Origin of the sequence: Variovorax sp. AB1(2024) (assembly GCF_037482385.2) — a bacterium.
Taxonomy (GTDB): Bacteria; Pseudomonadota; Gammaproteobacteria; order Burkholderiales; family Burkholderiaceae_C; genus Variovorax.
In genome coordinates this window covers 1,184,215-1,239,621 of record NZ_JBBHKP020000001.1, presented here as the reverse complement: position 1 = coordinate 1,239,621, position 55,407 = coordinate 1,184,215, and the positions used below count along the sequence as shown (strand labels likewise).

Sequence of the window (55,407 nt, the reverse complement as noted above, 5' to 3'; positions counted from 1 at the left end):
GCTGATCGGCAACTACTTCGGCGAAGCGAAGCTGCTGAATGCAGCGCACCGCTTCCAGCAGGCCACCGACTGGCATTCGCGCACGCCGGAGGGCTTCTGAAATGAGCGAGACAGTGAACACCTTCGAAGCACAACAACAGGGCCGCCCGACCGGCCCGCTGGTGCGCGGCTATGAAGTCATCATCGGCTTCGAGACCCATGCGCAGCTTTCCACCGCGAGCAAGATCTTCAGCCGCGCCTCCACCGCTTTCGGCGCAGAGCCCAACACGCAGGCCTGCGCAGTCGACCTCGCGCTGCCCGGCACGCTGCCCGTGATGAACAAGGGCGCGGTCGAGCGCGCCATCAAGCTCGGCCTGGCGCTGGGCTCGCACATCGCGCCGCGCAGCGTGTTCGCGCGCAAGAACTACTTCTACCCCGACCTGCCCAAGGGCTACCAGATCAGCCAGTTCGAGATCCCCGTGGTGCAGGGCGGCTCGGTGTCGTTCTTCGTGGGCGAAGAGCAGAAGACGGTGCGCCTGGTGCGCGCCCACCTCGAGGAAGACGCGGGCAAGTCGCTGCACGAGGACTTCATCGGCCAGAGCGGCATCGACCTGAACCGCGCCGGCACGCCCCTGCTGGAGATCGTGACCGAGCCCGACATGCGCTCCACCGCCGAGGCCGTGGCTTATGCGAAGGAGCTGCACAAGATCGTCACCTGGATCGGCATCTGCGACGGCAACATGCAGGAAGGCAGCTTCCGCTGCGACGCCAACGTGTCGGTGCGCCGGCCCGGCGACAAGCTCGGCACGCGCCGCGAGATCAAGAACCTGAACAGCTTCAAGTTCATGCAGCAGGCGATCGACTACGAGATCCGCTGGCAGATCGAGGAAATCGAGGACGGCCGCTCGATCGAGCAGGCCACCGTGCTGTTCGACCCCGACACCGGCGAGACGCGCGCGATGCGCGCCAAGGAAGACTCGGCCGACTACCGCTACTTTCCCGACCCCGACCTGCCGCCGCTGGTGATTGCCGCCGACTGGATCGAGCGCGTGAAGGCCACCATGCCCGAGCTGCCGCGCGCGATGGCCGAGCGCTATGTGCGCGACCACGGCCTGTCGGAATACGACGCCGCCCAGCTCACGCAGAGCGCCGCGCTCGCCGGCTACTTCGACGAAGCCGTGAACGCGGGCGCCACGCCCAAGCTCGCGAGCAACTGGATCACCGGCGAAATGGCGCGCCGCCTGAACGCCGCCGAAATCGGCATCGAGGCCGCGCCGGTGAAGGCGCAGCAACTGGCCCAGCTGGTCAAGCGCATCGCCGACGGTACGCTGCCCAACAACGCCGCGCGCCAGGTGTTCGACGCGCTGTGGACCGGCGAGGGCAGCGATGTCGACGCCATCATCGAGGCGAAAGACCTGAAGCCGATGAACGACACCGGCGCGCTCGACAAGATCCTCGACGAGGTGATCGCGAAGAACGCCAAGAACGTCGAGGAATACCGCGGCGGCAAGGAGAAGGCGCTCAACGCCCTCGTGGGCCAGGTCATGAAGGCCAGCGGCGGCAAGGCGAACCCTGCGCAGGTCACCGAACTGCTGAAGGCCAAGCTGGCCTGATCGAATGAAGCCGGGGCCTTGCGCAAGGCCCCGGTTGCTTCAGCGGTTGTTGCCGCCGTTCTGGGGCGACCAGAGCAGCTTGAGGCGCGCGCGCTCTTCGTCGAAGCGCGCATTCACCCGCTTCTTCTCTTCTTCCTGCTCGCCGATGAAGCGGTTCTGCACCGCCACGCTCTGCGTGTTGTCATCGAGCCTGCGCCGCACCGAGCCGGGCGCCTTGCCCGGGTCATGCTTGTAGAACTCCATCTCCTCGTCGATCTTGCGGCGGTCTTCGGCCAGCTCGGCGATGCGCTTGCGCGCCGCCTGCGTTACCGCATCGATCTGCGCCAGCGCCTCGGCGCGTTCGCGGTCGTGCGTGGCGGCATTCGGATAGCGCACCAGCAAGGCCCGCTCGCGCCGGCGCTCGTCAGTGAGGCGGGCGGCCTGGATGGCGGCTTCGCGGGCGCGGTCTTCGCGCTCCTGCAGCTCGCGCGCCGTGTACGTCGGCTCGACCTTGCGGCGGACGGAGCCGCTCGGGTTGAGCTCGCGCTGCTCGCGGTCGCTGCATTCGGCAATGGGCCGGTCGGCGGTCAGCGTGCGGCCGCGGGCGTCGGTGCAGGTGAAGATGCCGGGAGAGGCGCCTTCCGGTTTCTGCGATTGCGCATGCAACGCCCCGCAGAAGCCCGAGGCCGCCATGATCGATGCCGCCGCCAGCAGGCGAATCGGCTTGCCGTTGTCGCGTGCGTCGTGCATCGGCTGTACGCCTCAGCTCGCGCCGTAGCGCGTGCGGTAGGCCAGCACGCGTTCGCGATGCGTGCCCAGGTCGGCCGCCGCGTTGCCCGACAGATAGCTCAGCAGGTCGTCCAGCGTGGCGATGGCGATCACCGCCAGGCCGAGCTGGTTGCGCACGTACTGCACGGCGCTGTGGTCCACGTCGACGCCGTTCTCCGTGGCTTTCTCCTGGCGGTCGAGCGCGATGGCCACGGCATGCGGCGTGGCGCCGGCGGCCTGGATGGCGGCGATGGATTCGCGCACTGCCGTGCCGGCCGACATCACGTCGTCGACGATCAGCACGCGGCCCTTGAGCAGCGCGCCGACCAGGTTGCCGCCTTCGCCGTGCGCCTTGGCTTCCTTGCGGTTGTAGGCAAAGGGGTAGTTGCGGCCCCGGCGGGCCAGCTCGGCGGCCACCGTGGCGCCCAGCGGAATGCCCTTGTAGGCGGGGCCGAAGATCATGTCGAATTCGAGCCCGCTCTCGATCAGTCGGTCTGCATAGAATCCCGCGAGACGGGCGATCTTGCCGCCGTCGTCGAAGAGTCCCGAATTGAAGAAGTAAGGACTCATTCGGCCGGCTTTGGTCTTGAATTCGCCAAAACGCAGCACGCCGGCATCCAACGCGAACTGGACGAAGTCCTGTGCGACCGCGCTGCTTTTCTGACTATCTACAGCCATCGGAATTTCCTTGTGTTCAAACTGACCAGTCTCAATCTCAATGGCCTGCGTTCGGCCGCTACCAAAGGCGTGGCCGACTGGGTGGCCGAACTTGCGCCGGATTGTATTTGCATGCAGGAGATCCGCGTCCAGGCCAGCGACGTGGAAGGCCGCTTCGAGGAGATGGCGGGCCTGAAGGGCCACTTCCACTTCGCCGAGAAAAAGGGGTACGCCGGCACTGCCATCTACACCAAGCACGCTCCGAGCCAGGTCGTGGTGGGCTGGGGCGACGCCGAGTTCGACGCCGAGGGCCGCTACCTGGAACTGCGCTTCGACACGCCTGGCCGCAAGTTCTCGGTCATCAGCTGCTACTTCCCGAGCGGCAGCTCGGGCGAGGAACGGCAGGAGGCCAAGTTCCGCTTCCTCAAGGGCTTCTTCCCGCACCTGGTGGCGCTCAAGAAGGAGCGCGAGTTCGTCCTGTGCGGCGACATCAACATCGCCCACCAGCAGATCGACCTGAAGAACTGGCGCGGCAACCAGAAGAACAGCGGCTTCCTGCCCGAGGAGCGCGCCTGGATGACGCGCCTGCTCGACACCGGCACCGAAGGCGCGGGCCTGGTCGACGTGTACCGCAAGCTCAAGCCCGACACCACCGACGAGGCCTACACCTGGTGGAGCAACCGCGGCCAGGCCTACGCGAACAACGTGGGATGGCGGCTGGACTACCACCTGGCCACGCCGGCCATCGGCGCGCTGGCACGCACCGAGCAGATCTACAAGACCGTGAAGTTCTCGGACCACGCGCCGATCACGGTGGAGTACGACTTCACGCTGTAAGCCGGCCCATACCGCTCAGCGCGACAACTCGGGCAGCGCCTTCACCAGCGTGGCGACGAAGGCCTGCATGGCTTCGGTCTCGTGCGCGCCGCGCTTGGTGATGCGGTAGAAGTCGAGCCCCACCTTCGGCTTGGCCAGCACGTCGGTGCGCACGCGGTGGCGGCGGCAGGCCGCGAGCGCGAAGGTCGGCATCACGGCGGTGCCGAAGCCGGCCTCGACCATCGAGATCAGCGTGCCGAAGAAGTTGAACGCGGGCCGCTGCGCGTCGGCGCGGCCGATGGTGGCCAGGTGCTGGTCGATCACCTTCTGGATCGGGTTGCCGGGCGGCAGGCCGACCAGTTCGGCGCCGCGCAAGGACGACCACGGCGCGGTGCCGACGCCGGGTGGCACATCGGCATCGGCATCGGCATCGTCTTCCAGGCGGCTCACCCGCATCAGCTGGAAGCGGCCGACGGGCGTGCGCTCCAGCCCGGGGGCGGCCTTGAAGAAGAAGCCCAGGCCCATGTCGGCATCGCCGGCCGCGACCATCGCCTCCACGTCGCGCAGGTCGGCGTCGAACAGCCGCAGGCTGACCTGCGGATGGGCCGCGCGGAAGGTGGAGAACACCTGGGGCAGCAGGTGCGACGACACCAGCGGCGTGGCCGCGATGCGCAGCGTGCGGCGCGCCGCGTCGCCCGCCGCGCCCAGCTCGGCGGCCACGTCGTCGAGGTCGGTCATGAGCCGCTCGACCACCGGCAGCAGCCGCCGGCCTTCGGGCGTGAGGCTCACCACGCGCGTGGTGCGCTCGAACAGCCGGCAGCCGAGTTGCTTTTCCATCTCGCGGATCAGGATGCTGAGGCCGGCCTGGGTGATGTGCGCCTGCTCGGCCGCGCGGGTGAAGTTGCCGATGCGCGCCACGTGCAGAAACGCGCGCATCTGGCGGGTCGAGAGGTTCATAAGGATTCATGATAAATCCATATCACATCTAAATTTCCCAAATGGTTTGGCTGCGTTCCTAATGCGCGCCGAGGCACAACGCACCAACACCAACGACCATGAGCAACGAAGTCATCATCCTGGGCGCCGGCATCGGCGGCCTGACCCTGGCGCTGAGCCTGCACCAGGCCGGCATCCCCTGCCGCGTGTACGAGTCCGTGCCCGAGCTGAAGCCGCTGGGCGTGGGCATCAACCTGCTGCCGCACGCGGTGCGCGAGCTCAGCGAACTCGGCCTGCTGAGCGCGCTCGACAGGGTCGGCGTGCGCACGCAGGAGGCGGTGTTCTTCACCGAGCACGGCCAACTGGTCTTTCGCGAGCCGGCGGGACAGCACGCGGGTTACGACTGGCCCCAGTTCTCGATCCACCGCGGCGACCTGCAGACCGTGCTGCATGAAGAGACGCTCAGGCGCCTGGGCCCCGGCAGCGTGGTGTGCGGCCACCGCTGCACCGGCGTGACGCAGGACGCCGAGGGCGTCACCGTGCACTTCGCCGACGCGCCGGCGGTGCGCGGCGCGGTCGCGGTCGGCTGCGACGGCATTCACTCGGCATTGCGCAAGCAGCTCTATCCGAACGAAGGTGCGCCGCGCTATTCGGGCATCAACATGTGGCGCGGCACCGCGCGCTGGAAGCCCTTTCTCTCGGGCGGCAGCATGGTGCGCGCGGGCTGGCTCGCGGTCGGCAAGATGGTGATCTATCCGATCCGCAACGACATCGACGCCGAAGGCCACCAGCTCGTGAACTGGGTCGCCGAGATCCACGCGCCGCAGCCCGCCATGCGCGACTGGAGCCGCGCCGGCCGGCTCGAAGACTTCCTGCCCGCGTTTGCCGACTGGCACTTCGACTGGCTCGACGTGCCGGCGCTCATCCTTGCCTCCGACACCATCCTCGAATATCCGATGGTCGACCAGGACCCGCTGCCGCGCTGGACCCACGGCCGGCTCACGCTGCTGGGCGACGCCGCGCACCCGATGGTGCCGCGCGGCTCCAACGGCGCCGGGCAGGCGATCATCGACGCGCGCTTCCTGGCAGGCGCGCTCAAGGACCAGGGCGTGGGCACGGCCGCGCTGGAAGACTACGACCGCGTGCGCGTCAAGGCCACCACCGAGGTGGTGCTGACCAACCGCAGCAACCCGCCCGACGCGATCCTGCGCGAAGTGTTCGAACGCTCGGGCGGCAAGCGCTTCGAGAAGATCGAGGACGTCGTGCCCGTGGCCGAGCTGCAGGCCATCTCGGACAACTACAGGCGCGTGGCCGGCTACGACCCCGTCACCCTGAAGGCGCGCGCTTCCTACCTTTGAGCATCACTGAAAAAAACACGGAGACACCACCATGCGTTCGCTTCTCAAGAAGACCCTTGCCACCCTGCTCATGGCCGCCGGCGCCACCGCCGCCTGCGCCTGGCCCGACCAGCCGATCACGCTGGTGGTGCCCTACACGCCCGGCACCGGCATCGACCTGGTGGCACGCCAGCTCTCGGCCCGCCTGCCCGCGAAGCTCGGCCAGCCGGTGGTCGTCGAGAACGTGGCCGGCGCCAGCGGCAACATCGGCAGCGAGCGCGTGGCGCGCGCCAAGCCCGACGGCTACACGCTGATGGTGCAGGTCAACACGCTGGTCATGAACCGCAGCCTCTACCGCTCGCTGAGCTACGACCCGGTGGCCGACTTCGCGCCGGTGTCGCTCACTTCGTGGGGCACGCTGCTGCTGGTGACGAACCCGAACGTGCAGAAGGCGACGACCGTGTCGCAGATGGTGAGCGCGGCCAAGGCGGCGCCCGGCAAGCTGACGTACGCCACGCCGGGCGTGGGCACGCCGCACCACCTGTCGATGGCGCTGTTCATGCAGGGCACAGGCACCGAGATGCTGCACGTGCCGTACAAGGGCACGGCCGGCGCGGTGACCGACCTGCTGGGCGGGCGCATCGACTACATGTTCCTGCCGGTGCACGTGGCGCTGCAGCACATCCAGGTCGGCAAGCTCAAGGCCATCGCCACCGGCAGCGGCAAGCGCCTGGCGCAGCTGCCCGACGTGCCGACGCTGGCCGAGGCCGGCGTGACGGCCGACAACGTGGACATGTGGTACGGCGTGCTCGCACCCAAGGGCACGCCGCCTGACGTGGTCGCGCGGCTCAACAAGGAAATCGCGGCGGTGCTCAGGCAGCCCGAGGTGGCGACCTCCTTCGAGTCGCAGGGCATGGTGCCCGCAAGCTCGACGCCGGCGGAGTTCGGCGCGTTGATCAGGAAAGACGCGGACCGCTGGGCCGCGGTGGTGAAGCGCGGCAACATCACTGCCGACTGAGGCAGCAGCAGCAGCAGGCTCAGCGCGGCGCCGAGGCCTTCCCCGCGTGCCGCGCCAGGTGCACCTGGTGCAGCGTGATCTTGCGCACCTCGGCCTGGCTGGTCTCGATGTGCGCGCGCAGCAGCATCGCGGCCTGGTCGCCGCGGTTCGCGCGCACGGCCTTCAATATCTTCGCGTGCTCGTCGTAGGTGGCGTCGATGCGCGGCTGCTTGGTGAAGTCGAGCCGGCGGATGATGCGGATGCGGTCGGTCACGTCGCCGTGCACGCGGGCCATCTCGGCATTGCCTGCGGCCGCCACCAGCGAGCAATGGAAGGCCTCGTCCCACTGCGCCACCTGCGCCATGTCGGCGCTGCGCTGCGCCGCCGGCACGAGCCAGATGCCGGCCAGGGTTTCCAGCAGGCCGCGGTCGATGTGGCGGTCGGTCTCGCACAGCCGGTGCACGGCGGTCGTCTCCAGCACCATGCGCAGGTCGTAGAGCTGCTCGAACTGGTCGAAGTCGAAGGGCAGCACGCGCCAGCCGCTGCGGAACAGCACTTCGACGAATCCCTCCTGCTGCAGCCGGAACAGCGCCTGGCGGATCGGCGTGCGCGACACGCCCAGGCGTTCGCTGATCTCGTTCTCGGTGAAGCGGTCGCCGGGCACGAGGATGAAGTCGGCCACGTCGCGCTTGAGCTGCGCGTAGACCTCGTCGGCGCGCGTGCGGAAAACGGTGGGGTCGGCGGGAGCGGCGGGGCTGGGTCGAACGGTAGACACGGAGGGGATGTTAGTCGCAGGAAGGCGCGTCACGACGGGCTGTGCAGCACCGCGAGCAAGGCGGCGCTCGGCGCGGTCCAGCCGACGATGCCGCCCTGGGCGCGCACCATGTCGAGCGTGGCCGCCTTGAACGCCGGAAAATAGCTTTCGGTGCAGTCTTCCAGCAGCAGGCTGTCGTAGCCGCGGTCGTTGGCTTCGCGCATGCTGGTCTGCACGCAGACCTCGGTCGTGACGCCGCCGAACAGCAGGTGGGTGATGCCGCGCTGCTGCAGCAGTTCATGCAGGCCGGTGGCATAGAACGCGCCCTTGCCGGGCTTGTCGATGACGATCTCGCCGTCGATGGGGGCAAGTGCTTCGATGATCTGGTTGCCGGGCTCGCCGGCCACGAGGATGCGGCCCATGGGGCCCTGGTCGCCGATGCGCAGCGTGGGGTTGCCGCGGTTGCGCTTGGCGGGAGGACAGTCGCTGAGGTCCGCTGCGTGCGCTTCCCGTGTGTGCACCACGAGGCCACCGGCTTGCCTCCACGCCCGCAGTGCTTCCTTGGTTGCGGGGACGATGGCTTCGAGCAGCGAGACATCGTTGCCCAGCGTTTCGCCGAAGCCGCCGGGCTCGATGAAGTCGCGCTGCATGTCGATCAACACCAGTGCGGTGCGGGCCACTTCGAACTCGTAGGGGAAAGGGTTTGCCTGTTCTATGCGCATGTGCTTGCTCGCTGTTTATTCATGCCGCTGTCTTCAACGGCTCGTGGTGCCCGCCGCCCATGTGCGCCCCGATCACATGCCGTTCGGCTCCGGCAGCCGGCGTCTCGAACACGATCTGGCCTTCGCTCATCACGACGATGCGGTCCGCCAGTTCGAGCAGTTCGTCGAGGTCTTCGCTGATCAGCAGCACCGCTCCGCCCTTCTCGCGCACCTGCACGATGCGCGAGTGGATTTCGGCGACGGCCGCGAAGTCGAGGCCGAACACGGGGTTCGCGGCGATCAGCACGTTGATGTCGCCGGCCAGCTCCCGCGCCAGCACCGCGCGCTGCACGTTGCCGCCCGAGAGGCTGCGAATCGGCGCGCCCTCGCCCTGGGTCTTCACGCCGTACTCGGCGATCCATTCGCGTGCCCGGCTGCGCCAGTACGGAAAGCTCAGCACGCCGCCGCGCGACAAAGGCGGTTGGTCGAAATCACGCAGCGCCATGTTCTCGGCAACGCTGAGGTCGCCGACACAGGCGTTGCGCAGCGGCTCTTCCGGGAGGCTGCGGACCTTGAGCTTGCGGTTCTCGGCGCGGTGCGCACCGTAGGGCTGCCCCATCACCGTGACCTTGCCCGCAAGGCGCGGACGCTGGCCGACGAGGGCCTCCACAAGTTCGCGCTGCCCGTTGCCGGACACACCGGCCACGCCAAGGATCTCTCCCGCGCGCACGGACAGGCTCAGGTCGTGCAGCGCCAGCGTGCCGCGATCACCTTGCGCCTTGAGTCCTTCGACCTTCAATGCAACCGGCGCATTGGCGGGCACGGGCTTCCTCGCGATCGGCGTCGATGCCGTTGCCTGCTCGCCACCCATCATGGCCTGCGCCAGTTGCGCCGGGCTGGTGTCGGCCACGCGGCAGTGATGCACCGCCTTGCCCCGCCGCAGCACGGTGACGCTGTCGGCATACGCCATCACCTCGCGGAACTTGTGCGTGATGATGAGCACCGTGCACAGCCCGCTGCGCGCGAACTCGCGTACGTGGCCCAGCACCTCGTCGGCCTCCTGCGGCGTGAGCACCGAGGTCGGCTCGTCGAGGATCAGCAGGCGCGGCTTCAGGTACAGCTGCTTGAGCAGTTCGAGCTTCTGCTTCTCGCCGGCCGCAAGCTCGGACGGACGCGCATCGAGGTCGAGGCTGAACGGCGTGGTCGCAAGAAACTCCTTCAGCTCCGCGCGCTTCGTCTTCCAGTCGATCAGCGCCGGCGTCTTGCCACCCGCGAGCAGCAGGTTTTCTGCCACCGTCATGCCCGGCGCCAGCGTGAAGTGCTGGTACACCATGCCGATGCCCAGCGCGCGCGCCACGATGGGGTTGGCGATGTCCTGCTCGCGTCCGTCGATCAGGATGCTGCCCTCCTCCGCGCGCTGGAAGCCGGCCACGCACTTCACCAGGGTGCTCTTTCCCGCGCCGTTCTCGCCGAGCAGCGCGTGCACGGTGCCGGGCTCGACGCGCATGGTCACGCGGTCCATGGCGGTGAAGGCGCCGAAGCGTTTGGTGAGCTCGTAGGTGTCCAGCGCGAGCGCGCCTTTGCCTGCGGGGAGGCCGCCGATTGCGTTAGGTGATGTGGCGCTCATGTGTTTTTTCCTTCGCGTCTTTGCATGTTCGGGGTGCGTGCACAGGCCACCGGGTACTCCCCTCCGCGAATGTCCCCCGCCCTTCGGGCTCCTCCTTTATTTCGCTGCGGGGAGCACCCGGCACCCTGTGCACATCGAGCGCGGCTCTCGTGCTGGCCGATCAACGACGGCTCTGAATGCTCACGCTGGCGGGGTGCCTTGCGCAGCGAAATAAAGGAGGAGGGGCGAAGCCCCGGGGGACATTCGCGGAGCAAGGCACCCCGTCGGCGTGAGCAGCGCCCGGAACAAAGGCAACTCATACAACCGCCAGCAAAGCCTGCGAAGTCGCATGCGCCCCGAACACGCCACCCTGCATCGTGATCATCTTCAGCGCCGCAAGATGATTGCCGTAGTCCGTCGCAGCCGTGCAGTCCGACAACAGCAGGCACTCGAACCCTCGGTCGTTGGCGTCACGCATCGTCGTGTGCACGCACACGTCGGTGGTGATGCCCGCGAGGATGATGTTCTCGATGCCGCGCGTACGCAGGATCAGTTCGAGGTCCGTCGCATAGAACGAGCCCTTGCCCGGCTTGTCGATCACCACCTCGCCCGGCAGCGGCGCCAGCTCGGGAATGATCTCCCAGCCCGGCTCGCCGCGCACCAGGATGCGCCCGCACGGCCCGTCGTCGCCGATGCCCACGCCGTTCGCGCCGATCTGCCGCGAACGCCAGCGCTTGTTGGCCGGCAGGTCGCCGAGGTCGGGCCGGTGCCCTTCGCGCGTGTGGATGATGTGATAGCCCAGCGGCCGCAGCGCCGCCAGCGTGCGCGCGATCGGCTCGATCGGCGCCTGCACCAGCGACAGGTCGTAGCCCATCACGTCGACATACCCGCCCTTGCCGCAGAAGTCGGTCTGCATGTCGATGACAATGAGCGCGGTGTTGTCGGGCCGCAGCGCGCCGTTGTAGGGCCAGGCATAAGGCTCGGCGGCCACGTGGCGTTCGGTGGTGTTTGCGATGGTGGCGGTCATGGTCGTCATCCTGCGTAGTTGCGCTGCGGCGGCGCGAAGCCGCAACTCGTGCCGTCGGTCACCTTCACCTCGGCGCTCCACGGCAGCCTGTAGGTGCCGGCGGCCATGTCGTGCATGTAGGTATAGGGGCAGTCCTGCGCGCCGCCCTTCACCGCAACGTACCCGCGGTGATAGAGCTGGTAGATGTTGTTCTCCACGCCCCAGCCGGTGCGGGCCTCGCGCACGAGGTCGGGGCGCAGCTCGGCGGTGATGATCTCGTCCACGCGGCCACCGCCCTCTACCAGCACCGTGCCGTCGAAGTTGCAGAACATGCCCTCGCCCATCGAGTCGAAGCTGCCGTCGCTGCCGCACAGGCACACGCTCGCGGTGTAGGCGAGGTTGCAGAAAGCGTTGGCCTGGTTGGTGATCTTCCACGCATGGCGGATGGGCGCGGTGTAGCCGGCCGTGCGCAGGATGATGTCCGCGCCCTTGTACGCGGCCTCGCGCGCCATCTCGGGGAACATGCCGTCGTGGCAGATGATGAGCGACAGCTTGCTGCCGTTGGGTCCGTCGCACACCGGAATGCCCAGGTTGCCGGGCTCCCAGGGTTCGACCGGCACCCACGGGTGCAGCTTGCGGTAGTAGAGCCTGATCTCGCCGTGGTCGTCGATGATGAGCCCGCTGTTGTACGGGTTGCCGCCGGGGTTGGCCTCCATGATGGAGAAGCAGCCCCAGATGCGGTGTTCGACGCAGGCCTGTTTGAAGGCCGCCACCTCGGGGCCGTCGAGCGTGCACATGATCTCGGGGTTGGTGTCCATCGAGAGCCCGTGCAGCGCGTACTCCGGGAACACCACGAGGTCCATGGTCGACTGGTTGCGGCGGGCCTTGCCCACCATCTCGCAGATGCGCTGCGTCTGTGCGGCGAGTTCGGCCGGCGTCTTCACGCTCGGCAGTTGCAGCTGCACCAGACCGACGACGACGCCGTGCGCCGATTTGTTGAGGCCTCCGAGACCGCTCATGAAATTCAGCTCCTTGCGGAAGAGAGTTCGCCGGGGCTGCCGACGGCCGCGCTGCCCGGCTTGCAGGTGAACACCAGGATCACCAGCGTGAGCACATAGGGCACGGTGTTGAAGAGGTGGTAGCCCCAGCCGATGCCGATGGATTGAAGCGCCGGCCCGATGGCGCCCGCGCCGCCGAAGAGCAGCGCCGCGCCTACGCAGCGCAGCGGGCTCCAGCGCGCGAAGATCACGAGCGCCACCGCGATCAGGCCCTGCCCGCTGGAGATGCCTTCGTTCCAGCTGCCCGGATAGAAAAGCGTGAGCGACGCACCGCCGAGCCCCGCGATGAAGCCGCCCGCCGTGGTGGCCGCGATGCGCAGGCCCGAGACCGAGTAGCCGAGCGCGCGCGTGGCCTGTGCCGAATCGCCCGCCATGCGCACCAGCAGGCCGGCGCGCGTGCGCGCGAAGCCCCACCACAGCAGCACCGCGAGCGCCACGCCGATGGGCACCAGCGCATTGAGCTGCAGCGCCGAGCGCACCACCGTGTTGTCGCTCCAGAAGCCCAGCGGAATCGCGGGAATCTGCGGTGCCTGCGGCTGGATGAGCGGCTTGCCCAGATAGAACGCGAGCCCGGTGCCGAGCAGCATCAGCGCGATGCCGGTGGCCACGTCGTTCACGCGGTCGAGCGAGCACAGCAGGCCATGCAGCAATGCGAGCGCCGCGCCGGCCATCGCGCCGACCAGCACGCCGAGCCAGGCCGAATCGGTGAGGTACGCACCGCCGAAGGCCGCCATGGCCGACAGCACCAGCACGCCTTCGAGCCCGAGGTTGATGCGGCCGGATTTCTCGGTGAGGCACTCGCCCAGGCTCACGAACAGGAACGGGGCACCCACGCGCAGCGCGCCGCCGACGATGCCGGCCACCAGCGCGATCCATTGGTCGGCAGTCATGCGATGTGGCTCCTGTCGTATTGCTTCGCTTCGGGCAGCATGCGGTCGCCGAACTTCTTCCAGTTGACGGTGCGCAGGCCCTCGCTCGCGAGGATCAGCACGAAGGCGATGCCCTGCAGCACCAGCACCGATGCATCGGGCAGGCCGAGGCGCCGCTGCAGCAGGCTGCCCGCAGCGCCGAAGCCGCCGAACAGGATCGCCACCGGCACGATGGCCACCGGGTTGTGCCGCGCGATGAACGACACCAGGATGCCCGCGTAGCCATAACCGGCGATCAGCGAGGCGTTGGCGTTGGTGTGCACCGCCGCCACCTCGACCGCGCCCGCGAGCCCCGCGCAAGCACCGCCGAGGCCGCAGGCCGAAAGAATGAGCCGCGTGGCCGGCAGCCCCACCAGTTGCGCGGTGCGCGGGTTGCCGCCCACCACGCGCACCGAGAAGCCCGAGGCCGTGGCGCGCAGCCACCAGCCGAGCCCCAGGCAGGCCACGACGCCGATCACCAGGCCCCAGTGCACGTCGGAACCGCCGATGCCGCCTATCAGCAGCCCGTCGTTCAATGCATGGGTCGAAGGCTTGTTCAGGCTCGCCGGGTCGCGCAGGGGCCCTTCGACCAGGTGCTTGAAGATGCCGATGGCGATGTAGGCCAGCAGCAGGCTGCTGATGGTCTCGTTGATGCCGCGAAACTGCCGCAGCCAGCCCGCGAGAACAATCCACACCGCACCGGCGACGGCGCCCGCGATGCACACGATCACGGTGCCGGCGGCATTGGCGGGCAGAGGCACCGCATGCGCCAGCGCCGCGCAGGCCAGCCCGCCCAGCACCAGCGCGCCTTCGCCGCCGATGATGATGAGCCCCGCGCGCGCGGGCAGCGCCACGCACAGCGCGGTGAGCATCAGCGGGGCGGCGCGCTGCAGCGTGTTCTGCCACGAGAACCAGTCGCCGAACGCGCCCTTGAACAGCGTGGCCCAGACCTCCACCGGGTCGACGCCCGCGAAGGCCACCAGCAGGCCGAACACCAGCAGCGCCGCCGCGATGGCGAACACCGGCAGGGAAAACTCCTTGAGGACACTGCGCATGATGAAGTCTGCTTTCAGGTCGGGGCCGTCGCGCAACCGGCTTCGCCGGGCCGCTGACGGCGCCCCCTTGCCAAGGGGGTGGGCGAAGCGGCATGCGGTGCGCGAAGCCTGGGGGATGTCATCCGATGCTTCCGACGACGCCTTCGACGAGGTAGTTCATCTTCTCGAGCTCCAGGTCGGTCTGCTTGAGCACCTTGCCGGCCGGCACCACCACCGCGCCCTTGTTGTCCTTGATGCCGTCCTTGAAGATGTCGAAAGTGCCCGCGATCATCTTCGCCTTGATGTCGTCGGCCTGCTTCTTCGCGGCGTCGGGCACCATGGGGCCGTAGGCGGACATCTTCACGTAGCCCTCCTTCAGGCCGCCGCGCAGGAAGTTCGGATGCGGCTTGCCGGCCTGGGCGGCGTCGATGATGGTCTTGTAGGCGGTGAGCCAGTTCCACTCGGCGCCGGTGAGGTACGCATTGGGCGCCAGCTTGGCCTGGCTCGCGTGGTAGCCGCAGACCATCTTGCCGCGCTTGGCCGCCGTCTCGACCACCACCTTGGGGCCGTCCACGTGCATGGTGAAAACGTCGCAGCCCTGGTCGGCCAGGCTGTTGGTGGCTTCGGCTTCCTTCACGGCCATCGACCAGTCGCCCGTGAAGATCACGCTGCAGGTGATGTTCGGCTTGACCGAGCGCGCGCCCAGCGTGAAGGCGTTGATGTTGCGCAGCACCTGCGGAATGGGCTTGGCCGCGACGAAGGCGATCTTGTTGCTCTTGGTCATGTGCGCGGCGATCACGCCGTTCAGGAACTGGCACTCGTCGATGTAGCCGAAGAAGCTGCCCACGTTCTTCGGGTGCTTGCCTTCGGTCCAGAGGCCGCCGCAGTGCGAGAAGCGCACGTCGGGGTTCTTGGGCGCCACCGCGAGGATGTGCGGGTCGAAGTAGCCGAACGACGTGGGAAACAGCAGCTTGGCGCCGTCCTGCGAAATCATGCCGGCCATGGTCTTCTGCACGGCGGCGGTCTCGGGCACGTTCTCTTCTTCCACCACCTTGATGCCGGGCATCTTCTTGACTTCGGCGGCTGCCTGCGCGTGGGCCTGGTTGTAGCCGTAGTCGTCGCGCGCGCCGACGTAGATCACGCCGACGGTGAGCGGCTTGGCCTGTGCGCCGGCAAGGGCGCTCCAGCTTCCGAGCGATCCGGCGGCGCCCAGCGCGGCCAGGGTCTTGAGGGAATCGCGGCGATTGAGAGGGCTGGTCATGACGTACTCCGTTGCTGGAAAACAGGTTGAAGGATCGAAGGAAAAAAGAAGTGCCTGGGGGTCTCAGCCCAGCAGGCTGACGTGGGCCGAAACCACGCGCCAGCCCTCGGGCGTGCGCATCCAGGTCTGGCTCTGGCGGCCGGTGCGCTCGGCGCCTTCGCGGCGGAACTCGCAGTTCGCGGTGGCGAAGTCGCGCCCGTAGGAGGTGATGACGGTGACGAGCAGTTCGCGCGCAAGGCCCTGCGAGGGGCGCGACGCGCGAAACGCCCGGATCTCGTCATAGCCGTAGAGGTTTTCGGTGGCGCCGTAGCGCAGCGTGGTCGGGCTGTTCCAGAACAGTTCGTCGAGCACCTCGACCTTGTTGTTCACCAGCGCGTCCTCGTAGCGGGCGAAGGCGGCCTGCACCTCGGCGAGCACGTCGGGCAGGTTGATGTCGCTTGCGTTCATGCGGGTGTCTTCTCCACATTCAGTGCGGCGACGGGCGCATGCGCCACGCCTGCGGCTTCGAGTGCCGCGGCCACGCGCAGCACGAGGTCTTCGCGCCAGGGCGCGGCGATCACCTGCACGCCGATCGGCAGGTCGGGAAGATCCGGCAGGTTGGCGTGCGCGCTCCATACCGGCACCGCGCACACCGGCAGGCCGATGCATGAGAAGGGCTGGGTCAGCAGCCCCATGTTGGGCCGCACCGGCAGCACCTGGCCGTTGACCTCGAAGGTCTCCGCACCGATCGGCGTGGCCGCGCTGGGCGTGGCCGGTGCCAGCAGGACGTCGTAGCGGGCGAACAGGCGCGCCACCGCCTCGGCATACACCCGGCGCACGCGCTGCGCGCGCGCCACCCATGCGGCCGGCAGCAGCGCACCGGCCAGAAAGCGGTCGCGCGACAGCGGCTCGAAGTCGTGCGCGCGGCGGCGCAGGTCGTCCAGGTGCAGCGCGGCGCCTTCGGCGTTGGTGATGAGGAAGGCGGCCGCGCGCCCGGCCTCCACCAGCGGCAGTTCGACGCTGGCCCGCGAGACGCCCGAGCCCAGCGCATCGGCGACCAGATCGACGGCGGCCAGCGCCTGGGCCCCGGCGCGCTGGTGAAAGTAGCCGCCGAGCACGCCGATGCGCAGGCCCCGCGCGCCCTGCGCCAGCACGCCAGACACCGGTTCGACGCCACGCTGGGCGCAGCCGGGGTCGGGCGGGTGGCCCGCGTCCTCGGGTCCCTGCAGTGCGTCGTAGACCAGCGCCAGGTCGCGCGCCGAACGGGCGAAGGGGCCGAGATGGTCCAGGCTGGACACGAACGGGAAGCTCCCGGTGCGCGGCAGCCGCCCGAAGGTGGGCTTCAGGCCGAACACGCCGCACAGCGACGCGGGCACGCGGATCGAACCGTTGGTGTCGGAGCCCAGCGTGAGCGGCACCTGCCCCGCGGCCACCGCGGCGCCCGAGCCGCCCGACGAACCGCCCGCGATGCGCGTGAGGTCGTGCGGGTTGCGCGTGGGGCCTTCATGGCTGTTCTCGGTGGTGAAGCCGTAGGCGTACTCGTCCATGTTGAGCGCGCCCACCAGCACGGCGCCCGCGCGCTCCAGCCGCCGCACCAGCGCTGCGTCTGCGCGTGCGGGCGCGGTCTGGTGCTCGATCTTCGAGCCAGCGAGCGTGGGCAGGCCGGCGATGTCGAACAGGTTCTTCACCGCGAAGGGCACGCCGAGCAGCGGCAGTTCGCGGGTGCGCGCGCCGTTCGTCGACGCCAGCGAGGCATCGACCTGCGCCGCGCGGCGCAACGCGCGCTCGGCCAGCACGGCGGTGAAGGCGTTGACCCGGCCATCGGTGGCGTCCACGCGCTCGAGGCTGGCCTGCACCAGCGCGGTGGCGCTCGCGGCGCCGGAGCGCACCGCTTCGGCCATGGCCGTCGCGTCGCGCCCGAGCAGATCCGCCGCGCTCATGCTTCCTTCTCCTCGGGTTCCACCGGCGAGAAATGCACCGCCGGCTCGGCCGACATGGGCAGCGGCACCGACTCCACCACCGCGGCGAACTCGGCCGCGAGCGCGAAATAACGCAGCACGCCGGGGCGGTGCGCGGGCGACAGGGGCAAGGCGAGCGCCGCGGCGGCGGCGTCGACGTAGCTTTCGATCTGCGTGGGTGTCATGGTCGGCTCCTTGTGTCGATGCCCTAGCGGCGGACTTCGCGCTGGAAGATGTCGAGGCTGAGCTTCTTCATGGCCACGAAGCTCTCGGTGCTCAGCGTTTCCACGGTGCGCGGGCGGGCATCGCCATAACGCAAGATCTCGGCCACCCGGGTGGGCCGCTTGGTCAGCAGCAGCACTTCGTCGGCCAGGTACACCGCCTCTTCGAGGTCGTGCGACACCAGCAGCATGGTGGTGCCGGTCTGCATGAACACCTCCTGCAGCTTCTCGCGGATGAAAAGCGTCATCTCGAAGTCCAGCGCCGAGAAAGGCTCGTCGAGGAACAGCACCTCCGGGTTGGGCGCGAGCGCACGCATGATCGACGCGGTCTGCTGCTGGCCGCCCGAGAGTTCGTACGGAAAGCGCTTGAGGTCGAACTTCACGTCGAAGGACGCCACCAGTTCCTCCATGCGCCGGTCGACCTCGGCCTTGCTGCGCCCTTCGAGCTTCAGCGGGTAGGCAATGTTGTCGATGGTGCGCATCCACGGGAACATCGCTTCGCGGTAGTTCTGGAACACGTAGCCGATCTTGGTGTCCTTGCGTTGCTTCCCGTCGAACAGGATCTCGCCCGAATCGATGGGGATGAGCCCCGCGATCATGTTGATGAGCGTGGACTTGCCGCAGCCGTTGGGCCCGAACACCGAGACGATGGCGTGCTTGGGAATGTCGAGGTCGAAGTTCTCGTACAGCGGCCAGCCCGCGAAGTACTTGGTGAGGCCGCGGATGGTGATGTGCGTGCCGGCCGGGCCGGGCCTGAAGGCCGGCTTGGGCACGTCGGCATACACCGGGCCGTTGATGACGATGTCCTGCGTGACTTTCATCTTCCGCTCCAGTGCACGATGCGGCGTTCTGCAATCAGGAAGAGGATGTTGAGCGCGTAACCCAGCGCACCCGCCGCAAGAATCGCCGCGTACATGCTCTTCACGTTGAGCACCTGCTGCGCGTCGATGATGCGGTGGCCCAGCCCCGTGTCGGAGCCGATGAACATCTCGGCCACGATGACGATCACCAGCGCCATCGACACCGCCGAGCGCAGGCCCACGAAGCTGGGCTGCAGGCTCTCCCACACCAGCACGTCCTTGAAGATCTGCCAGCGCGAGGCGCCCATGACGCGCGCCGCCATCACGCGCTGCTTGCGTGCGTTGATGACGCCGTAGGCGCTGTTGAACACCACGATGAGCAGCGCGCCGAAGGCCGCGATGGCCACCTTGTTGACGTCGCTCACGCCGAAGATCAGCAGGAACAGCGGAATCAGCGCGGACGATGGCGTGGAGCGGAAGAAGTCGATCAGGAACTCCACGCTGCGGTACGCCTTCTCGTTGCTGCCCAGCAGCACGCCCAGCGGCACCCCGATGGCCGCCGCGATGACGAAGGCCTGCACGGTGCGCCACACGGTCATGGCGAAGTCGGTGAGCAGCGGACCGCCGGCCAGGCCGGTGATGAGCGCGGCGATGGTGTCGGCGGGCGTGGGCAGCAATATCGGCTTGATGAAGCCCAGCCGCACCACCAGATCCCACGCGATGAACAGCACCACGGGCCCGATGAAGGGCAGCAGCCGGTCGCGCAGCGGCGGCTTCGGTGCGGCGGTGGCGGCGGCACCGGCCGGCGGGGTCCACGGCGCGGCCGTGGTCGTGCTTGCGTCGGCCATGGTCTTCAGGCCTTGTAGAGCAGCGCGTCCACCGGCACCTTCTTCTCGAAGATGCCTTTCTCGGTGAACAGGTCGTAGAACTTCTGGAAGTACGCGACGTCGCTGGGCTTGAACTCGTTGTAGAGCATGTACGACGCGAGCGGCACTTCGGCCGTGAGCTTGCCTTCGATGGCGGTGTAGCCCTTCATGAACTGGCGTGCCTCGTCGGGCTTGGTGCGCACCAGGTCCACGCCGCGCGCATAGGCGGCGATGTACTTCTTAGCGATCTCCGGGTTCTTCTTGATGAACTCGGTGGTCAGGCTGGCTGCGCCGCCGTGCCAGGGCGCCATCTGGTCGCCGAGGATGTACCTGGCGACCACGCCGGCCTCGATGACGCGCGTGGTGCCGTTCATGCGGCCCACGGTGCCGGTGGGCTCCAGCGTGTAGCAGGCGTCGACCTGGCCCGCGACCAGCGCGGCCACGTGCTGGCCGATGGGCAGCTCGCTCACGGTCGCGCCCTTGGCACCCGCGCGCTCCAGCATGGTCTTGCACAGCGTGACGTTCTGGATGCCGGGGCCCGAGGCGACCTTCTTGCCGGCCAGCTCGGCCATGGTCTTGATGGGGCTGTCCTTGGCGACGATGAATTCGTCGAGCACGTACTTGGCGTTGCTCGGGTTGGTGCAGAAGATCTTGAACAGGCCTGGCTGCGCGATCTCGCCGATGGCAAGGTTGGCCGAGCCGGTGCCGTTGGCGCTGCCGTCGCAGCGGCCGGCGAGCATGCCTTCCATCACCTGCTGTGCGCCGGCGAACTTGAGCGGCTCGACGTCGAGGCCGGCTTCCTTGAAGTAGCCCTTGTCGACCGCCGCGAAGAACGGCAGGCCGGCGGCCACGGGCCAGAAGCCGATGCGCAGCTTTGCCGCAGCCTGCGCACGCACGATGGCGGGCGCGGCCAGCACGGCCAGTCCGGCGGCGCCGGCCTGCAGCAGCCGGCGGCGGCTGCCGCGGTTCGACGCGGGAGGTTTTTCTTGGTTGCTCATCGGAACTCCTGATCAGTTGGAACTCGGGGTGGCGCGGCTCGCGACGTATGCGCGCCAGCCGCCATGGAGGGTCACGTCCTGCGCGCCGGCCAGGGCATGGCCCTCGCAGATGAAGCCTTTGACCCAGCTGCCGTCGGCCAGCTGGACGCTGCCCAGGCCCAGGGGCGGCGGAATGAGGGCGAGAAAGCTGCCGACCTGCGCCAGGGGCACGGCCCACACTTCGAGCGCGATGGCGGCGCCGCCCGCATCGCCTTCGGCCACGCGCTGCAGGCCGGGCTTGGGCGGCACGGTGCCCGGCAGCGCGTAGAGGCGGTAGAAGGGCGAGGTCGTCGTGGCACGCAGCAGCGTGGCTCCACGTTCAGCGAGCTGGCTGTTGAGCGGCATGCCCGAGAGATGCGCGCCGACCACGGCGATGGACAGGGTGTCCGCGCCTGGCGCGGCAAGGCCGGGAATGGCGCGCGGCGCGGGCAGCGGCTCGCCGGTCGCGCCTTGCGCGAGCCCGGTGGCGTGGTGGTAGCGCTGGCCCAGGTCGGCCAGCGCGAGGTCGCTGCCGCAGGGGCCGATCAGCGTGATGCCGAAGGGCAGGCCGTCCGCGCGCAGGCTGCTGGGCACGGAGAGCGCGGCGTAGTCGAGCAGGTTGACGAAGTTGGTGTACGCGCCGAGGTTGCGGTTGAGCGCCACCGGGTCGGCGCGCATCTGCTCGCGGGTGTAGTGCGTGGGCGCGGTGGGCACGAGCAGCACGTCGATGTCGCGCCACATCGGCTCGACCTGCTGCGCGATGGCGCGCAGCCGTGCCTGGGCCTCGAACACGTCGGCGGCGCCGTAGTTGCGCCCGCTCGCGAGGATGCCGCGCACGGGCTCGATCACCTCGTCGCCGTGCGCATCGAAGAACTCGCGCACCGCGGCGTAGCGCTCGGCGACCAGCGCGCTTTCATAGAGCAGCGCGGCGGCCTCGGCGAGCGGGGCATAGGAAATGGTGACGGGCGAGCCGCCCATGGCCAGCAGCCGCGCGGTCGCCTCGTTGAACGCCCGTTCGGCGGCGGTGTCGCCGAAGAAGCTCAGCCTGTCGGGCACGCCGAAGCGGAAATGCGCGGGCAGCGGCTTGCGGCTCAGGGCGATGTCGCGGGAGTACGGGTCGCGGGCGTCGTGGCCCGCGGCGGCCAGCAGCACGTCGACCGCCGTGGCGACGGTGCGCGCGAAGATGGAGACGCAGTCGGCGCTCTGCGCCGCGGGCACCACGCCGAAGGTGCTCAGCAGGCCGCGCGAAGGCTTGAGGCCGACGATGTTGTTGAGCCCGGCCGGCACGCGGCCCGAGCCCGCGGTGTCGGTGCCCAGCGCGAAGTCGACCTCGCCGGTTGCCACCACATAGGCCGAACCCGAGCTGGAGCCGCCCGAAACGTACCGTGCGTCGAAGGCGTTGGGCACCTCGCCGTACGGCGAGCGCGTGCCGTTCAGGCCGCAGGCGAACTGGTCGAGGTTGGTCTTGCCGGCCAGCGATGCACCGGCTTCGAGCAGGCGCTGCACCACGGCCGCGTGGACCGTGGGGAGCCGGTCGAAGGCCGGGCAGGCCGCCGTGGTGGGCACGGCGGCCACGTCGATGTTGTCCTTGACCGCGAAGCGCAGTCCGGCGAGCGGCAGGGCGAAGTCCAGGGCCTTGCCGGCCGCCGCATCCGCCAAGGGCGCGGCGAATTTCGCGATCCAGGCGGCGTCGGGCGACCCGCTTTCCCGGTTTTCTTCATGCACCATCATTAGGCATCCAAACATGTGTACAAGTTGAGATGCAAACGGCGTGCCAGCGGCTGCCGAGGTCGCGCAGCCCGCTCGATAGGTATCAGCCGTTGGGTGTCATGTCGTGAAACACCGCGGAACCGGCTTCGCCGGGCCGCAGGTGTTGCCCCCCTGCAAGGGGGTTGGCGCAGCGACACGAAGTGCGCGAAGCCTGGGGGTGAGCTATTTCCTTGCGTCGCGGTAGAGCTTCTCGACCTTGGGCAGGTTGGCTTCCAGCTTCGTGATGCGGTCCGGCCCGCTCGGGTGCGTGGAAAGGAAGTTCAGGCTCCCCTGGTTCTTCGACGCCGCGGCCATCTTCTGCCACAGCGACACCGAAGCCTTCGGGTCGTAGCCCGCGCGCGCCGCGAGTTCCAGCCCCACGAGGTCGGCCTCGGTCTCGTCGCTGCGGCTGAACTTGAGGGTGATGAGCTGCGTGCCCGCGCGCGCCGCCAGGTCGCCCACCTGGCCCCAGCCGAGCATCTGCGCACCCAGCGAGAGCACCGCGCCGGTGCCCGCGCTCTTGGCCATGCGGGCGCGCGCGTGTTCGCGCAGCGCGTGAGCCATTTCGTGGCCCATGACCATCGCGACATCGTCGTCCGTGAGCTTGAGCTGGTCGAGGATGCCGGTGAAGAAGGCGATCTTGCCGCCGGGCATGCAGAAGGCGTTGATCTGCTTGCTGCCGATCAGGCTGACCTCCCACTTCCAGCTGCGGGCGCGCGAGTTCCACGGCGTGGCAAACGGAATGAGGCGGGTCGCGATGGCGCGCAGGCGCTGCAGCTGCGGGTCGTTGTCGCCGGCGAGCGCGCCCTTGGCGCGGGCCTGTTCGAGCAGCTGGCCGTATTGCTGCACCCCGGCCGCCTCGATCTTGTCGGCGGGCACGAGGTTGCGCGCCACCGATGCCTTGCCCACGTCGACCTGCGCCAGCGCCGGGCCGCCCAGCGCCGCGCCGGCGGCGGCCAGCAGGAAGGCGCGCCGGGGATTCCAGGGCGACGCCGCGGAAGGAAGGGCGGAGACGGCGGCGGTGCCGGAGGAAGAGCGCTCGCATCGTATGCACATAGGGGCCGGATCATAGGAACAAATGAAGACAAAGGGGCCGCCCGAGGGCCTGCGCCGCTCATGGACAATCCGGGCACATGTCCGCCTCGCCTGCCGAAACCCCCACCCCCCCTTCCCCGCCCTGGCGCGACGCCCTCAAGGTCTACCTGGAGCCCGCCACGCTGCGCATGCTGGCGCTGGGCTTCTCGGCCGGGCTGCCGCTGCTGCTGGTGCTGGGCACGCTGAGCTTTCGCCTGCGCGAGGCCGGCATCGACCGCACCACCATCGGCTACCTGAGCTGGGTCGGGCTGGCCTACGGCTTCAAGTGGGTCTGGGCGCCGCTGGTCGACCGGCTGCCGCTGCCGCCGCTGACCACGCTGCTGGGGCGCCGGCGCGGCTGGCTGCTGCTGGCGCAGGGGCTGGTCATCACGGGGCTGGTCGGCATGGCAATGAACGACCCGCGCCTGGGCCTCACGCCGCTGATCTGGTGCGCGCTGCTGGTGGCCTTCGGCTCGGCCACGCAGGACATCGCGCTCGACGCCTTCCGCATCGAATCGGCCGAGCCGCGCAAGCAGGCCGCGATGGCCGCCGCCTACCAGACGGGCTACCGCCTGGCGATGATTTGGGCCGGTGCCGGCGTGCTGTGGGTCGCGGCCTGGGCCGAGGTGGCGCCCGCCGTGGCCGCCACCGGCGCGGCCGCCTACCAGGACGGCGCCTGGAAGACCGCCTACCTGGTGATGGCGGCTTCGATGGCGATCGGCGTGTTCACGGTGCTGCTGTCGCCCGAGCCGGTGCCGCGCCTGCTGCCCAAGGCCCGCAACGCGGCCGAGTGGCTGCGCAGCGCGCTGATCGAGCCCTTTGCCGATTTCATCGGCCGCTACAAATGGCACGCGGTGCTGATCCTTTCGCTGATCGCCGTCTACCGCATCAGCGACGTGGTGATGGGCATCATGGCCAACCCGTTCTACGTGGACATGGGCTTCACCAAGGACGAAGTGGCCACGGTCAGCAAGATCTACGGCGTGGTCATGACGCTGGCGGGCGCCTTCGTGGGCGGCGTGCTGTCGATGCGCCTGGGCGTGATGCGGGTGCTGATGATGGGCGCCGTGCTCAGCGCCGCGAGCAACCTGCTCTACGCCTGGCTGGCGACGCGCGGGCACGACACCACGGCGCTGATCGCGGTGGTGTCGGCCGACAACCTGGCCGGCGGCATCGCATCGGCGGCCTTCATCGCCTATCTGTCGAGTCTCACCAACATCAGCTATTCGGCCACCCAATACGCGCTGTTCAGCTCTCTCATGCTGCTGCTGCCGAAATTCATCGCCGGCTATTCGGGTGCCTTCGTCGACGCCTACGGCTACAGCAACTTCTTCGTCGCCACAGCGCTGCTGGGCGTGCCGGTGCTGGTGCTGGTGGCGCTGGCCTCGCGGCTCACGATCATCACGAGCCCCACGGAGCGTCAATAGGGCCCGGGCCTTATAGGAATCCGCCGACGCGCCACGGCGCCTGCTACTGTTAGGCTGTTCCACGTTTACATTCGCTTTTTCCTTGGTTGTTTCCAGTTGTCAGCAAGCCCGCAAAAGATCGTGCCGTCCCGAATCCCCCCTCTTCAAATCAGCGCCTACACGGCGACCTCGGCCGTCGGCGTCGGCAAGGAAGCGCTCGCTGACGCGCTGGCGCAGTCGCGCAGCGGCCTGCGCGCCAACGATTTCGGCGACGACCCGCTGCCCACGTGGATCGGCCGCGTCGACGGCCTGGAAGAAGTCCGCCTGCCCGAATCGCTCGCCCACTGGGACTGCCGCAACAACCGGCTCGCCTGGCTGGGCCTGCATGCCGACGGCTTCATCGAGGCGGTGGCGGCTGCGCGCGAAAAGTACGGCGCGTCGCGCGTCGCGCTGATCCTGGGCACCTCGACCGCGAGCATCGGCGAGACCGAGCTGGCCTACACCCAGCTCGACGCCGAAGGCATGTTCCCGCCCGACCAGCGCCGCAGCGCGGTGCACACGCCGCATTCGATGGCCCTGTTCGTGCAAGAGGTGCTGGGCATCAGCGGCCCGAGCGAGACCATTTCCACCGCCTGCTCTTCGAGCGCCAAGGTGTTCGCCTCGGCCGAGCGGATGATCCGCCTGGGCCTGGCCGACGCGGCCGTGGTCGGCGGCGCGGACACGCTGTGCGGCAGCGTGCTGTTCGGCTTCAATTCGCTCGAACTGGTGTCGAGCGAACCATGCCGGCCCTTCGACGCCGGCCGCAAGGGCATCAGCCTGGGCGAGGCCGCGGGCTTCGCGCTGGTGGAGCGCGTGCAGGCGGGCGCCGATGCGTCCCCGCTGCACCTGCTGGGCTACGGCGAGGCGAGCGACGCGCACCACATGTCCACCCCCCACCCCGAGGGCCTGGGCGCCGAGCGCGCGCTCGACGAGGCGCTGGCGCGCGCCGGCCTCGCGCCCGAGGCCATCGACTACATCAACATGCACGGCACCGCGAGCCAGAAGAACGACGAGGTCGAGGGCGCGCTGGTGGCGCGCCGCTTCCCGGCCGGCACGCACGCCAGCTCGACCAAGGGCTTCATGGGCCACACGCTGGGCGCGGCGGGCATCGTCGAGGCCGTCATCAGCCTGCTGGCGATCGAGCGCGGCCTGAAGCCGGGCACGGTCAACACGCGCACGCTGGACGAGGGCTTCGGTCCGCAGATCAAGCTCGAGCCGGCGCACGGCGAGGTGCGCTACGCGCTGTCCAACTCCTTCGGCTTCGGCGGCAACAACTGCTCGCTGGTGTTCGGCAAGGCGGCGGCAGCATGAGCACGAGCACGACCGCCACCATGCCGCCGACCCTGTACATCGAAGGCCCCGCCTTCTGGACCCCCACCCTGCCCGGCTGGGATGCCGCGCGCGCCGCTTTCCGCGGCGAAGGCGCGCTGGCCGACCCGCCCGCCAAGCGCCCCGCGCCGCAGGTGCTGGCGCCGGCCGAACGGCGCCGCGCGCCCGACACGGTGGCGCTGGCCCTCGAAGTGGCCGCCGCCGCCATGGCCGGCGCGGGCCGAAACGCGGCCGACGTGCCCTGCGTGTTCACCTCGGCGCACGGCGACCTGTCGATCAACGACTACATGTGCGGCACGCTGGCCTCCGACCCCAAGATGCTGTCGCCCACCAAGTTCCACAACTCGGTGCACAACGCGGCCGTGGGCTACTGGACCATCGGCACCGGCTGCATGGCGGCGAGCAACGCGGTGTCGGCCTTCGAACACAGCTTCGCCTCGGGCCTGCTCGAGGCGGCGGTGCAATGCGCGGCCGACCAGGAGCCGGTGCTGCTGGTGGGCTACGACACACCCACCGTCGGCGCGCTCACCTCGGTGACCGACAGCCGCGGCCTGCTGGCGGTGGCGCTGGTGCTGGCGCCCGCGCCCAGCGAACGCACGGTGGCGGTGCTGCAGTGGTCGCTGGACGGCAGCGCCACGCAGGCCACACCGCCGCAGTCGGACGCGGCGAAATCGCTGGCCGGCATCAACCCGATGGCCGACGCGCTGACCCTCTTCGAATCGCTGGCACGGCTGGACGCGGGCACGCCCGCGCCGGTGGCGCTGCCGTTGTCCCCCACCCTTTCACTTCGGCTGCAGCTGCAGCCCATCGACCGGAGCTGACCATGACCGACACTGCGCCCGACACTTTTGACGCAGTGATCATGGGGGGCGGGCTCGCGGGCCTCACGCTGGCGCTGCAGCTGCGCCAGCGCTTTGCCGACCTGCGCGTGCTGGTGCTGGAGCGCCGCGCGCACCCGGTGCCGCACGCGGCGCACAAGGTGGGCGAGTCGTCGGTGGAGATCGGCGCGCACTACTTCGACACGGTGCTGGGCCTGAAGGCCCACATGGACGCCGAGCAGCTGCGCAAGTTCGGCTTTCGCTTCTTCTTCAGCGAGGGCCGCAGCGACATCGACAAGGTGACCGAGATCGGCGCGAGCCGCTACCTGTCGGTGCCCAGCTACCAGATCGACCGCGGCATCTTCGAGAACTTCCTGGCCGAGGAGGCCGTGCGGCGCGGGGTGCAATTCGTGGACGGCGCGCTGGTGCGGCGCATCACGCTGGCCGACGACCCGGCCACGCCGCACCGCATCGAATGGACCCGCGGCGAGCACACGCACCACGCGCAGGCCCGCTGGGTGATCGACGCCTGCGGGCGCGCCGGCATGCTCAAGCGCAAGCTGGGCCTGGCCGAGTCGAACGCGCACGACGTCAACGCGGTGTGGTTTCGCATCGGCGAGCGCATCGCCATCGACGAATGGAGCGACGACGAAGCCTGGCGCACGCGCTGCGACCCGCAGGCGCGCTGGCTGTCGACCAACCACCTGGTGGGCGCGGGATACTGGGCCTGGCTGATTCCGCTGGCCTCGGGCTCGCACTCGGTGGGCATCGTGGCCGACCCGAAGCTGCACCCGCTGGACACCATCGACACCTTCGACAAGGCGATGGCGTGGTTCGCCACCTACCAGCCGCGGCTGTTCGAGGCGCTGGACGGCAAGCGCCACCTGCTGCAGGACTTCGCCTTCCTCAAGCACTTCTCGCACGGCTGCAAGCAGGTGTTCTCGGGGCGCCAGCGCTGGGCGATGACCGGCGAGGCGGGGCTGTTCCTCGACCCGTTCTATTCGCCGGGCAGCGACTTCATCGCCATCGGCAACACCTATATCACCGACCTGATCGCACAGGACCGCGCGGGCCGCCCGATCGACAAGCGCGCGCAGCTGTACGACCAGCTCTACCACTCGTTCTACGAAAGCACGCTGGCGCTCTACCAGGACCAGTACCCGCTGTTCGGCGACCCCGAGGTGCTGCCGGTGAAGGTGATCTGGGACTACGCCTACTACTGGGGCGTGCTGTCGCAGATCTTCTTCCAGCACCGCCTGACCGACCTGCACGCGCTGGGCAGCCTGAAAGCCGAGCTGCAGCATTGCCAGCGGCTGAACCTCGAGGTGCAGGCGCTGATGCGCCGCTGGTCGGCAAGCAGCCGGCGCGCCAACCCGGCCGTGATGCTCGACCAGGCCGCGATGCCGTGGTTCGCCGAGCTCAACCGCAGCCTGCGCGACACGCTGGACGACGCCGCCTTCCGCGCGCGCATCCGCGCCTCGACCGCGCAGCTGCGGCAGCTGGCCGGCGAGGTGCTGGCGCGCGCGCGCGCCACCGACCCCGGCGTGGACGCCGGCGCCCTGCCCGCGCTGCTGGAGGAGAACCTCGGCCTCCCTCCCGTGAGCGCCGACGCCGGCGCCATGCTTTTCGAAGCCGATACGGTTGACGCCGCCGGCTGAGGTTTACCCAACTTTACGGAGCGTTCAAGCCTGCTTGCCGCCCGTGGACGACCATGAAGCGCATGAGCACCCCCCAACTCCTGATGATCGAAGACGACACCCGCCTGGCACACATGGTGGGCGAATACCTGACGCAGTCGGGTTTCGGCTTCAACCACGCAGGCGACGGCGCCACGGGCCTGGAGCAGTTGCAGCAGCACGCGCCCGACCTCGTGATCCTCGACCTGATGCTGCCCGACACCGACGGCCTGGAGGTCTGCCGCCGCATCCGCGCGCTGCCCGGGCCCATCTCCAAGGTGTCGGTACTGATGCTGACGGCCAAGGGCGACCCCATGGACCGCATCATCGGCCTGGAGATCGGCGCCGACGACTACCTGCCCAAGCCCTTCGAGCCGCGCGAGCTGCTGGCGCGCATCCGCGCGGTGCTGCGCCGGCGCAGCGAGAACGCCACCGAGGCCGAGGTGTCCACCGTGATGCGCTTCGGCACGCTGGAAATCGACCGCAACGCGCGCACCGTGTCGGTGGCCGGCGCGCTGGCCGACCTCACCTCGTACCAGTTCGACCTGCTGGTGGCCATGGCCGAGCGCGCGGGCCGCGTGCTCACGCGCGACCAGATCATGGAAGCCGTGCGCGGCCGCGAACTGGAAGCCTTCGACCGCTCCATCGACGTGCACATGGGCCGCATCCGCGCGGCCATCGAGGTCGATGCCAAGAACCCGAAGCGCATCCTGACGGTGCGCGGCGTGGGCTACGTTTTCGCGAAACAGCAAGACTGAGCGGCAATAGATGCTGCGCAGCCTTTATTCCCGCCACCTCTACGTGCGCATATGGCTCGCGGTGGTGGGCGGCGTCGTCATCCTCACGCTGATGGCCAACTGGATCGTGCGCGAAGCGGCACAGGCCGAGCGCGAACGGCTGGCCCCCGTGCCGCGCGAGGTGATCGTGCTCGACGCGCAGGACCGGAAGATCGGCACCGGCACCGCGCTGCGCGTGCCGGGCCAGGGGCTGGAGTTCGACGTGACGCTCAGCGACGGCAAGGACATCACGCTGCGCGTGGCGCCGCGCGAGCGGCCGACGGGCGCATCCGGTTTCGCGCCGTGGCGCACGCCCTTCGGGCTGGGCTGGATGATCGCGCTGGTGGGGGTGGCGGTGGCGCTGGGCGTCTACCCGATCGTGCGGCGCATCACGCAGCGGCTGGAATCGCTGCAGCGCGGCGTGCAGCGGTGGGGCGAGGGCGATCTCTCGGTGCGTGTGACCGAAGAAGGGCAGGACGAAGTGGCTGATCTCTCCAAACGATTCAACGCGTCGGCCGAGCGCATCGAACAGCTGGTGCGTTCGCACAAGTCGCTGCTGGCCAACGCCTCGCACGAGCTGCGTTCGCCGCTCACCCGCATCCGCATGGGCCTGGAGCTGATGGGCGAGCGCCCGAGCGCCACGGCGCGCGAGGAAATCTCGCGCAACATCGGCGAGCTCGACCAGCTCATCGACGAGATCCTGCTGGCCAGCCGGCTCGACGCCAGCGAGGCCGACATGGGCACCATCGAGCCCGTGGACCTGACCGGCCTGGCGGCCGAGGAATGCGCGCAGGTGAATGCCGAGCTCGACCTGGCCGAAGGCACCGACAACGCGAACCTCACGGTGCCGGGCGTGTCGCGCCTGCTGCGCCGCGCCATCCGCAACCTGCTGGAAAACGCCCGCCGCTACGGCGCGGGCGAAATCTCGGTGGAACTGGGCAGCGCCGACGGCTTTGCCACGGTGCGCGTCAACGACCGCGGCCCGGGCGTGCCGGCCGCGCTGCGCGAACGCATCTTCGAGCCCTTCTACCGGCTGCCCGGCGCCAGCGAGCGCAACGGCGGGGTCGGGCTGGGGCTGTCGCTGGTGAAGTCGATCGCCGAGCGGCACGGCGGCACGGTGCGCTGCGAAGACCGCCCGGGCGGCGGCGCGAGCTTCGTCATCCGCCTGCCCACCACCGCGCGCGGGCACTGAATCCATTGAGCCCGGCACGGCCGGGGCGAAGTCAGGCTCGGCTGGCGGGGGCCACCTAAAATCCCGCCCCTATGCAGAGATCGCACATCGTTCGGCCCGCGGCCATGTTCTGGGGGCTGGTGGTGTTCATGCCGGTCGGCGTCACCTATCTATCGGCCTTGCTGCTGCTCGCCACCATGCTGGTGGCCGGCGGAGGGCGGGAGCGCCTGGCGCGGCTTCGCGCCAATCCGCTGTGGTGGCCGGTCATGGCCTACCTGGCCTGGATGCTGATCGTGCTGGCCATCAGGCCGCACTACCCTGAAACCCCCTCCAACCTGTTCCACGGGCTGCGCATCGGCGTGACGATGCTGATGGCCATGGCGCTCACGCGCGAGGAAGCCCTCTGGGCGCTGCGCGGCTTCCTGCTGATCGCGGCGCTCAACGTGCTGCTGGTCATCTTCTTCTATGCGGTGGGCGGCTTCCACATCTGGTTGCCGCTGCGCGCGGTGGTCATGGAAGTGGGCAACAAGTCGATCAGCAACGCGCTGCTGTTCAGCGTGGTGGCCTCCACGGCGGCGGTCTGGGGCATCGCGCAGATCGCGGCGCACCGGCCGCTGCGCGCCATTCCCGCGTTCGTGCTGGTGCTCGGGCTGGGGCTGGTGGTGGCCTTGCCGCTGACCTCGCGCACCTCGGTGCTCGCGCTGCTGCTGGTGATTCCGGCGGTGTGCGTCCACCAGTGGCGCAACCACCTGAAGATGCTGGTGGGCGCGCTGGTGCTCGGCACCGTGGTGCTCGGCGCCGGGCTCTACCAGCTGCCGCAGCTGCAGAAGAAGGTCGAGACCGGCGTGCAGGAACTCGAAGAGGCGCAGGCCGGCGCCGTCTTCAAGGGCAGCTGGGTCATCCGCTACTACATGTACCGCGACACCGGCCTCATGATCGCCGACCGCCCGCTCGCGGGCTGGGGCATCGGCGGCTGGACCGAGCAGTGGCACAAGCGCGGCCCCGCGCTCTTCGCCGACTCGAACATGCCGCACAACGACTTCCTCTGGGTGGGCGCGCAAGGCGGCGTGCCCGCGCTGCTGAGCCTGCTGGTCATCATGATGGCGGCCGTGTGGCAGGCGTGGAAACGGCCGGACATGGCCGGCCGCTACGCGCTGGGCGCCACGCTCATCGCGCTGATCGCGTCGAGCGTCAACTCGGCGCTGCGCGACGCGCAGATCGGCCTGGCGCTGCTGTGGATCGCGATGGTCTACCTGCGGCTCGCGCAGGAAAGGCAGGACCCGGATCCGTGGCGCGGCCTGTGGCCGCGGCGGCTGCCGAACCCGAGCGAAACACCGTAACCCATCCGAGTGCTCCCGCCGCCCTCCCGCGGCAAGCACGGGATTCGGCCGGCCGGCAGTTCGCTACCCAAAGCGGAAGGTCTGCTTGCGCGTCGCCTCCACCTTCACGCGCTTGAAGCTCCATAGCGACGCGGTGGTGCTACTGCTGTCGCCCAGGACCAGGATCGGCCCCGTGTAAGCCGCGCCGCACACCGCAGGCGCCGACCCCGGCAGTGCCGCGTTGGTGGCGCAGCTGGCGTCCGCCGAGGCGTTGCGCGGCATGCCGCCATCCCCCGTGATGCCGTCGACGATGCAGGCGTCCGGGTAGGCCGTGTAGTCGAAGCCTTCGAGCGTCTCGCTGCCGTTGTAGGCAGGGTTGACCGCCACCGTGCCCACCGGCGTGCCGCCGGAGATGCGCCAGCCCGGCGTGGCCGGCGTGATGGCGATCGAACTGAACTCGCTGGTCGAGATCGCGTTCGTCGCCTGCATGAAGTGGTAGTACGTGTCGAAGATCAGGATGCGGCGGCGCGCGCGAACGTCCGCCAGCGTGGCGTTGGCCGGCAGGGGCGTGGCGTCGCAGTGCAGGTCGACCGTGAAGTTGAGGTATGCATACGGCAGCCCCTGCCCGATGCCGCCGGCATCGCCCTTGAGCTCGAGCTCGATGCGCTTCAGATCGCTCACTTTCGTGCCCGCCAGGCCCGGCAGTTGCAGCACGGCCTTGTTGCCCGCGCCGCCGCCTACAAAGGCACCGACCGCGTTGGAACCCGCGTCCAGCCTCATCGACAGCACGCCCGCGGCGCTGGCCAGGTGCGCCTTGTTGAGCTGCGGCTGCGCCGCGAGCTCGGCCGGCTTGAAGGTGTGCGTGAGCGGCAGGTCGAAGCCGTCGTCTTCGGCTGCGGCGATCAGCGCGGCGACGAGGCCGTCGAGCGTGGTGTCGCCGTCGGCCAGCGATTGCGCCAGGTGCTCGAGCAGGTCATCGTAGGCGTCGCCCGCAACGGCCTTGAATTCGCCCGTGAAGGGGTTCGGCGCGAATGCGCCGTAGCCCGACTCGTTCAGCAGCGCGACGATATCGGCCTGGGCCGCGTCGAGCTTGCCCGCCAGCGCTGCCAGCGCGGCGAGCCCGGCCTGTTCGATGCCGCCGGGCGCCATGCCGGCCGCGCGCGCCAGGATCAGCTCGGTCAGCGGCGTGATGTTGACGTAGCCCGCCGCGCGCAGCATGGAGTGCAGCTTCTGCCCGGCGGCCAGCGAACCGCCCGAGGCCGTGGCCAGGCAGGGGAACTCGGGTGCATCGAGCTTGGCGGACCACTTGCCGTCGGCGGCCGTGTTGGCCGTGCCGGAGGTGCCGTTCGCGCAGCGCAGCGCCACGTTGCTGCCGGATGCCGGCGCGCCCGTGGCCACGGTGCCGGAGACGGCGACGCTGGTGTCGGCCGCAGGCGGCGTGGTGGGGGAGCCACCACCGGAAGGAAGCAGGCTGAAGCCGCTGCTGCCGCCGCCGCCACCGCCTCCGCAGGCCGAAAGGCCCAACGCGAGCACGAGCGTGCCAGTGGCAAAACTGAAAGATCTGATCCCCACAATCGACTCCTCACCTGGTCTGAACGCCAGTGGGTCGATGCTAGAAACGGGCCCCGCAGGGCACCATCACCGGGATCCGTAGTTCGAAGGCGGGAACACCCGCGGTTCAAACCGGAGAGTCACCAGGCCGGAGCCGGCGCGCCGTGCGGCGGCTCCGCGCGAGCGTCAGGCGTCAGTGCCGCGCCGACACCGTTTCGCCGGCCTTCAGGCGATACACCGTGCCGCAGTACGGGCACTTGGCTTCGCCGGTGCGCGCCACGTCGAGGTAGACCTTCGGGTGGCTGTTCCAGAGCTTCATGTCGGCCTTGGGGCTGGGGCAGAAAACACCGCCCTGATGATTGAGCTCCTTGGCCAGGAGTTCGACAACTGCATTGGTGGACATGGTTTCTTTCAGACTTTCGTGAGCCAGTGGGCGTACTTGGGGTTCTTGCCGTTCACGATGTCGAAGAAGGCAGACTGGATTTTCTCGGTGATCGGGCCACGGGCGCCGCCGTCGCCGCGGTTGCCGATCTCGACGCGGTCGAGTTCGCGGATGGGCGTGACCTCAGCGGCCGTGCCTGTGAAGAAGGCCTCGTCGGCGATGTAGACCTCGTCGCGCGTGATGCGCTTTTGCACCAGCTCGAGGCCCAGGTCCTTGCACACGTGCAGGATGGTGTTGCGGGTGATGCCGTTGAGCGCGCCGGCCGACAGGTCGGGCGTGTACACCACGCCGCCCTTGACCACGAAGATGTTCTCGCCCGCGCCTTCCGACACGAAGCCGCTCGCGTCGAGCAGCAGCGCTTCGTCGTAGCCGTCGTCCAGGGCTTCCATGTTGGCCAGGATCGAGTTGGTGTAGTTGCTCACCGTCTTGGCCTGCGTCATCGTGATGTTGACGTGGTGGCGGGTGTAGCTGGAGGTCTTCACGCGGATGCCGCGCTTCATGCCTTCTTCGCCCAGGTAGGCGCCCCAGGACCAGGCCGCGACCATGGCGTGGATCTTGTTGCCCTTGGGGCTCACGCCCAGCTTCTCGGAGCCGATCCAGATGAGGGGGCGCAGGTAGCAGCTCTCGAGCTTGTTCTCGCGAACCACCTGTTTCTGGGCCTCGTTGAGCTGTTCCTGCGTGAACGGGATCTTCATGCGCAGGATCTTGGCGCTGTTGAACAGCCGCTCGGTGTGCTCGGCCAGGCGGAAGATGGCCGTGCCGCCGTCCGCCGTCTTGTAGGCGCGCACGCCCTCGAAGGCGCCGCAACCGTAGTGCAGCGTGTGGCTCAGCACGTGGATCTTGGCGTCGCGCCAGTCCACGAGTTCGCCGTCCATCCAGATCTTGCCGTCACGGTCGTCCAGCGAGGGGGGGATCGAGCTCATTTCCTGATTCCTTTGGGAGCGATGGGGGAAGTCGCAAAAGCTTTCGATTTTACGGCCGGCCCCGGAACGGGGTGCCCGACAATGGTTGGTTGTCCAAACCAGTGGAAAAAGGGTTTCCGTGTCCGTATTCAAGAACGTCATCGTCTATCGCATCGAACCTGCCTGGTCCCAAACACTGGCCGAGGCGGAAGAAGGGCTAGGAAAGCAGCGCTTCGTGCCCTGCGGCCCCTCGCAGGAAAAGTCCGCCGGCTGGGTCGAGCCCCGCGGCGAGGCCAACGGCCCGCTGGTCGAATCCATCGACGGCCAGTGGCTGGTCGAATACATGATCGAGAGCAAGCAGGTGCCCGGCTCCGTGGTGCGCCGCAAGCTCGACGAGCGCTGCGCCCACATCGAGGCCACCACCGGCCGCAAGCCCGGCAAGAAGGAAAAGAAAGAGCTGAAGGAAGACATCACGCTCGAGCTGCTGCCGATGGCCTTCACCCGCAGCGCGCGCGTGACGGTGTGGATCGACAAGGCGGAGAACCGCCTGGTCATCAACAGCGGCAATGCATCGCGCGCCGACGAGGTCGTCACCAGCCTCGTGAAGTCGCTCGACGGCTTCGCGGTGGCCCTCATCAACACGCAGATCGAGCCGGCTGCGGCCATGGCCAACTGGCTGCTGACGCAGGAGCCGCCGGCCGGCTTCACCATCGACCGCGAGTGCGAGCTCAAGGCCTCCGACGACTCCAAGGCCGTGGTGCGCTACGCCAAGCATCCGCTGGACATCGACGAAGTCAAGCAGCACATCACCGACGGCAAGCGCCCCACGCGGCTCGCGCTGACCTGGGACGACCGCGTGTCCTTTGAGCTCACGCACGGGCTGCTGATCCGCAAGATCACCTTCCTCGAAGGCACGGGCGACGGCGCCGCCGGCGGCAAGAAGGAAGACAACTTCGACGCCGACGTGGCCATCGCCACGGGCGAGCTGGGCCAGCTGGTGCCGGCGCTGCTCGATGCGCTGGGCGGCGAGGCCGCGTTCTCGGCCGCGCCGCCGGACGACACGGTGAAGCCTGCAACCGCGCCTGCAGCAGCGCCCGCCACGACGGCACCGGCAGACGCAGCAGACTCCGCAGAGGAAGAAGACGCGCCCTTCTGACGCGGCGCGGAAAGCTCAGGCGACCAGGTAAGTCTGCGCGAGGCGCACCCAGCAGGCGGCTCCCAGCGGCAGCACCTGGTCGTTGAAGTCGTAGCCGGGGTTGTGCACCATGCAGCCCCCGAACTCGCCCTCCCCGTTGCCGAGCATGAAGTAGCAGCCCGGCAGCGCGGCGAGCATCCAGGCGAAGTCCTCGCTGCCCGCGAAGCCGCGGGGCACCTGCGTGAGCACGTTCGCCTCGCCCACGATCTCGGTGCACACCTGCGCCATCAGCCGCGTCTCGGCCGCGGTGTTGACCACCGGCGGCACCAGCTGGCGGTAGTCGATCTCGGCCTCCACGCCGTGCGCCTGCGCGGTGAGGCTCACGATCTCGCGGATGCGCTGCTCGACCAGCGCGCGCGTCTCGGGCCGCGCCGCGCGCACGTTCAGGCCCAGCGATACGGATTGCGGGATCACGTTGTGCGTGGCGCCTCCGCGGATGAAGCCGACCGAGACCACCGCCGTGTCGTCGGGCGCCACGTTGCGCGCCACCACCGTCTGCAGCGCCGTCACCACCGCCGCGGCGGCGGCGACCGGGTCGCGCGCGCGATGCGGCATGGCACCGTGCCCGCCCACGCCCTTGATGGTGACGTCGGCCACGTCGGACGACAGCGTGACCGGGCCTTCCACCGCCAGCACCGTGCCCACCGGCACGCCGGGCGCGTTGTGCAGTGCGTACACCGCATCGCAGGGGAAGCGCTCGAACAGGCCGTCCTCGATCATCGCGCGCGCGCCGCAGAGGTTTTCCTCGTCGGGCTGGAAGATCAGGTTCAGCGTGCCGTCGAAGCTGCGCGCCGCCGCCAGCGCCTTGGCCGCGGCCAGCAGGATGGCCGTGTGGCCGTCGTGCCCGCAGGCGTGCATGCGGCCGGGGTTGCGGCTCGCATACGGCAGGCCCGTGGCCTCGACGATGGGCAGTGCGTCCATGTCGGCGCGGATGCCCAGCCGGCGCGTGCCGCTGCCGAGCTTGAGCTGCGCCACGATGCCGGTCTTGCCGATGCCCGTGTGCACCTCGTAGCCCCAGCTGCGCAGCAGGTTGGCCACCAGTTCGCTGGTGGCGCTCACCTCGAAGCCGAGCTCCGGGTTGGCGTGGATCCGGCGGCGGATGTCGACGAAGGCCTGCGTGTCGACATCGGCCTGCGGCAGCAGCCGGGACAGCAGCCTGGTGGTCTGGGGGCTGAGTTCGCGTGTCATGTGATGGAAGTCGTTGTTCGTGGGGAGGGTCAATCGGCCTTGTGCTCGCGCAGGCTCAGCAGCGCGCCGAGGCTCAGTAGCCCGCAGGCCATCATGTAGAAGGCCGGCGCCATCGGGCTGCCGGTGCTGGCGAGCAGCCAGGTCACGATGAACTGCGACGAGCCGCCGAACACCGTCACGCCGATGCTGTAGACCACCGAGATGCCGCTGGCGCGCACGCCGGCCGGCAGCATCTCCAGCAGCATGAGGAACATGGGCGTGGTGCCGATGTTCACGCTCGCGGTCAGCAGCGCCGACAGGCACAGCACCAGCGGCACGCTCGGGTAGTGGCTGATCAGCCAGAACGCGGGGTACACCGCGACCACGCTGAACAGCAGCGAGCCGACGACCAGCGGCTTGCGCGCCGGCAGCCGGTCGGCCAGCCGCCCCGCCACCAGCGACACCAGGAACAGCGTGATGCCGGTGACGCAGCCCGACAGCAGCGACAGCGACGGCGGCATGTGCAGCACGCGGATCATGTAGGTGGGCATGAAGAACACCACCAGGTACATCGTCGCCGTGCCCGCCGTGGTGGCCAGGATGCCCTTGAGCACCAGGCCGCCGTGGTTGCGCAGCAGCCGCCCGATGGGGCTGGACTCGTGGCTTTCGGCAACGTGCGTTTCCTCCAGCTGCGAGCGGATGTACAGCCCCACCGGCGCGATCAGCAGGCCGAGCAGGAACGGCAGGCGCCAGCCCCAGCTCTCGAGCGAAGCCTGCGGCAGCGCCGCATACAGCGCCGCGCCGGTGAGCGCGCCCAGCAGCGCCGACACGCCCTGGCTCGCGAGCTGCCAGCTGACGCGGAAGCCCCGGCCCTTCACGCCGCCGGCCTCCATCAGCATCGAGGTGGCCGCGCCCACTTCGCCGCCAAGCGAAAAGCCCTGCAGCAGGCGGCCCGCCACGATCATCAGCGAGCCGAACACGCCGGCCGAGGCATAGCTGGGCGCCAGCGCGATGCACAGCGTGCCGATCACCATGAGGCCGATGGTCAGCGTCATCGCTGCCTTGCGGCCCTTGCGGTCGGCGTAGTTGCCGATGATCACGCCGCCCAGCGGGCGCATCACGAAGCCGATGCCGAAGGTGGCCACGGCCAGCAGCAGCGAGCCGTAAGGGCTGTCGGAGGGGAAGAACAATTTGCCGATCAGCAGCGCGAAGAAGCTGTAGACGGTGAAGTCGTACATCTCCAGCGCGTTGCCCAGCGAGCAGGCGGCGATCAGGCGGAACTGGCTCTGCTTTTTTCCCGTGCCTTGCGCAGCGGTGGCCGGTGAATGGGCCCGGATCGGGCTTGCGGGCAATGCGGCTTCGCTCATCTAATGTCACTCCACGAACAGGTTGCTGGGGGTCGGACCGGCCCCTTGGCGGCGGAGTATTCAGGCAAAGCGCCCTGGCAAAGAATCACAAATTTTCATGCTGATAACCAAATGGCATCCCCGTCATAAACAGGCACGAGAAGCCATCGGGACAACCACCAAGACGCACTTTTCCATGAGACCGGCACCACGATGAAGCTGCAACAGTTGCGCGTTTTGCTGGCGGTGGCGCAGCACGGCAGCATCCACGAGGCGTCGCGCAGCCTGCACACCACGCAGCCGGCGCTGTCGAAGGCCATCTCCGAGCTGGAGCGCGAACTGGGCGTGACGCTGATGTCGCGCTCCACGCGCGGCGTGAGCCTCACGCCCTACGGCGTGGCGCTGGTCAAGCGCGCGAGCCTGGTCGAGCAGGAGCTGCGGCATGCGCTGGAAGACATCGAGGCGATCCGCGGCCATGACGAGGGACAGCTGCACATCGGCTTCACCGCGGTGGCGTCGAGCGGGCCGCTGCCCGACGCGATGGCGTCGTTCCGTCAGCGCTTTCCCAACGTGACGATGCGCGGCTTCGAGCTGCGCCCGCAGCAGATCTTCGAGGGCCTGCGCGAGGGCCGGCTCGACCTGGGGCTGATTTCCACGTGCAACGGGCCAGGCACCGGCGCCTTCCAGTGGGAGCCGCTGTTCTCGGTGGCGATGCACCTGTCGGTGCGCGCCGGCCACCCGCTGCGGCGCGTGCGCCGGCTGCAGCCGCTGGTGGACGCCGACTGGCTGGTGCTGGACCCGATCGACGACGCCGGCAGTCCGCTGGTGAGCATGATGAACATGCACGGGCTGCAGATGCCCCGGCGCATGGTGCACAGCGCGTCGAACCTGCTGGGGCTGCAGCTGGCCACGCAGACCGACCTGATCAGCATGTGGTCGGACTTCGTGTTCCACGGCGCCGGGCCGCTGCGGCTGCAGCCTGGCCTGCTCGAGAAGCTGCCGATCACCGACGAGGTGCCGGACTTCGAGGTGTTCCTGGTCTACCGATCGGCAGACCTCATGACGCACGTGTGCGCCGAATTCGTGAAGGAAGCGCGCCACCACGCCAAGGCCAATCCCCCGTGGCGGCAGCCCAGTCGCAATGGCAGCGCGGGTGCTTAGGCGTGGTCAGGCCGCGGGAGTGGCGCCGTCTTCCCCGTCGACCGGGTTCTCGGGCCGCGTCATGGTCCAGCTCTGCAGCTTGCCGCCGTTGAACACCGCATCGACGTACGAGCCGCCGCCGTCGGTCCAGCGGTACACCTCGGGCTGCGTGTCCTTGGGCGAGCGAAGTTCGCCGAGGGCGCGGGTCATGGCAATGACGTGCATCAGCGTCACGTTCGGCTTGAGCTTGGCATTGAGCATCACCGCGCTGCCGACGTAACCCACCGGCCGTTCGGCCGCACGCTTGAGCACCTGCATCGCGCGGTTGAAGTGCAGCAGCAGGAACATCACGATCGCGCCGCCGGCCAGGGCGACGCCGCCCCACCCGCCGCTGCGCCAGGCCAGCCCGAGAACGACGATGGCGCCCACGGGCACCAGAAATTTCTTGAAATTCATGGCGCGCATTGTCGCCGCCCGGCCGGGGGTGTCGGGCAAAAGGCCTCAGCCCGCGCCGCACGGCCAGATGCGGTAGCCGCCCTGGCTACCGCCAGGCGCGCAAGGCGGTACTCGCCGCGAAAAGCGCGCGCGGCGATGGGCAGGGCCGGCACATTTCACCGCACGGGCATCTGCCCGGGCCGCTGAAAAGCATATGAACATTCCGCGCTCCGTCACTTTCGTTCGTCTCACGCTCGTCACCGCGCTCGCGGGCACCGCGCTCAGCGGCTGCTACGTGGTACCGCTCGGCCAGCCCGCACCGGTGGCGCCGCCCTCGCAGGCGTATGCCGTGCCGCCGGGCCCGGTCGCGCAGACCTTCAGCGCGCGGCTGTATCCGTCGAATGCCGAAGCCGCGCGCTACGGGACCATCGCCGGCACCGTGACCAACGACATGAACGGCCGCGGCCACTTCAGCGCGCAGATCGGCAATGAACAGTTTCAGGGAGAGGCAACACGGGTCGCGGGCTCACGGGGAGCAGGCCTGGCGAACGCCGCCGGCAGCCGCGGCGGCAACCTGAGTTGCCAGTACACGATGAACTCGGCCACCTTGGGCAGCGGCCAATGCGTGCTCAACGGCGGACCGGCGTTCACGATGCACATCGGGGGTTAGGGAGGGTAGGCCCGGCGCGCCTCGCTGGCGCGCCGGGCGTTTTTTCCGGCCGCAGGGCCGGGTCACGACACGAGCTGCCGCATCTTGCGCCTCAGCTCGCGTTCGCGTTTCTGCTCGGCGTTCCAGTCGTCGCGGATGGCCAGCGTGACCGACAGCGCCATCAGCAGGATCACGAACGCGAACGGCAGGGCGAACACGATGGTCGCCGTCTGTATGGCCTTGAGGCCGCCCGCGAACAGCAGGCTCAGCGCGATGGCCGCCACCAGCACGCCCCAGGTGATCTTGACGCGGGCCGGCGGGTTCGGGTTGCCGCCGGTGCTCATGGTGCCCAGCACCAGCGTGGCGGAGTCGCCCGAGGTCACGAAGAACACGAACACCAGCAGCGTCGCGACCATCGACAGCAGCGCCCCCATGGGCATGGCCTTGAACATCACGAACATGGTGGTCGACACGTCGGCCTTCACCGCCTCGACCAGCGGCACGCCCTGGAAGATCTGGAAGTTGAGCGCCGCGCCGCCGAACACCGAGAACCATGCGAAGCCCACCAGCGTGGGCGCGATCACGGTGCCCAGGATGAACTGGCGGATCGTGCGGCCGCGCGACACGCGCGCGATGAACAGGCCCACGAACGGCGACCACGCCAGCCACCAGGCCCAGTAGAAGAGCGTCCAGTCGCCGACCCACGAGCTGTTGCGGAACGGGTTCATGCGCAGGCTCATGCGGACGAACTCGGCGATGTAGGCGCCCAGCGTGTTGGTGAAGGTCTCGACGATGGCCACAGTCGGCCCCAGGACCAGCACCACGAGCGCCAGCAACGCCGCCAGCACCAGGTTGCCCATCGACAGCCACTTCACGCCGCGCTCGACGCCGGAGACCGCCGAGGTGACGAACAGCACCGTGGTCACCACGATGATCGCCGCCTGCGTTCCCTGCCCGATCGCCGTGCCGAAGGCCGCGTGCAGGCCGCTGTTGATCTGCGTGGCGCCCATGCCCAGCGAGGCGGCCACGCCGAAGGCCGTGGCCACCACCGCCAGCACGTTGAAGGCCGGCGAAAGCCGCCGCACGAAGCGCCAGGGCAATGCCTCGGTGGCCGAACTCACCAGCGCCAGCGTCTTGCGGCGGAATGTGAAGAAGGCGATCGACAGCCCCACGATGCCGTAGATCGCCCAGGGATGCAGCCCCCAGTGGAAGAAGGCATAGCGCATGGCCACGCCGGCGGCGTCGGGCGTGCCGGCGACCACGCCCGGCGGCGGATTCGCATAGTGCGAGATCGGCTCGGCCACGCCCCAGAACACCAGCCCGATGCCCATGCCGGCCGCGAAGAGCATCGAGAACCAGGCGCCGAGAGAAAACTCGGGCTCGTCGTCTTCCTCGCCCAGCTTCAGGTCGCCGAAGCGGCTGAACGCCAGGAAGAAAGCCAGCATCACCAGCCCCAGCACCACCCACAGGTAGAACCAGCCGAAGTTGCGTGTGATGCCCGACAGCGCGGTGCTGAACACGCTGTCCAGCGACGCCGGCGAGAGCAGCCCCCACAGGACCACCGCGGCGATCAGGCTGGCGGAAACGACGAGTTGCATGACGTTTTCTCGTCTCAGGGTTGGCCGGCGGATGAATCAGTCGAGGCGGCGGACCACGTCCATGGCCTCTTCGATGCGCTCGACGGCGTGGATCGTCAGCCCTTCGATTTCCTTGGTGCCCTTGCGCGGCGCATTCGCCTTGGGCACCACGGCCACGCTGAAGCCCAGCTTGGCCGCTTCGCGCAGGCGCTCCTGCCCGCGCGGCGCCGGACGCACTTCGCCGGCCAGGCCCACTTCTCCGAATGCGATGAAGCCCTTGGGCATCGGCTTGCCGCGCAGGCTGGAAGTGATGGCCAGCATCACCGCCAGGTCGGCCGCCGGCTCGCTGATGCGCACGCCGCCCACCGCGTTGACGAACACGTCCTGGTCCATGCAGGCCACGCCGGCATGGCGGTGCAGCACGGCCAGCAGCATGGCCAGGCGGTCGCGGTCCAGGCCCACCGACAGGCGGCGCGGGCTCGGGCCGCCGTTGTCGACCAGCGCCTGGATCTCGACCAGCATCGGCCGCGTGCCTTCGAGCGTGACCAGCACCACGCTGCCGGGCACCGGCTCGGCATGCTGGCTCAGGAAGATGGCGCTGGGGTTGGTCACGCCCTTCAGGCCGCGCTCGGTCATGGCGAACACGCCGATCTCGTTGACCGCGCCAAACCGGTTCTTGATGGCGCGCACCAGGCGGAAGCTCGAATGCGTGTCGCCCTCGAAGTACAGCACCGTGTCGACCATGTGCTCCAGCACGCGCGGGCCCGCCAGCGCGCCTTCTTTCGTGACGTGGCCCACCAGCACCACGGCCGTGCCGCTGGTCTTGGCAAAGCGCGTGAGGTGGGCCGCGCATTCGCGCACCTGCGCCACCGACCCCGGGGCCGAGGTGAGCTGGTCGGAGTACACCGTCTGGATGGAGTCGATCACCGCGATGGCCGGGCGCGTGGCGTCGAGCGTGGCGATGATTTTCTCGAGCTGGATCTCGGCCAGCACCTGCACCTGCGAGTGGTCGAGGCCCAGCCGCCTGGAGCGCAGCGCGACCTGCGAGCCGCTTTCCTCGCCCGTCACGTAGAGCGCGTTCTGCCCCGCCCGCTGCAGCGCATCGACCGCCTGCAGCAGCAGCGTCGACTTGCCGATGCCCGGGTCGCCGCCGATCAGCGTGACGCCGCCCGAGACGATGCCGCCGCCCAGCACGCGGTCGAGCTCGTCGAGCCCGGTGGGCGTGCGCGCGACATCGGTCGCCTCGATTTCAGACAGCGTGGCGAGCTCCGATGCGCCCGCGAGCGACGCGAACTGCGTGCCGAAGCGGTTGTTGGCCGTGCCGCCGCCGGCGGGGCCCGCGACCTGTTCAATGAGTGTGTTCCACGCGCCGCAGCTCGGGCATTTGCCGAGCCACTTGGGGCTGGTGCCGCCGCATTCGCTGCAGACGAAAGTTGTTTTGTCCTTGGCCATCCTTCGAGTTTAGGTGGCCGGACAGTCGCGGCTCAGTCGTTCGCCTGGAAGTTCACCGCCTTCATGATCGCCGCCCAGCGCGCCGTGTCCTCGCGCATCGTCTTCAGCAGTGCCTCCGGCCCGTCGGCCACCGGGTACATGCCGTTCTGAAGCAATTGCTGGCGCACCTCGCGGGAGTTCACGGCGCGCATGAATTCGGCGCGCAGCTGGTCGACCACCGGCTTGGGCGTCTTCGCCGGCGCGTAGTAGGCGAACCATGCGGTCGCGACCACGTCCTTCAGGCCGGCCTCGACGAAAGTAGGCACGGCGGGCATCAGCGGCGAGCGCTTCTCGCCGCTGGTGGCGATCACCTTGACGCGGCCGCTCGGCAACATCTGCAGCGCGCCGCCCACGGTGTCGAAGTAGGCGGGAACGGTGCCTCCCATCACGTCCTGGCGTGCCGGCGTGGAGCCGCGATAGGGCACGTGCACCATCGACAACCCGGTCGCGCGGTTGAGCATCTCGCCGAGGAAATGCGAAGGCGTGCCCGCGCCGTACGACGCGAAACTCGCTCCTCCCGGCTGCTTCCTGGCCCAGGCGACGAACTCGGACAGCGTGCTGGCCGGCACGTCCTTGTGCACCACCAGCGCGAGCTCGAAGCGCGCCGCATTGACGATGGGCTGGAAATCCTTGATCGGGTCGTACGACAGGCTTTTGTAGGCGCTCGGGAACATGGTCATCATGCTGGCCGTGCCCAGGAGCAGCGTGCGGCCATCGGGCGCCGAGGTCTTCACAGCTTCGACCGCAATGCGCCCGGCGGCACCGGAGCGGTTGTCGACGATGAGCGGGCCGAGCGACTCGCGCACTTCCTGCGCGATGGCCCGCGTCAGCACGTCCTGCGTGCCGCCGGCGGGCACGCCTATCAGCACGCGGATGGGGGTTCCCGGCGCGATCGCCGGTTGCACCTGCTGCGCCCATGCCGCGATGGCAAGCGGCGCGAGCGCCACGCCGCCGAGCGTGGCGAGCACGCTGCGGCGACTCGGGTGATACAGGGGCTGTGGGGTTGCTCTCATCCGTCTTGTCTCCGTTGTCGTCGGCAGTGGGTCTGCTGCAGTGGGCGCGGCCACTTTAGAGCGCCGACAATTGATTCATCAAATCAATCATCGCCGGGACAAACCCTATGCACGCACCGCCGCGCACACTCGACGACCTGCTGCTCTACCGCACCAGCCGGCTGCTTTCGGTGGCGGGCAGCCTGGTCATACGGCTGTGCGAAGGGCGCTTCGGCATCACGCGGCGCGAATGGCGGCTCATTGCCACGCTCGCGGGCCACGGTGCGCTGGGCTCGTCGCAACTGGCGGAGCAAGCGCAGCTCGACCGGGCACGCACATCGCGCGCGGTGACTTCGCTGGTCGGCAAGGGGCTCGTTTCGCGCGCGCAGCCCGCGGGCGACCGGCGGCACGTGCTTCTCAGCCTCACCGCGCCGGGCAGGAAGCTCCACGCGCAGCTCTATCCGCTGGTGTCGTCAATCAACGCAGAACTGCTGGGCGCGCTGAAGGCCGACGAGGTGGCGCTGCTCGACGACATGCTGCAGCGCCTGCACGCGCGCGGCGAGGCGATGGTCGCAGCCGCGGCCGACCTGCCCAGGGCCGACCGGCGCCGCCGAGAAGCATCCGCCGCGCGCTGAAGCGCCGCGCGATGCACGGCGCCGGCGGGCGTGCAGTCTGCACGCCTCATCCGTGCATACCCTAGGTTCTTCGAATCGACGGAACCAGCCACTAGGAAAGCGCCGACCAATCATTTAACATGTTAAGTAATTTCGGAAGAGACAAGCCTTGAGCACGACATTCACGCACCGCAATTTGCCGCGCCTGCTGCTGCAGGCCCGCGAAGCCGTGATGGCCCACACCCGGCCCAGCCTGCGCGAGCACGCCCTGTCCGACCAGCAATGGCGCGTGCTGCGCGTGCTGGGCGAACACGGCGCGGTCGACACCGGCCGCGTGGCGCGCGAGGCCTTCATCCTCGGCCCCAGCCTCACCGGCGTGCTCGCGCGCATGGAGCGCGACAACCTCATCACCCGCGCCCGCGACCCGGCCGACCAGCGCCGCACCGTGGTCGAGGCCACGCCGCACGGCATGAAGCTGGTGAAGCGGCTGTCCACCAGCATCGAGGCGCACTACGAGTGGATGGAAACATCGCTCGGCAAGGCCAAGCTCACGCAGCTCTACGGGCTGCTCGACGAACTGATCGCACTGGAGCAACCCTCGCCATGAGCACCCCCCATTTCCTGCCCACGGGCACGGTATACGGCACGCTGCTGAACTTCCGCGCCGAAGCCGAGGCGCTCGCGCCGCAGATGACCCAGCCGCCCTACAAGGCACCACCGAAGGCGCCCGTGCTCTATGTGAAGACGGCCAACACCTGGAGCCCGCACGGCAGCGCCATCACTGTGCCCGCCGGCGTGCCCGAGGTGGAGATCGGCGCCAGCATCGGCATGGCGATCGGTGCCGAGGGCGACGTCGAAGGCTTCGTGCTGCTGAACGACCTGTCGATTCCGCATGCCAGCTTCTTCCGCCCGCCGGTGAAGTTCAAGTGCGTCGACGGCTTCCTCGGCATCGGGCCGGCACTGCGCGACGCGCAAGAGGTGGCGGACCCCGCCAACTTCCGCGTCGAGGTCCGCATCAACGGCGAGCTGAAGCAGTCGATCGACTTCTCTCGACTCGTGCGCCCTGCCCGGCAGTTGCTGGCCGACGTCGGCGACTTCATGACGCTCGCGCACGGCGACGTGCTGATGCTGGGCTGCGGCCCGGGCCGCCCGCTGGCGCGCCCCGGCGACCGCATCGACATTTCCGCGCCGGGTTTCGAGACCCTGAGCAACACGCTGGTGAAGGAAGCTGCATGAAGCACGCACGCGTCATCTTCGAGGGCCGAGAACACACCGGCACCGCCCACGAACTGAACGGCCAGCAGGACGCCGCCGTGCGCCTGGAAGACGGCCGCATCGTGCCGCAGGAGCAGCTCACATGGCTGCCGCCGCTCGCGCCCACGGCACGCCCGCGCACCATCCTCGCGCTGGGCCTGAACTACGCCGACCACGCCAGGGAACTCGAGTTCAAGGCGCCCGAGGAACCGCTGGTGTTCGTCAAGGGCCAGAGCGCGCTCATCGGCCACCGCCAGCACACGCATCGCCCGGCCGACGTGCAGTTCATGCACTACGAATGCGAGCTGGCCATCGTGGTCGGCAAGACCGCGAAGAACGTGAAGCGCGACGACGCCTACGACTTCATCGGCGGCTACACCGTGGCCAACGACTACGCCATTCGCGACTACCTCGAGAACTGGTACCGCCCCAACCTGCGCGTGAAGAACCGCGACACCTGCACGCCGCTGGGCCCGTGGTTCGTCGATGCGGCCGACGTGCCCGACCCCATGGCGCTCGCGCTGCGCACCACCGTCAACGGCACGGTCACGCAGCAGGGCAACACGCGCGACATGATCTTCGACGCGCCCTTCCTCATCGAGTACTTCAGCCGCTTCATGACGCTCTCGCCGGGCGACCTGATCCTCACGGGCACGCCCGACGGCGTGGTCGACTGCAAGCCGGGCGACGTCGTCGTCACCGAGATCGAGCGCATCGGCGCGCTCATGAACACCATCGAGACAATCCAAGGAAAAGCATGAGAGTCGATCACCTGATCAACGGCAAGAGCGTCGCCGGCACCGACTACTTCGAGACCGTCAACCCCGCCACGCAGGAGGTGCTGGCCGAAGTCGCCTCCGGCGGCGAAGCCGAGGTCAACGCCGCCGTGGCCGCCGCCAAGGAAGCCTTCCCCAAGTGGGCCGGCATGCCCGCGCCCGAGCGCGCCAAGCTCATCCGCAAGCTCGGCGACCTGATCGCCAAGAACGTGCCCGAGATCGCGCAGACCGAGACCAACGACTGCGGCCAGGTCATCGCGCAAACGGGCAAGCAGCTCATTCCACGCGCGGCCGACAACTTCTACTACTTCGCCGAGATGTGCACGCGCGTCGACGGCCACACCTACCCCACGCTCACGCACCTGAACTACACGCTGTTCCATCCGGTGGGCGTGTGCGCGCTCATCAGCCCGTGGAACGTGCCTTTCATGACGGCGACCTGGAAGGTCGCGCCCTGCCTGGCCTTCGGCAACACGGCCGTGCTGAAGATGAGCGAGCTGTCGCCGCTCACGGCCGCGCGGCTGGGCGAACTGGCGCTGGAGGCCGGCATTCCGCCCGGCGTGCTGAACCTGGTGCACGGCTACGGCAAGGAAGCCGGCGAGCCGCTGGTGGGCCACCCCGACGTGCGCGCCATTTCCTTCACCGGCTCCACGGCCACGGGCAACCGCATCGTGAAGAGCGCGGGCCTGAAGAAGTTCAGCATGGAACTCGGCGGCAAGAGCCCCTTCGTGATCTTCGACGACGCCGACCTCGACCGCGCGCTCGACGCGGCCGTGTTCATGATCTTCAGCAACAACGGCGAGCGCTGCACGGCCGGCTCGCGCATCCTGGTGCAGCAGTCGATCTATGCCGATTTCGCCGCCAGATTCGCCGAGCGCGCCAAGCGCATCACAGTGGGCGACCCGCTGGACGAGAAGACCATCGTCGGCCCGATGATTTCGCAGGCCCACCTGGCCAAGGTGCGCAGCTACATCGAGCTGGGCCCGAAGGAAGGCGCGACGCTGCTGTGCGGCGGCCTCGATACGCCGTCGAACCTGCCCGAGCGCGTGAAGAAGGGCAACTACGTGGTGCCCACGGTGTTCGCCGACGTGGACAACCGCATGAAGATCGCGCAGGACGAGATCTTCGGCCCCGTGGCCTGCCTGATTCCGTTCAAGGACGAGGCCGATGCCATTCGCCTGGCCAACGACATCCAGTACGGCCTGAGCAGCTACGTGTGGACCGAGAACATCGGCAAGGCGCACCGCGTGGCCGCGGCCGTGGAAGCCGGCATGTGCTTCGTCAACAGCCAGAACGTGCGAGACCTGCGCCAGCCCTTCGGCGGCACCAAGGCCTCGGGCACGGGCCGCGAAGGCGGCACCTGGAGCTACGAGGTGTTCTGCGAGCCGAAGAACATCGCGGTGTCGATGGGCTCGCACCACATTCCGCACTGGGGCGTGGCGTGAGCATGCAACGTCGCACGCTGCTGCAAGGCGCGGCGGCACTCGCGGCCCTGCCCTCGCTGGCGCGCGCGCAGGCGGCTTGGCCCGCCAAGCCGATCCGCGTGATCGTGCCCTTCACGCCCGGCGGCACCACCGACTTCGTGGCGCGCCTGGTGGGCACGGAACTGTCGAAGACCCTCGGCCAGCCGGTGATCGTCGACAACAAGCCCGGCGCGGGCACGGTGATCGGCGTCGATGCCGCGGCCAAGGCCGCGCCCGACGGCTACACCTTCGTCTGCGTGGCCAACAGCTTCACGGCCAACCAGACGCTGATCCGCAAGCTGCCCTACGACACGCAGAAAGACCTGCGCCCGGTGGCGCTCATGGGCATGTCGGAGCACGTGCTCGCCACGCATCCGAACAGCGGCCTGAAGACCCTGGCCGACCTGCGCAACGCGGCCAAGGCCAAGCCGGGTACGCTGAGCTTCGCCTCCTTCGGCAACGGCACCTCGGCGCACCTGTCGGGCGAGATGCTCAAGCAGCAGATGGGCCTGGACATCGTGCACGTGCCCTACAAGGGCCAGGGCCCGGCGCTCACCGACCTGCTCGGCGGCCAGGTGACGATGATGTTCGGCAACTGGCCCGAGTTCCGCAGCCACATGCAGAACGGCAAGCTCATCGCGCTGGGCATGGCGACCGCGCAGCGCTCGCAGTACGCGCCCGCCATACCCACACTGGCGGAACAGGGCGTGGCCATCGAGTCCAATTCATGGAACGGCCTGCTGGCGCCCGCCGGCACGCCCGATGCCATCGTGCAGCGCATGAACGCCGAGGTGAACCGCGCGCTCGCGGGGCAGGTGGTGGCGGACGCCTTCCACAAGGGCGGCATCGCGTCGCTGTCGGGCACGCCGGAGCGCTTTGCGGCTTTCATCCAGAGCGAGATCGCGAAGTACGGCGACGTGATCCGCAAGGCCAACATCCAGATCGAGGGCTGAACCATGAGCCTCTATGCGATGCAGAAATTCCTGTTCGCGCTCAACCGCGACCAGGACGTGCAGCGGCGCTATGCCGAAGGCGGCGAAGCGCGCACCGCGCTGCTCGCCGGCTACGAGCTCGACGGCGAGGAGCGCGAAGCCATCGACAGCGGCGACATCGGCAAGCTCTACGTGCTCGGATGCAACGGCCAGCTGCTGATGCACTTCGCGCCTCTGCTGGGCATTGCATGGGCCGACTACCTCGAAGCCATGCGCGAAGGCGTGCGCAAGTACGGCCCGGTGCGCGCCGGCATCTACGCAATGACGACAGGAACCGACGAGAAGGTGGCAGGAATATGAAGACCCCCACGCTCCCCACCTTGGGTGGTTCGCTGCCCCCCGAGGGGGCGCTCGATGCCCTTCGGGCGGCCGGGCGGGCATCGAGATGAGCCTGGTTTTCGCAGGCGTGTGCAGCCACGCCCCCGGCATCACGGGCCGCGCCCATCTGGCCGACCCTGCCGTGAAGGACGAGTTCCACGCGCAGTTCCACCGCTTCGGCGAGGCGATGCGCGCCACCAGGCCCGACGCGGTGATCGTCATCGCGGCGGAGCACTTCGCGAACTTCTTCATGAACAACATGCCGGCCTATGCCATCGGCATGGCCGACAGCTACGAAGGCCCGATCGAGGACCCGAAGTGGCTGGGCATCGAGAAAACGAAGGTGCCCGGTGACGCAGCCCTCTCGCAGCGCCTGATCCGCGAAGTGATGCAGACGGTGGACGTGGCCTACGCGGAAGAATGGAAGTTCGACCACGGCATCATGGTGCCGCTGAACTTCCTCACGCCGAAGTTCGACACCAAGGTCATCCCCGTGAACATCAACTGCCAGGGCCCGCCGCTCACGCCGCTGCACCGCGCCTGGGCCTTCGGCGAGGCATTGCGCCGCGCCTGCGACAAGGCGCCGGAACGCATCGCGCTGGTGGGCACGGGCGGCATCTCGCACTGGCCGGCCACGCCCGATTCGGGCAAGGTCAACGCCGAATGGGACGCCGAGTTCATGCGCCGCTGGTGCGCCAACGACCGGGACGCGCTGCTTTCGCAGGCCGACTACAACGACGAAGCCACCTACCGCGAAGCGGGCCAGGGCGGCTTCGAGATCCGCACCTTCCTGAGCGTGGCCGCCGCCGCGCGCGGCAAGGGCGAAATCTTCCACATGAAGGCCATCCCGATCTTCGCGGTGACCTGCACGGCCGCCGTGATGTCGGTGGAATGAACAACAAGAACAACGGAGCCGCGACATGCCGCACCTGGTGATCCTGTACACCCCCAACATCGAGGCCGAGACCGACATGTCGGCGCTGTGCCGCACGCTGGCCGACACCATGCTCGAGCAGCGCGACGAGGCCGGCAAGCCGGTGTTTCCCGTCGGCGGCACGCGCGTGCTGGCCTACCCCGCCGCGCACTACGCCGTGGCCGACGGCAAGGCCGACTACGCCTTCGTGTACCTGAACATCCGCATGGCCGCGGGGCGCTCCGAGGCGGTGAAGAAGAAGGCCGGCGACGAGCTTCTGGCGGATGTGCGCGCGCATTTCGCGCCCATCTTCGACAAGCGGCACCTCGGCATCACGCTGCAGATCGACGAAAGCCCCGGGCAGGTGTACGACGGCAAGCACAGCAACCTGCATCCCCTGTTCAACAAGTCATAAGTAGCGAGCCGACATGCTGTCCAAAGCCACCATCGCCCAACTGGCCGCTGAACTGCACGAGAGCGAGAAGTCGCGCGTTCAGGTCGAGCATTTCTCCAAGCGCTTTCCCGAGATGACGATCGAGGACGGCTACGCCATCTCGCGCGAATGGGTGAAGAACAAGATCGCCGAAGGCCGCATCGTGCGCGGCCACAAGATCGGCCTCACGTCGCGCGCCATGCAGCAGGCCAGCCAGATCACCGAACCCGACTACGGCACGCTGCTGGACGACATGTTCTTCGAGCAGGGCGGCGACATCCCGTTCAAGCGCTTCATCGCGCCGCGCATCGAGGTGGAGCTGGCCTTCATCCTCGGCAAGCGGCTGCAGGGCCCGAACGTGACCATCTTCGACGTGCTGGCCGCCACCGACTACGTGGTGCCCGCCATCGAGATCATCGACGCGCGCATCGAGCAGTTCGACCGCCACACCAAGGCCATGCGCAAGGTGTTCGACACCATCGCCGACAACGCGGCCAATGCGGGCATCGTGATGGGCGGACGGCCGGTGAAGCCCGATGCGGTCGACCTGCGCTGGGTGAGCGCGCTGCTCTACAAGAACGGCGTGATCGAGGAATCGGGCGTGGCCGCGGCCGTGCTGAACCACCCGGCCACCGGCGTGGCCTGGCTCGCCAACAAGCTCGCGCCCTGGGACGAGTGCCTGGAAGCCGGCGAGGTAGTGCTGGGCGGCTCGTTCACGCGTCCCACCAACGCGGTACCGGGCGACACCTTCCATGCCGACTACGGCCCGCTGGGCTCCATCGCCTTCCGCTTCGTCTGAAAGCCATCTTCATGCAAACACCCACCAACACCTTCAAGCAGGCCCTGCAGGCCGGCAAGCCCCAGATCGGCCTGTGGGTCGGCCTGGCCGACGGCTATGCGGCCGAGATCCTGGCCGGCACCGGCTACGACTGGCTGCTGGTCGACGGCGAGCACGCGCCCAACGACGTGCGCTCGGTGCTGCAGCAGCTGCAGGGCATCTCGAGCGCATGGTCGGCGCAGGCCGAGTCGGAGCGCTCGCACCCCGTCGTGCGCATTCCGGTGGGCGACACCACGCTGATCAAGCAGTACCTGGACATCGGCGCGCAGACGCTGCTGGTGCCGATGGTCGACACGGTCGAGCAGGCGGCGCGGCTGGTGCAGGGCATGCGCTATCCGCCCGAGGGCATCCGCGGCATGGGCAGCGCGCTGGCCCGCGCCTCGCGCTGGCAGGCCTACCCCGACTACCTGCACGAGGCCAACGCACAGACCTGCCTGCTGGTGCAGGCCGAGACGGTGGAGGCGATGAGGAACCTCGACGCCATCGCGGCCACGCCGGGCGTGAACGGCGTGTTCATCGGCCCGGCCGACCTGTCGGCCTCGATGGGCTTCGTGGGCCAGCCCAACCACCCCGAGGTGCAGGCCGTGATCGCCGACGCCATCGCGCGCATCCTCAAGGCCGGCAAGGCGCCGGGCATCCTGTCGACAACCGAGGAGCAGGCGCGCAAGTGGCTCGCGGCCGGCGCGCTGTTCGTGGCGGTGGGCGTGGACACCATCGTGCTGGCGGCTGCGGCGAAGCAGCTGCTGGCCAAGTACAAGACCGCGCCGGGCGCGGCCTCGCCCAACGGCTACTGATTTCCCTCACGCACAGGAGCACCCTCGATGCAACGCATGACCTTGGCGGCCGTGGCCGCGGCAGCCACCCTGTTCCTCGCCGCCTGCGCCCCGATGGGCGCCGGCAAGCCAGGCCCCACCGCCCAGCAGGAAGCCAACCGCCAGGCCGTGCTCGCCTTCTACGAGAAGGGCCTGAACCAGAAGGACGCCGACGCGGCGCTGCAGTACGTGGGCAACCGCTACGTGCAGCACAACCCCACCGCGGCCGACGGCCCCGAGGGGTTCCGCAAGTTCGTCGCCTTCCTGCGCGAGAAATTTCCTAAATCGCACAGCGACATCAAGCGCAGCTTCGTCGACGGCGACTACGTGATCCTGCATGTGAACGCGGTGCGCGAGCCCGGCACGCGCGGCAGTGCCATCGTCGACATCTTCAAGCTGGAGAACGGCAAGATCGTCGAGCACTGGGACGTGGTGCAGCCCGTACCCGAGACCGCCGCGAACAAGAACGGCATGTTCTGACCGCATCCTGCAACCCAGCCAGCCCACGCCAGCCGAATGACCACGCCCACCGACCCGACCAAGCGCTTTCGCTCCGCCACCATCCGCGAGGGCACGATCCGTGCGACCACGCGCAGCTTCCTGCATGCGCTGGGCCAGGACGACGAGGACATCGCGCGCCCGCACATCGGCGTGTTCCACACCGGCGGCGAGATGAGCCCGTGCAACCTCAACCTTCGCGAGCAGGCGCAGCACGCCAAGACCGGCATCTACGCCGGCGGCGGCACGCCGCACGAATGCCCGGTGGTGTCGATCAGCGACGGGCTGACGATGGCGCACTCGGGCATGCGCTTCTCGCTGGTCTCGCGCGAGCTGATCGCCGACAGCGTGGAGGCCTCCACGCGCGGCCACCAGTGGGACGGCATCTTCGCCATCGGCGCGTGCGACAAGAACCTGCCGGGGCTGATGATGGGCATGGTCCGCTGCAATGTGCCGAGCGTGTTCGTGCACGGCGGCTCCGCGCTGCCGGGGCAGATGCCCGGACCGGACGGGCGCGACCTGAACGTGGTCGACACCTACGAGACCATCGGCAAGGTGCTGGCCGGCACCGCCACGCACGACGAGCTCGACGCCATGAGCCGCGCCTGCCTGCCCACGGCCGGCGCCTGCGCCGGGCAGTTCACGGCCAACACCATGGGCATGGTGTCGGAGGCGCTGGGCCTGGCGCCCATCGGGTCGAGCATGGTGCCGGCGGTGTTCAGCGAACGCGCGCCGCTGATGCGCCGCGCCGCGAAGAACCTCATGAAGGCGGTGATGGGCGACAGCCCGCTGCCGCGCGACATCGTCACGCGCAAGGCGCTGGAAAACGCCTGCGCGGTGGTGTCGGCCACGGGCGGCTCGACCAATGCCGCGCTGCACCTGCCGGCGATCGCGCATGAGGCCGGCATCAAGTTCCACCTCGACGACGTGGCCGAGATCTTCGCCCGCACGCCGCTCATCGCCGACCTGCGCCCGGGCGGCCAGTACCTGGCGCGCGACGTGTTCTACATCGGCGGCGCGGGCGTCATCCTGCGCACGCTGCTGGAGCAGGGCTTCCTGCACGGCGACGTGCTCACCTTCACCGGCCGCACGATGGCCGAGGAACTGGCCGGCGCCTTGGCGCCCGACGGCCGCGTGGTGCGCGAGGCCGGCAACCCGATCACGCGCGACGGCGGGCTGGCGGTGCTCAAGGGCAACCTCTGCCCCGACGGCGCGCTGCTCAAGACGGCGGGGCTGAAAGGCTTGGTGTTCCGCGGCCCGGCGCGCGTCTTCAATTCGGAAGAAGAAGCCCAGACCGCAGTGCAGAACCGCCTGTACGAGGCCGGCGACGTGATCGTGATCCGCAACGAAGGCCCCAGGGGCAGCCCCGGCATGCGCGAGATGCTGGGCATCACCGCGCTGCTCTACGGCCAGGGCATGGGCGACAAGGTGGCGCTGCTGACCGACGGGCGCTTCTCGGGCGCCACGCGCGGGCTGTGCATCGGCTACGCGGGGCCCGAGGCGGCGGACGGCGGGCCGATCGCGGCGCTGCGCGACGGCGACGTGATCGCCATCGACGCGCGGGCGGAGGCACGCTCGATCTCGGTCGAACTGGGCGCGCAGGAAATCGCCGCCCGGCTCGCCGGACGTGAGGTAAACGCGGGGGTCGCGCGAGGCGGCGTACTGGAAAAATACGCACTCACCGTGCGTCCTGCCCATCAGGGCGCCGTGACCCACTCGGGCGCGGTCACCTGGCTGCGCGACGAGTCCTGACCGACCCTCCATAACCAACGTCCGGAGAGAGACACCATGAGCTTCACGCGCCGCCAGATCCTGCAGACCTCCAGTGCATCCGCCCTGATGGCCAGCCTTGGCCAGAACGTCTTCGCGCAGGCGACGACACACATAGAGACCGCGACCATCGTCACCGGCTTCGCGGCCGGCGGCACGTCGGACACCACCTGCCGTCGCCTGGCGACCAAGCTCAGCCCCGAGTACGCGAAGACCGCCGTGGTCGAGAACC

General features: G+C 68.8%; 57 protein-coding genes (2 of these 57 cut by a window edge). 29 read left to right on the top strand and 28 right to left on the bottom strand.

Annotation, left to right across the window (positions count from 1 at the left end):
* Positions 1–100 carry the end of an Asp-tRNA(Asn)/Glu-tRNA(Gln) amidotransferase subunit GatA gene (gene gatA / locus WIX39_RS05970; protein WP_409194663.1) on the top strand. It extends 1,415 nt beyond the left edge of the window, so the window shows 100 of its 1,515 coding nt (coding positions 1,416–1,515); the start codon falls outside the window, past its left edge; the stop codon is at positions 98–100.
* A 1-nt stretch (position 101) separates the two neighbouring features.
* On the top strand, positions 102–1,592 hold the full coding sequence (gene gatB, locus WIX39_RS05965; protein ID WP_409194662.1) for an Asp-tRNA(Asn)/Glu-tRNA(Gln) amidotransferase subunit GatB: 1,491 nt from the start codon (positions 102–104) through the stop codon (positions 1,590–1,592).
* A 39-nt stretch (positions 1,593–1,631) separates the two neighbouring features.
* Here gatB and WIX39_RS05960 read toward each other — a convergent pair whose 3' ends face one another.
* The gene (locus WIX39_RS05960; protein WP_106936067.1) at positions 1,632–2,321 is read right to left on the bottom strand and encodes a DUF4124 domain-containing protein; all 690 of its coding nucleotides are present in this window, start codon (positions 2,319–2,321) and stop codon (positions 1,632–1,634) included.
* Positions 2,322–2,333: 12 nt separating this feature from the next.
* Positions 2,334–3,017: an orotate phosphoribosyltransferase gene (gene pyrE, locus WIX39_RS05955; RefSeq protein ID WP_106936068.1), complete on the bottom strand. Its 684-nt coding sequence runs from the start codon at positions 3,015–3,017 to the stop codon at positions 2,334–2,336.
* A gap of 12 nt (positions 3,018–3,029) precedes the next feature.
* On the opposite strand from pyrE, the gene WIX39_RS05950 reads away from it, so the two are divergent.
* Complete coding sequence (locus tag WIX39_RS05950; RefSeq protein WP_081266991.1) at positions 3,030–3,833, top strand: exodeoxyribonuclease III; 804 nt, start codon at positions 3,030–3,032, stop codon at positions 3,831–3,833.
* A gap of 15 nt (positions 3,834–3,848) precedes the next feature.
* On the opposite strand, the gene WIX39_RS05945 is transcribed toward WIX39_RS05950, so the two are convergent.
* Entirely contained in the window at positions 3,849–4,769 is a 921-nt protein-coding gene (locus WIX39_RS05945) for a LysR family transcriptional regulator (protein WP_409194661.1), read from the bottom strand.
* A 98-nt stretch (positions 4,770–4,867) separates the two neighbouring features.
* On the opposite strand from WIX39_RS05945, the gene WIX39_RS05940 reads away from it, so the two are divergent.
* Complete coding sequence (locus tag WIX39_RS05940) at positions 4,868–6,106, top strand: flavin-dependent oxidoreductase (RefSeq protein ID WP_409194660.1); 1,239 nt, start codon at positions 4,868–4,870, stop codon at positions 6,104–6,106.
* A 31-nt stretch (positions 6,107–6,137) separates the two neighbouring features.
* A complete protein-coding gene (locus WIX39_RS05935; RefSeq protein WP_409194659.1) occupies positions 6,138–7,103 on the top strand; it encodes a tripartite tricarboxylate transporter substrate binding protein in 966 nt (321 codons plus the stop codon).
* Positions 7,104–7,122: 19 nt separating this feature from the next.
* On the opposite strand, the gene WIX39_RS05930 is transcribed toward WIX39_RS05935, so the two are convergent.
* From WIX39_RS05930 to WIX39_RS05855, 16 genes are all read right to left on the bottom strand, one after another.
* A complete protein-coding gene (locus WIX39_RS05930) occupies positions 7,123–7,857 on the bottom strand; it encodes a GntR family transcriptional regulator (protein WP_199851863.1) in 735 nt (244 codons plus the stop codon).
* Between the two features lie 29 nt (positions 7,858–7,886).
* Positions 7,887–8,558, bottom strand: coding sequence for a cysteine hydrolase family protein (locus tag WIX39_RS05925; protein WP_081266996.1), 672 nt, complete (start codon positions 8,556–8,558; stop codon positions 7,887–7,889).
* A gap of 19 nt (positions 8,559–8,577) precedes the next feature.
* Positions 8,578–10,164, bottom strand: a complete 1,587-nt coding sequence (locus WIX39_RS05920; protein WP_409194658.1) for an ABC transporter ATP-binding protein — start codon at positions 10,162–10,164, stop codon at positions 8,578–8,580.
* Positions 10,165–10,459: 295 nt separating this feature from the next.
* Positions 10,460–11,170, bottom strand: a complete 711-nt coding sequence (gene biuH, locus WIX39_RS05915; protein ID WP_081268422.1) for a biuret amidohydrolase — start codon at positions 11,168–11,170, stop codon at positions 10,460–10,462.
* Between the two features lie 5 nt (positions 11,171–11,175).
* On the bottom strand, positions 11,176–12,168 hold the full coding sequence (locus tag WIX39_RS05910; protein WP_081268394.1) for a formamidase: 993 nt from the start codon (positions 12,166–12,168) through the stop codon (positions 11,176–11,178).
* Between the two features lie 5 nt (positions 12,169–12,173).
* Entirely contained in the window at positions 12,174–13,097 is a 924-nt protein-coding gene (locus WIX39_RS05905; protein ID WP_285411609.1) for an ABC transporter permease, read from the bottom strand.
* A complete protein-coding gene (locus tag WIX39_RS05900; RefSeq protein ID WP_409194657.1) occupies positions 13,094–14,170 on the bottom strand; it encodes an ABC transporter permease in 1,077 nt (358 codons plus the stop codon). Before WIX39_RS05900 ends, WIX39_RS05905 begins: the two co-directional genes overlap by 4 nt.
* A gap of 118 nt (positions 14,171–14,288) precedes the next feature.
* Positions 14,289–15,410: a BMP family ABC transporter substrate-binding protein gene (locus WIX39_RS05895; protein ID WP_081268396.1), complete on the bottom strand. Its 1,122-nt coding sequence runs from the start codon at positions 15,408–15,410 to the stop codon at positions 14,289–14,291.
* A 63-nt stretch (positions 15,411–15,473) separates the two neighbouring features.
* Positions 15,474–15,857, bottom strand: coding sequence for an oxalurate catabolism protein HpxZ (hpxZ, locus tag WIX39_RS05890; protein WP_409194656.1), 384 nt, complete (start codon positions 15,855–15,857; stop codon positions 15,474–15,476).
* Positions 15,854–17,329, bottom strand: coding sequence for an AtzE family amidohydrolase (locus tag WIX39_RS05885; RefSeq protein ID WP_409194655.1), 1,476 nt, complete (start codon positions 17,327–17,329; stop codon positions 15,854–15,856). Before WIX39_RS05885 ends, hpxZ begins: the two co-directional genes overlap by 4 nt.
* Positions 17,326–17,532, bottom strand: coding sequence for an AtzG-like protein (locus WIX39_RS05880; protein WP_081268399.1), 207 nt, complete (start codon positions 17,530–17,532; stop codon positions 17,326–17,328). Before WIX39_RS05880 ends, WIX39_RS05885 begins: the two co-directional genes overlap by 4 nt.
* A gap of 23 nt (positions 17,533–17,555) precedes the next feature.
* Entirely contained in the window at positions 17,556–18,389 is an 834-nt protein-coding gene (locus WIX39_RS05875) for an ABC transporter ATP-binding protein (protein WP_409194654.1), read from the bottom strand.
* On the bottom strand, positions 18,386–19,216 hold the full coding sequence (locus WIX39_RS05870) for an ABC transporter permease (RefSeq protein WP_409194653.1): 831 nt from the start codon (positions 19,214–19,216) through the stop codon (positions 18,386–18,388). The genes WIX39_RS05875 and WIX39_RS05870 overlap by 4 nt, the downstream gene beginning before the upstream one ends.
* Positions 19,217–19,221: 5 nt before the next feature.
* Positions 19,222–20,232: an ABC transporter substrate-binding protein gene (locus WIX39_RS05865; RefSeq protein WP_409194652.1), complete on the bottom strand. Its 1,011-nt coding sequence runs from the start codon at positions 20,230–20,232 to the stop codon at positions 19,222–19,224.
* A 12-nt stretch (positions 20,233–20,244) separates the two neighbouring features.
* Positions 20,245–21,981, bottom strand: coding sequence for an allophanate hydrolase (gene atzF / locus WIX39_RS05860; protein ID WP_409196323.1), 1,737 nt, complete (start codon positions 21,979–21,981; stop codon positions 20,245–20,247).
* 201 nt (positions 21,982–22,182) lie between these two features.
* Positions 22,183–23,055, bottom strand: coding sequence for a M48 family metallopeptidase (locus tag WIX39_RS05855; RefSeq protein WP_409194651.1), 873 nt, complete (start codon positions 23,053–23,055; stop codon positions 22,183–22,185).
* 77 nt (positions 23,056–23,132) lie between these two features.
* On the opposite strand from WIX39_RS05855, the gene WIX39_RS05850 reads away from it, so the two are divergent.
* The 7 genes from WIX39_RS05850 (at position 23,133) to WIX39_RS05820 (ending at position 31,628) form a co-directional block, all read left to right on the top strand.
* On the top strand, positions 23,133–24,500 hold the full coding sequence (locus WIX39_RS05850; protein WP_081268405.1) for an AmpG family muropeptide MFS transporter: 1,368 nt from the start codon (positions 23,133–23,135) through the stop codon (positions 24,498–24,500).
* A gap of 120 nt (positions 24,501–24,620) precedes the next feature.
* Positions 24,621–25,829 carry a beta-ketoacyl-[acyl-carrier-protein] synthase family protein gene (locus WIX39_RS05845; RefSeq protein WP_172839858.1) on the top strand — a complete coding sequence of 403 codons (1,209 nt, stop codon included), beginning with the start codon at positions 24,621–24,623 and terminating at the stop codon, positions 25,827–25,829.
* The gene (locus tag WIX39_RS05840; protein ID WP_106936087.1) at positions 25,826–26,668 is read left to right on the top strand and encodes a beta-ketoacyl synthase chain length factor; all 843 of its coding nucleotides are present in this window, start codon (positions 25,826–25,828) and stop codon (positions 26,666–26,668) included. Before WIX39_RS05845 ends, WIX39_RS05840 begins: the two co-directional genes overlap by 4 nt.
* 2 nt (positions 26,669–26,670) lie before the next feature.
* A complete protein-coding gene (locus WIX39_RS05835; RefSeq protein ID WP_409194650.1) occupies positions 26,671–28,323 on the top strand; it encodes an NAD(P)/FAD-dependent oxidoreductase in 1,653 nt (550 codons plus the stop codon).
* Positions 28,324–28,376: 53 nt separating this feature from the next.
* Positions 28,377–29,099 (top strand): response regulator transcription factor, encoded by a 723-nt coding sequence (locus tag WIX39_RS05830; RefSeq protein ID WP_081270008.1) that lies wholly within the window; start codon positions 28,377–28,379, stop codon positions 29,097–29,099.
* Positions 29,100–29,109: 10 nt separating this feature from the next.
* Positions 29,110–30,309, top strand: a complete 1,200-nt coding sequence (locus WIX39_RS05825) for an ATP-binding protein (protein WP_409194649.1) — start codon at positions 29,110–29,112, stop codon at positions 30,307–30,309.
* 71 nt (positions 30,310–30,380) lie between these two features.
* Positions 30,381–31,628 (top strand): O-antigen ligase family protein, encoded by a 1,248-nt coding sequence (locus WIX39_RS05820; protein ID WP_106936090.1) that lies wholly within the window; start codon positions 30,381–30,383, stop codon positions 31,626–31,628.
* A gap of 63 nt (positions 31,629–31,691) precedes the next feature.
* Here the strand turns inward: WIX39_RS05820 and WIX39_RS05815 are convergent, their stop codons facing one another.
* The 3 genes from WIX39_RS05815 to WIX39_RS05805 form a co-directional block, all read right to left on the bottom strand.
* Complete coding sequence (locus WIX39_RS05815; RefSeq protein WP_159053674.1) at positions 31,692–33,179, bottom strand: hypothetical protein; 1,488 nt, start codon at positions 33,177–33,179, stop codon at positions 31,692–31,694.
* A 172-nt stretch (positions 33,180–33,351) separates the two neighbouring features.
* Complete coding sequence (locus tag WIX39_RS05810; protein WP_081270012.1) at positions 33,352–33,561, bottom strand: zinc-finger domain-containing protein; 210 nt, start codon at positions 33,559–33,561, stop codon at positions 33,352–33,354.
* 8 nt (positions 33,562–33,569) lie between these two features.
* Positions 33,570–34,523, bottom strand: a complete 954-nt coding sequence (locus WIX39_RS05805; RefSeq protein ID WP_081270013.1) for a branched-chain amino acid transaminase — start codon at positions 34,521–34,523, stop codon at positions 33,570–33,572.
* Positions 34,524–34,641: 118 nt separating this feature from the next.
* Here WIX39_RS05805 and WIX39_RS05800 point away from each other — a divergent pair, with 118 nt between their 5' ends.
* On the top strand, positions 34,642–35,658 hold the full coding sequence (locus WIX39_RS05800) for a recombination-associated protein RdgC (protein ID WP_106936092.1): 1,017 nt from the start codon (positions 34,642–34,644) through the stop codon (positions 35,656–35,658).
* Between the two features lie 15 nt (positions 35,659–35,673).
* On the opposite strand, the gene WIX39_RS05795 is transcribed toward WIX39_RS05800, so the two are convergent.
* A complete protein-coding gene (locus WIX39_RS05795; protein ID WP_081270015.1) occupies positions 35,674–36,885 on the bottom strand; it encodes a M20 aminoacylase family protein in 1,212 nt (403 codons plus the stop codon).
* A gap of 29 nt (positions 36,886–36,914) precedes the next feature.
* On the bottom strand, positions 36,915–38,231 hold the full coding sequence (locus tag WIX39_RS05790) for an MFS transporter (protein ID WP_106936093.1): 1,317 nt from the start codon (positions 38,229–38,231) through the stop codon (positions 36,915–36,917).
* Between the two features lie 192 nt (positions 38,232–38,423).
* Here WIX39_RS05790 and WIX39_RS05785 point away from each other — a divergent pair, with 192 nt between their 5' ends.
* Positions 38,424–39,371, top strand: coding sequence for a LysR family transcriptional regulator (locus tag WIX39_RS05785; RefSeq protein WP_409194648.1), 948 nt, complete (start codon positions 38,424–38,426; stop codon positions 39,369–39,371).
* Between the two features lie 6 nt (positions 39,372–39,377).
* Here the strand turns inward: WIX39_RS05785 and WIX39_RS05780 are convergent, their stop codons facing one another.
* Positions 39,378–39,815, bottom strand: coding sequence for a glycerate kinase (locus tag WIX39_RS05780; RefSeq protein ID WP_409194647.1), 438 nt, complete (start codon positions 39,813–39,815; stop codon positions 39,378–39,380).
* Positions 39,816–39,999: 184 nt separating this feature from the next.
* Between WIX39_RS05780 and WIX39_RS05775 the strand changes: the two genes are divergently transcribed.
* Entirely contained in the window at positions 40,000–40,455 is a 456-nt protein-coding gene (locus WIX39_RS05775) for a hypothetical protein (protein ID WP_285411623.1), read from the top strand.
* A gap of 62 nt (positions 40,456–40,517) precedes the next feature.
* Here the strand turns inward: WIX39_RS05775 and WIX39_RS05770 are convergent, their stop codons facing one another.
* The 3 genes from WIX39_RS05770 to WIX39_RS05760 are packed head-to-tail and all read right to left on the bottom strand — an operon-like array spanning position 40,518 to position 44,515.
* A complete protein-coding gene (locus WIX39_RS05770) occupies positions 40,518–42,032 on the bottom strand; it encodes a BCCT family transporter (protein ID WP_409194646.1) in 1,515 nt (504 codons plus the stop codon).
* A 36-nt stretch (positions 42,033–42,068) separates the two neighbouring features.
* Positions 42,069–43,463: a DNA repair protein RadA gene (gene radA / locus WIX39_RS05765; RefSeq protein WP_081270021.1), complete on the bottom strand. Its 1,395-nt coding sequence runs from the start codon at positions 43,461–43,463 to the stop codon at positions 42,069–42,071.
* A 32-nt stretch (positions 43,464–43,495) separates the two neighbouring features.
* Positions 43,496–44,515 carry a Bug family tripartite tricarboxylate transporter substrate binding protein gene (locus tag WIX39_RS05760; RefSeq protein ID WP_409194645.1) on the bottom strand — a complete coding sequence of 340 codons (1,020 nt, stop codon included), beginning with the start codon at positions 44,513–44,515 and terminating at the stop codon, positions 43,496–43,498.
* A 107-nt stretch (positions 44,516–44,622) separates the two neighbouring features.
* Between WIX39_RS05760 and WIX39_RS05755 the strand changes: the two genes are divergently transcribed.
* The 14 genes from WIX39_RS05755 to WIX39_RS05690 form a co-directional block, all read left to right on the top strand.
* The gene (locus WIX39_RS05755) at positions 44,623–45,129 is read left to right on the top strand and encodes a MarR family winged helix-turn-helix transcriptional regulator (protein WP_409194644.1); all 507 of its coding nucleotides are present in this window, start codon (positions 44,623–44,625) and stop codon (positions 45,127–45,129) included.
* Positions 45,130–45,277: 148 nt separating this feature from the next.
* A complete protein-coding gene (hpaR, locus tag WIX39_RS05750; RefSeq protein ID WP_081270024.1) occupies positions 45,278–45,715 on the top strand; it encodes a homoprotocatechuate degradation operon regulator HpaR in 438 nt (145 codons plus the stop codon).
* Complete coding sequence (locus WIX39_RS05745; protein ID WP_409194643.1) at positions 45,712–46,344, top strand: fumarylacetoacetate hydrolase family protein; 633 nt, start codon at positions 45,712–45,714, stop codon at positions 46,342–46,344. The genes hpaR and WIX39_RS05745 overlap by 4 nt, the downstream gene beginning before the upstream one ends.
* Positions 46,341–47,123, top strand: coding sequence for a fumarylacetoacetate hydrolase family protein (locus WIX39_RS05740; RefSeq protein ID WP_285411627.1), 783 nt, complete (start codon positions 46,341–46,343; stop codon positions 47,121–47,123). The genes WIX39_RS05745 and WIX39_RS05740 overlap by 4 nt, the downstream gene beginning before the upstream one ends.
* Positions 47,120–48,583: a 5-carboxymethyl-2-hydroxymuconate semialdehyde dehydrogenase gene (gene hpaE / locus WIX39_RS05735; protein ID WP_409194642.1), complete on the top strand. Its 1,464-nt coding sequence runs from the start codon at positions 47,120–47,122 to the stop codon at positions 48,581–48,583. The genes WIX39_RS05740 and hpaE overlap by 4 nt, the downstream gene beginning before the upstream one ends.
* 2 nt (positions 48,584–48,585) lie before the next feature.
* The gene (locus WIX39_RS05730) at positions 48,586–49,554 is read left to right on the top strand and encodes a tripartite tricarboxylate transporter substrate binding protein (RefSeq protein ID WP_409194641.1); all 969 of its coding nucleotides are present in this window, start codon (positions 48,586–48,588) and stop codon (positions 49,552–49,554) included.
* Positions 49,555–49,557: 3 nt separating this feature from the next.
* A complete protein-coding gene (locus WIX39_RS05725; protein ID WP_409194640.1) occupies positions 49,558–49,893 on the top strand; it encodes an aromatic ring-opening dioxygenase subunit LigA in 336 nt (111 codons plus the stop codon).
* A gap of 85 nt (positions 49,894–49,978) precedes the next feature.
* Positions 49,979–50,806 carry an extradiol ring-cleavage dioxygenase gene (locus tag WIX39_RS05720; protein ID WP_081270030.1) on the top strand — a complete coding sequence of 276 codons (828 nt, stop codon included), beginning with the start codon at positions 49,979–49,981 and terminating at the stop codon, positions 50,804–50,806.
* A 25-nt stretch (positions 50,807–50,831) separates the two neighbouring features.
* Positions 50,832–51,239 (top strand): 5-carboxymethyl-2-hydroxymuconate Delta-isomerase, encoded by a 408-nt coding sequence (locus WIX39_RS05715; protein ID WP_409194639.1) that lies wholly within the window; start codon positions 50,832–50,834, stop codon positions 51,237–51,239.
* Between the two features lie 13 nt (positions 51,240–51,252).
* Entirely contained in the window at positions 51,253–52,056 is an 804-nt protein-coding gene (gene hpaH / locus WIX39_RS05710) for a 2-oxo-hept-4-ene-1,7-dioate hydratase (RefSeq protein ID WP_409194638.1), read from the top strand.
* 11 nt (positions 52,057–52,067) lie between these two features.
* On the top strand, positions 52,068–52,889 hold the full coding sequence (hpaI, locus tag WIX39_RS05705) for a 4-hydroxy-2-oxoheptanedioate aldolase (protein WP_106936106.1): 822 nt from the start codon (positions 52,068–52,070) through the stop codon (positions 52,887–52,889).
* Positions 52,890–52,916: 27 nt separating this feature from the next.
* On the top strand, positions 52,917–53,387 hold the full coding sequence (locus WIX39_RS05700) for a nuclear transport factor 2 family protein (RefSeq protein ID WP_106936107.1): 471 nt from the start codon (positions 52,917–52,919) through the stop codon (positions 53,385–53,387).
* Positions 53,388–53,423: 36 nt separating this feature from the next.
* Positions 53,424–55,157: a dihydroxy-acid dehydratase gene (ilvD, locus tag WIX39_RS05695; RefSeq protein ID WP_081270037.1), complete on the top strand. Its 1,734-nt coding sequence runs from the start codon at positions 53,424–53,426 to the stop codon at positions 55,155–55,157.
* A gap of 36 nt (positions 55,158–55,193) precedes the next feature.
* Positions 55,194–55,407, top strand: the start of a protein-coding gene (locus tag WIX39_RS05690) for a Bug family tripartite tricarboxylate transporter substrate binding protein (protein ID WP_081270038.1). It continues 782 nt past the right edge of the window; only the first 214 of its 996 coding nucleotides appear in the window; it begins with the start codon at positions 55,194–55,196; its stop codon lies beyond the right edge, outside the window.

Excerpts from the sequence above, each read along its gene's own strand:
- WIX39_RS05895 (WP_081268396.1), bottom strand. The coding sequence starts at position 15,410 with ATGACCAGCCCTCTCAATCGCCGCGATTCCCTCAAGACCCTGGCCGCG.
- WIX39_RS05835 (WP_409194650.1), top strand. The coding sequence starts at position 26,671 with ATGACCGACACTGCGCCCGACACTTTTGACGCAGTGATCATGGGGGGC.
- WIX39_RS05940 (WP_409194660.1), top strand. The coding sequence starts at position 4,868 with ATGAGCAACGAAGTCATCATCCTGGGCGCCGGCATCGGCGGCCTGACC.
- WIX39_RS05810 (WP_081270012.1), bottom strand. The coding sequence starts at position 33,561 with ATGTCCACCAATGCAGTTGTCGAACTCCTGGCCAAGGAGCTCAATCAT.
- hpaH (WP_409194638.1), top strand. The coding sequence starts at position 51,253 with ATGCTGTCCAAAGCCACCATCGCCCAACTGGCCGCTGAACTGCACGAG.
- ilvD (WP_081270037.1), top strand. The coding sequence starts at position 53,424 with ATGACCACGCCCACCGACCCGACCAAGCGCTTTCGCTCCGCCACCATC.
- WIX39_RS05775 (WP_285411623.1), top strand. The coding sequence starts at position 40,000 with ATGAACATTCCGCGCTCCGTCACTTTCGTTCGTCTCACGCTCGTCACC.
- biuH (WP_081268422.1), bottom strand. The coding sequence starts at position 11,170 with ATGACCGCCACCATCGCAAACACCACCGAACGCCACGTGGCCGCCGAG.
- WIX39_RS05905 (WP_285411609.1), bottom strand. The coding sequence starts at position 13,097 with ATGACTGCCGACCAATGGATCGCGCTGGTGGCCGGCATCGTCGGCGGC.
- WIX39_RS05900 (WP_409194657.1), bottom strand. The coding sequence starts at position 14,170 with ATGCGCAGTGTCCTCAAGGAGTTTTCCCTGCCGGTGTTCGCCATCGCG.
- hpaE (WP_409194642.1), top strand. The coding sequence starts at position 47,120 with ATGAGAGTCGATCACCTGATCAACGGCAAGAGCGTCGCCGGCACCGAC.
- WIX39_RS05885 (WP_409194655.1), bottom strand. The coding sequence starts at position 17,329 with ATGAGCGCGGCGGATCTGCTCGGGCGCGACGCGACGGCCATGGCCGAA.
- WIX39_RS05850 (WP_081268405.1), top strand. The coding sequence starts at position 23,133 with ATGTCCGCCTCGCCTGCCGAAACCCCCACCCCCCCTTCCCCGCCCTGG.
- WIX39_RS05785 (WP_409194648.1), top strand. The coding sequence starts at position 38,424 with ATGAAGCTGCAACAGTTGCGCGTTTTGCTGGCGGTGGCGCAGCACGGC.
- WIX39_RS05770 (WP_409194646.1), bottom strand. The coding sequence starts at position 42,032 with ATGCAACTCGTCGTTTCCGCCAGCCTGATCGCCGCGGTGGTCCTGTGG.
- atzF (WP_409196323.1), bottom strand. The coding sequence starts at position 21,981 with ATGATGGTGCATGAAGAAAACCGGGAAAGCGGGTCGCCCGACGCCGCC.
- WIX39_RS05790 (WP_106936093.1), bottom strand. The coding sequence starts at position 38,231 with ATGAGCGAAGCCGCATTGCCCGCAAGCCCGATCCGGGCCCATTCACCG.
- WIX39_RS05760 (WP_409194645.1), bottom strand. The coding sequence starts at position 44,515 with ATGAGAGCAACCCCACAGCCCCTGTATCACCCGAGTCGCCGCAGCGTG.
- WIX39_RS05740 (WP_285411627.1), top strand. The coding sequence starts at position 46,341 with ATGAAGCACGCACGCGTCATCTTCGAGGGCCGAGAACACACCGGCACC.
- WIX39_RS05935 (WP_409194659.1), top strand. The coding sequence starts at position 6,138 with ATGCGTTCGCTTCTCAAGAAGACCCTTGCCACCCTGCTCATGGCCGCC.
- WIX39_RS05745 (WP_409194643.1), top strand. The coding sequence starts at position 45,712 with ATGAGCACCCCCCATTTCCTGCCCACGGGCACGGTATACGGCACGCTG.
- WIX39_RS05870 (WP_409194653.1), bottom strand. The coding sequence starts at position 19,216 with ATGGCCGACGCAAGCACGACCACGGCCGCGCCGTGGACCCCGCCGGCC.
- WIX39_RS05725 (WP_409194640.1), top strand. The coding sequence starts at position 49,558 with ATGAGCCTCTATGCGATGCAGAAATTCCTGTTCGCGCTCAACCGCGAC.
- WIX39_RS05720 (WP_081270030.1), top strand. The coding sequence starts at position 49,979 with ATGAGCCTGGTTTTCGCAGGCGTGTGCAGCCACGCCCCCGGCATCACG.
- WIX39_RS05700 (WP_106936107.1), top strand. The coding sequence starts at position 52,917 with ATGCAACGCATGACCTTGGCGGCCGTGGCCGCGGCAGCCACCCTGTTC.
- WIX39_RS05880 (WP_081268399.1), bottom strand. The coding sequence starts at position 17,532 with ATGACACCCACGCAGATCGAAAGCTACGTCGACGCCGCCGCCGCGGCG.
- WIX39_RS05825 (WP_409194649.1), top strand. The coding sequence starts at position 29,110 with ATGCTGCGCAGCCTTTATTCCCGCCACCTCTACGTGCGCATATGGCTC.
- hpaI (WP_106936106.1), top strand. The coding sequence starts at position 52,068 with ATGCAAACACCCACCAACACCTTCAAGCAGGCCCTGCAGGCCGGCAAG.
- WIX39_RS05840 (WP_106936087.1), top strand. The coding sequence starts at position 25,826 with ATGAGCACGAGCACGACCGCCACCATGCCGCCGACCCTGTACATCGAA.
- radA (WP_081270021.1), bottom strand. The coding sequence starts at position 43,463 with ATGGCCAAGGACAAAACAACTTTCGTCTGCAGCGAATGCGGCGGCACC.
- pyrE (WP_106936068.1), bottom strand. The coding sequence starts at position 3,017 with ATGGCTGTAGATAGTCAGAAAAGCAGCGCGGTCGCACAGGACTTCGTC.
- hpxZ (WP_409194656.1), bottom strand. The coding sequence starts at position 15,857 with ATGAACGCAAGCGACATCAACCTGCCCGACGTGCTCGCCGAGGTGCAG.
- WIX39_RS05730 (WP_409194641.1), top strand. The coding sequence starts at position 48,586 with ATGCAACGTCGCACGCTGCTGCAAGGCGCGGCGGCACTCGCGGCCCTG.
- WIX39_RS05805 (WP_081270013.1), bottom strand. The coding sequence starts at position 34,523 with ATGAGCTCGATCCCCCCCTCGCTGGACGACCGTGACGGCAAGATCTGG.
- WIX39_RS05755 (WP_409194644.1), top strand. The coding sequence starts at position 44,623 with ATGCACGCACCGCCGCGCACACTCGACGACCTGCTGCTCTACCGCACC.
- WIX39_RS05830 (WP_081270008.1), top strand. The coding sequence starts at position 28,377 with ATGAAGCGCATGAGCACCCCCCAACTCCTGATGATCGAAGACGACACC.
- WIX39_RS05855 (WP_409194651.1), bottom strand. The coding sequence starts at position 23,055 with ATGTGCATACGATGCGAGCGCTCTTCCTCCGGCACCGCCGCCGTCTCC.
- gatB (WP_409194662.1), top strand. The coding sequence starts at position 102 with ATGAGCGAGACAGTGAACACCTTCGAAGCACAACAACAGGGCCGCCCG.
- WIX39_RS05780 (WP_409194647.1), bottom strand. The coding sequence starts at position 39,815 with ATGCGCGCCATGAATTTCAAGAAATTTCTGGTGCCCGTGGGCGCCATC.
- WIX39_RS05820 (WP_106936090.1), top strand. The coding sequence starts at position 30,381 with ATGCAGAGATCGCACATCGTTCGGCCCGCGGCCATGTTCTGGGGGCTG.
- WIX39_RS05910 (WP_081268394.1), bottom strand. The coding sequence starts at position 12,168 with ATGAGCGGTCTCGGAGGCCTCAACAAATCGGCGCACGGCGTCGTCGTC.
- WIX39_RS05945 (WP_409194661.1), bottom strand. The coding sequence starts at position 4,769 with ATGAACCTCTCGACCCGCCAGATGCGCGCGTTTCTGCACGTGGCGCGC.
- WIX39_RS05960 (WP_106936067.1), bottom strand. The coding sequence starts at position 2,321 with ATGCACGACGCACGCGACAACGGCAAGCCGATTCGCCTGCTGGCGGCG.
- WIX39_RS05920 (WP_409194658.1), bottom strand. The coding sequence starts at position 10,164 with ATGAGCGCCACATCACCTAACGCAATCGGCGGCCTCCCCGCAGGCAAA.
- WIX39_RS05715 (WP_409194639.1), top strand. The coding sequence starts at position 50,832 with ATGCCGCACCTGGTGATCCTGTACACCCCCAACATCGAGGCCGAGACC.
- WIX39_RS05875 (WP_409194654.1), bottom strand. The coding sequence starts at position 18,389 with ATGAAAGTCACGCAGGACATCGTCATCAACGGCCCGGTGTATGCCGAC.
- WIX39_RS05865 (WP_409194652.1), bottom strand. The coding sequence starts at position 20,232 with ATGAGCAACCAAGAAAAACCTCCCGCGTCGAACCGCGGCAGCCGCCGC.
- WIX39_RS05925 (WP_081266996.1), bottom strand. The coding sequence starts at position 8,558 with ATGCGCATAGAACAGGCAAACCCTTTCCCCTACGAGTTCGAAGTGGCC.
- WIX39_RS05795 (WP_081270015.1), bottom strand. The coding sequence starts at position 36,885 with ATGACACGCGAACTCAGCCCCCAGACCACCAGGCTGCTGTCCCGGCTG.